50 protein-coding genes and 2 tRNA genes (2 of these 52 cut by a window edge) are annotated in these 57,671 nt (G+C 33.9%); 35 read left to right on the forward strand and 17 right to left on the reverse strand.

Translation table 11 applies throughout. The features are described 5' to 3' along the window. The 3 genes in view from FJV36_RS14340 to FJV36_RS14350 are tightly spaced (at most 5 nt apart) and all read left to right on the forward strand, a layout consistent with a single transcriptional unit that may run on beyond the window. On the forward strand, positions 1 to 2,432 hold the 3' portion of the coding sequence (locus FJV36_RS14340; RefSeq protein ID WP_158728580.1) for a lantibiotic dehydratase. Its footprint begins 472 nt before the window's first position; the window shows 2,432 of its 2,904 coding nt (coding positions 473–2,904); its start codon lies off the left edge, out of view; its stop codon occupies positions 2,430 to 2,432. Continuing rightward, positions 2,395 to 4,587 (forward strand): peptidase domain-containing ABC transporter, encoded by a 2,193-nt coding sequence (locus FJV36_RS14345; protein WP_158728579.1) that lies wholly within the window; start codon positions 2,395 to 2,397, stop codon positions 4,585 to 4,587. The genes FJV36_RS14340 and FJV36_RS14345 overlap by 38 nt, the downstream gene beginning before the upstream one ends. A gap of 5 nt (positions 4,588 to 4,592) precedes the next feature. After that, the gene (locus FJV36_RS14350; RefSeq protein WP_158728578.1) at positions 4,593 to 5,918 is read left to right on the forward strand and encodes an HlyD family secretion protein; all 1,326 of its coding nucleotides are present in this window, start codon (positions 4,593 to 4,595) and stop codon (positions 5,916 to 5,918) included. Here FJV36_RS14350 and FJV36_RS14355 read toward each other — a convergent pair. From FJV36_RS14355 to FJV36_RS14365, 3 genes are all read right to left on the reverse strand, one after another. Beyond that, positions 5,893 to 6,606 (reverse strand): tRNA1(Val) (adenine(37)-N6)-methyltransferase, encoded by a 714-nt coding sequence (locus tag FJV36_RS14355; protein WP_158728577.1) that lies wholly within the window; start codon positions 6,604 to 6,606, stop codon positions 5,893 to 5,895. The genes FJV36_RS14350 and FJV36_RS14355 overlap by 26 nt on opposite strands. Positions 6,607 to 6,722: 116 nt before the next feature. Next, positions 6,723 to 7,247 carry a ribosome maturation factor RimM gene (rimM, locus tag FJV36_RS14360; RefSeq protein WP_086454733.1) on the reverse strand — a complete coding sequence of 175 codons (525 nt, stop codon included), beginning with the start codon at positions 7,245 to 7,247 and terminating at the stop codon, positions 6,723 to 6,725. A gap of 14 nt (positions 7,248 to 7,261) precedes the next feature. After that, a complete protein-coding gene (locus FJV36_RS14365; protein WP_158728576.1) occupies positions 7,262 to 7,807 on the reverse strand; it encodes a 30S ribosomal protein S16 in 546 nt (181 codons plus the stop codon). A 362-nt stretch (positions 7,808 to 8,169) separates the two neighbouring features. On the opposite strand from FJV36_RS14365, the gene FJV36_RS14370 reads away from it, so the two are divergent. Beyond that, on the forward strand, positions 8,170 to 8,526 hold the full coding sequence (locus FJV36_RS14370) for an RNA-binding protein (RefSeq protein WP_086454735.1): 357 nt from the start codon (positions 8,170 to 8,172) through the stop codon (positions 8,524 to 8,526). A gap of 56 nt (positions 8,527 to 8,582) precedes the next feature. Here FJV36_RS14370 and leuB read toward each other — a convergent pair whose 3' ends face one another. From leuB to leuC, 4 genes are all read right to left on the reverse strand, one after another. Continuing rightward, entirely contained in the window at positions 8,583 to 9,644 is a 1,062-nt protein-coding gene (gene leuB / locus FJV36_RS14375) for a 3-isopropylmalate dehydrogenase (RefSeq protein WP_158728575.1), read from the reverse strand. 111 nt (positions 9,645 to 9,755) lie between these two features. Beyond that, positions 9,756 to 11,276: an alpha-isopropylmalate synthase regulatory domain-containing protein gene (locus tag FJV36_RS14380; protein ID WP_158728574.1), complete on the reverse strand. Its 1,521-nt coding sequence runs from the start codon at positions 11,274 to 11,276 to the stop codon at positions 9,756 to 9,758. An 86-nt stretch (positions 11,277 to 11,362) separates the two neighbouring features. Continuing rightward, positions 11,363 to 11,959 carry a 3-isopropylmalate dehydratase small subunit gene (gene leuD, locus FJV36_RS14385; RefSeq protein ID WP_158728573.1) on the reverse strand — a complete coding sequence of 199 codons (597 nt, stop codon included), beginning with the start codon at positions 11,957 to 11,959 and terminating at the stop codon, positions 11,363 to 11,365. 111 nt (positions 11,960 to 12,070) lie between these two features. After that, entirely contained in the window at positions 12,071 to 13,465 is a 1,395-nt protein-coding gene (leuC, locus tag FJV36_RS14390; RefSeq protein ID WP_158728572.1) for a 3-isopropylmalate dehydratase large subunit, read from the reverse strand. 695 nt (positions 13,466 to 14,160) lie between these two features. On the opposite strand from leuC, the gene dnaE reads away from it, so the two are divergent. From dnaE to FJV36_RS14435, 10 genes are all read left to right on the forward strand, one after another. Further along, positions 14,161 to 18,705: a DNA polymerase III subunit alpha gene (gene dnaE / locus FJV36_RS14395; protein ID WP_158728571.1), complete on the forward strand. Its 4,545-nt coding sequence runs from the start codon at positions 14,161 to 14,163 to the stop codon at positions 18,703 to 18,705. A gap of 195 nt (positions 18,706 to 18,900) precedes the next feature. Then, positions 18,901 to 19,812: an outer membrane beta-barrel protein gene (locus tag FJV36_RS14400; protein ID WP_158728570.1), complete on the forward strand. Its 912-nt coding sequence runs from the start codon at positions 18,901 to 18,903 to the stop codon at positions 19,810 to 19,812. A gap of 94 nt (positions 19,813 to 19,906) precedes the next feature. After that, positions 19,907 to 20,032, forward strand: coding sequence for a hypothetical protein (locus FJV36_RS16595; RefSeq protein ID WP_255470415.1), 126 nt, complete (start codon positions 19,907 to 19,909; stop codon positions 20,030 to 20,032). A 128-nt stretch (positions 20,033 to 20,160) separates the two neighbouring features. Continuing rightward, positions 20,161 to 20,478 carry a thioredoxin gene (gene trxA, locus FJV36_RS14405; protein WP_024980008.1) on the forward strand — a complete coding sequence of 106 codons (318 nt, stop codon included), beginning with the start codon at positions 20,161 to 20,163 and terminating at the stop codon, positions 20,476 to 20,478. A gap of 160 nt (positions 20,479 to 20,638) precedes the next feature. Continuing rightward, positions 20,639 to 21,586 (forward strand): DUF58 domain-containing protein, encoded by a 948-nt coding sequence (locus FJV36_RS14410; RefSeq protein ID WP_158728569.1) that lies wholly within the window; start codon positions 20,639 to 20,641, stop codon positions 21,584 to 21,586. Between the two features lie 86 nt (positions 21,587 to 21,672). Next, positions 21,673 to 21,746, forward strand: a tRNA-Asp gene (locus tag FJV36_RS14415). A 278-nt stretch (positions 21,747 to 22,024) separates the two neighbouring features. After that, positions 22,025 to 22,098, forward strand: a tRNA-Asp gene (locus tag FJV36_RS14420). Positions 22,099 to 22,168: 70 nt separating this feature from the next. Further along, positions 22,169 to 22,387, forward strand: coding sequence for a GIY-YIG nuclease family protein (locus FJV36_RS16660; protein ID WP_158728568.1), 219 nt, complete (start codon positions 22,169 to 22,171; stop codon positions 22,385 to 22,387). Positions 22,388 to 23,118: 731 nt separating this feature from the next. Further along, the gene (locus FJV36_RS14430) at positions 23,119 to 24,510 is read left to right on the forward strand and encodes a hypothetical protein (RefSeq protein WP_158981229.1); all 1,392 of its coding nucleotides are present in this window, start codon (positions 23,119 to 23,121) and stop codon (positions 24,508 to 24,510) included. 4 nt (positions 24,511 to 24,514) lie between these two features. Continuing rightward, on the forward strand, positions 24,515 to 24,865 hold the full coding sequence (locus FJV36_RS14435) for a hypothetical protein (RefSeq protein ID WP_158728392.1): 351 nt from the start codon (positions 24,515 to 24,517) through the stop codon (positions 24,863 to 24,865). 315 nt (positions 24,866 to 25,180) lie between these two features. Here FJV36_RS14435 and FJV36_RS14440 read toward each other — a convergent pair whose 3' ends face one another. Then, positions 25,181 to 25,681 carry a DUF456 domain-containing protein gene (locus tag FJV36_RS14440; RefSeq protein ID WP_158728393.1) on the reverse strand — a complete coding sequence of 167 codons (501 nt, stop codon included), beginning with the start codon at positions 25,679 to 25,681 and terminating at the stop codon, positions 25,181 to 25,183. A 51-nt stretch (positions 25,682 to 25,732) separates the two neighbouring features. On the opposite strand from FJV36_RS14440, the gene FJV36_RS14445 reads away from it, so the two are divergent. From FJV36_RS14445 to FJV36_RS14455, 3 genes are read left to right on the forward strand one after another with little or no spacing between them, the layout of a single operon-like run. Continuing rightward, positions 25,733 to 26,119 carry a hypothetical protein gene (locus FJV36_RS14445; protein WP_158728394.1) on the forward strand — a complete coding sequence of 129 codons (387 nt, stop codon included), beginning with the start codon at positions 25,733 to 25,735 and terminating at the stop codon, positions 26,117 to 26,119. Positions 26,120 to 26,162: 43 nt separating this feature from the next. Next, on the forward strand, positions 26,163 to 26,639 hold the full coding sequence (locus FJV36_RS14450) for a hypothetical protein (protein ID WP_158728395.1): 477 nt from the start codon (positions 26,163 to 26,165) through the stop codon (positions 26,637 to 26,639). A gap of 2 nt (positions 26,640 to 26,641) precedes the next feature. Further along, the gene (locus FJV36_RS14455; RefSeq protein WP_158728396.1) at positions 26,642 to 27,346 is read left to right on the forward strand and encodes a DUF4184 family protein; all 705 of its coding nucleotides are present in this window, start codon (positions 26,642 to 26,644) and stop codon (positions 27,344 to 27,346) included. A gap of 3 nt (positions 27,347 to 27,349) precedes the next feature. Here FJV36_RS14455 and FJV36_RS14460 read toward each other — a convergent pair whose 3' ends face one another. Next, on the reverse strand, positions 27,350 to 28,459 hold the full coding sequence (locus FJV36_RS14460) for a glycosyltransferase (RefSeq protein WP_158728397.1): 1,110 nt from the start codon (positions 28,457 to 28,459) through the stop codon (positions 27,350 to 27,352). 4 nt (positions 28,460 to 28,463) lie between these two features. Further along, the gene (locus FJV36_RS14465) at positions 28,464 to 29,426 is read right to left on the reverse strand and encodes a lysylphosphatidylglycerol synthase domain-containing protein (RefSeq protein ID WP_158728398.1); all 963 of its coding nucleotides are present in this window, start codon (positions 29,424 to 29,426) and stop codon (positions 28,464 to 28,466) included. Positions 29,427 to 29,480: 54 nt separating this feature from the next. On the opposite strand from FJV36_RS14465, the gene ruvC reads away from it, so the two are divergent. From ruvC to FJV36_RS14525, 12 genes are all read left to right on the forward strand, one after another. Then, entirely contained in the window at positions 29,481 to 30,035 is a 555-nt protein-coding gene (gene ruvC, locus FJV36_RS14470; RefSeq protein WP_158728399.1) for a crossover junction endodeoxyribonuclease RuvC, read from the forward strand. A gap of 49 nt (positions 30,036 to 30,084) precedes the next feature. Further along, positions 30,085 to 31,221, forward strand: coding sequence for a radical SAM family heme chaperone HemW (hemW, locus tag FJV36_RS14475; protein WP_158728400.1), 1,137 nt, complete (start codon positions 30,085 to 30,087; stop codon positions 31,219 to 31,221). A gap of 93 nt (positions 31,222 to 31,314) precedes the next feature. Continuing rightward, positions 31,315 to 32,070: a cyclase family protein gene (locus FJV36_RS14480; protein ID WP_158728401.1), complete on the forward strand. Its 756-nt coding sequence runs from the start codon at positions 31,315 to 31,317 to the stop codon at positions 32,068 to 32,070. A 2-nt stretch (positions 32,071 to 32,072) separates the two neighbouring features. Then, on the forward strand, positions 32,073 to 32,438 hold the full coding sequence (locus tag FJV36_RS14485; RefSeq protein WP_158728402.1) for an MmcQ/YjbR family DNA-binding protein: 366 nt from the start codon (positions 32,073 to 32,075) through the stop codon (positions 32,436 to 32,438). A gap of 117 nt (positions 32,439 to 32,555) precedes the next feature. Next, positions 32,556 to 32,969, forward strand: a complete 414-nt coding sequence (locus FJV36_RS14490; RefSeq protein ID WP_158728403.1) for a response regulator — start codon at positions 32,556 to 32,558, stop codon at positions 32,967 to 32,969. Between the two features lie 4 nt (positions 32,970 to 32,973). Further along, the gene (locus tag FJV36_RS14495; protein ID WP_158728404.1) at positions 32,974 to 33,516 is read left to right on the forward strand and encodes a heme NO-binding domain-containing protein; all 543 of its coding nucleotides are present in this window, start codon (positions 32,974 to 32,976) and stop codon (positions 33,514 to 33,516) included. Positions 33,517 to 33,520: 4 nt separating this feature from the next. Next, positions 33,521 to 36,505: a PAS domain S-box protein gene (locus FJV36_RS14500; RefSeq protein ID WP_158728405.1), complete on the forward strand. Its 2,985-nt coding sequence runs from the start codon at positions 33,521 to 33,523 to the stop codon at positions 36,503 to 36,505. Continuing rightward, positions 36,502 to 37,638 carry an FIST signal transduction protein gene (locus FJV36_RS14505; protein WP_158728406.1) on the forward strand — a complete coding sequence of 379 codons (1,137 nt, stop codon included), beginning with the start codon at positions 36,502 to 36,504 and terminating at the stop codon, positions 37,636 to 37,638. Before FJV36_RS14500 ends, FJV36_RS14505 begins: the two co-directional genes overlap by 4 nt. Beyond that, positions 37,638 to 38,675 carry an ATP-binding protein gene (locus FJV36_RS14510; protein WP_158728407.1) on the forward strand — a complete coding sequence of 346 codons (1,038 nt, stop codon included), beginning with the start codon at positions 37,638 to 37,640 and terminating at the stop codon, positions 38,673 to 38,675. Before FJV36_RS14505 ends, FJV36_RS14510 begins: the two co-directional genes overlap by 1 nt. Further along, complete coding sequence (locus FJV36_RS14515; RefSeq protein ID WP_158728408.1) at positions 38,662 to 38,979, forward strand: Hpt domain-containing protein; 318 nt, start codon at positions 38,662 to 38,664, stop codon at positions 38,977 to 38,979. Before FJV36_RS14510 ends, FJV36_RS14515 begins: the two co-directional genes overlap by 14 nt. An 11-nt stretch (positions 38,980 to 38,990) precedes the next feature. Beyond that, a complete protein-coding gene (locus FJV36_RS14520) occupies positions 38,991 to 39,698 on the forward strand; it encodes a LytTR family DNA-binding domain-containing protein (RefSeq protein WP_158728409.1) in 708 nt (235 codons plus the stop codon). Between the two features lie 105 nt (positions 39,699 to 39,803). Then, complete coding sequence (locus tag FJV36_RS14525; RefSeq protein WP_158728410.1) at positions 39,804 to 40,151, forward strand: hypothetical protein; 348 nt, start codon at positions 39,804 to 39,806, stop codon at positions 40,149 to 40,151. 468 nt (positions 40,152 to 40,619) lie between these two features. Here FJV36_RS14525 and FJV36_RS14530 read toward each other — a convergent pair whose 3' ends face one another. Further along, positions 40,620 to 42,680, reverse strand: a complete 2,061-nt coding sequence (locus tag FJV36_RS14530; RefSeq protein ID WP_158728411.1) for a tetratricopeptide repeat protein — start codon at positions 42,678 to 42,680, stop codon at positions 40,620 to 40,622. Positions 42,681 to 42,833: 153 nt separating this feature from the next. Here FJV36_RS14530 and FJV36_RS14535 point away from each other — a divergent pair, with 153 nt between their 5' ends. The 3 genes from FJV36_RS14535 to FJV36_RS14545 are packed head-to-tail and all read left to right on the forward strand — an operon-like array spanning position 42,834 to position 45,625. Then, complete coding sequence (locus FJV36_RS14535; protein WP_158728412.1) at positions 42,834 to 43,124, forward strand: STAS domain-containing protein; 291 nt, start codon at positions 42,834 to 42,836, stop codon at positions 43,122 to 43,124. A 24-nt stretch (positions 43,125 to 43,148) separates the two neighbouring features. Next, positions 43,149 to 44,408: an oligosaccharide flippase family protein gene (locus FJV36_RS14540; RefSeq protein WP_158728413.1), complete on the forward strand. Its 1,260-nt coding sequence runs from the start codon at positions 43,149 to 43,151 to the stop codon at positions 44,406 to 44,408. 38 nt (positions 44,409 to 44,446) lie between these two features. After that, positions 44,447 to 45,625: a glycosyltransferase gene (locus FJV36_RS14545; protein ID WP_158728414.1), complete on the forward strand. Its 1,179-nt coding sequence runs from the start codon at positions 44,447 to 44,449 to the stop codon at positions 45,623 to 45,625. On the opposite strand, the gene FJV36_RS14550 is transcribed toward FJV36_RS14545, so the two are convergent. The 3 genes from FJV36_RS14550 to FJV36_RS14560 are packed head-to-tail and all read right to left on the reverse strand — an operon-like array spanning position 45,622 to position 51,480. Then, on the reverse strand, positions 45,622 to 47,175 hold the full coding sequence (locus tag FJV36_RS14550; RefSeq protein WP_158728415.1) for a cellulase family glycosylhydrolase: 1,554 nt from the start codon (positions 47,173 to 47,175) through the stop codon (positions 45,622 to 45,624). The genes FJV36_RS14545 and FJV36_RS14550 overlap by 4 nt on opposite strands. Next, positions 47,159 to 48,388: a hypothetical protein gene (locus FJV36_RS14555; RefSeq protein WP_158728416.1), complete on the reverse strand. Its 1,230-nt coding sequence runs from the start codon at positions 48,386 to 48,388 to the stop codon at positions 47,159 to 47,161. The genes FJV36_RS14550 and FJV36_RS14555 overlap by 17 nt, the downstream gene beginning before the upstream one ends. Beyond that, on the reverse strand, positions 48,388 to 51,480 hold the full coding sequence (locus tag FJV36_RS14560; protein ID WP_158728417.1) for a hypothetical protein: 3,093 nt from the start codon (positions 51,478 to 51,480) through the stop codon (positions 48,388 to 48,390). The genes FJV36_RS14555 and FJV36_RS14560 overlap by 1 nt, the downstream gene beginning before the upstream one ends. A gap of 144 nt (positions 51,481 to 51,624) precedes the next feature. Here FJV36_RS14560 and FJV36_RS14565 point away from each other — a divergent pair, with 144 nt between their 5' ends. Together FJV36_RS14565 and FJV36_RS14570 are read left to right on the forward strand one after the other, a co-directional pair. Then, positions 51,625 to 52,797: a glycosyltransferase gene (locus FJV36_RS14565; protein WP_158728418.1), complete on the forward strand. Its 1,173-nt coding sequence runs from the start codon at positions 51,625 to 51,627 to the stop codon at positions 52,795 to 52,797. A 121-nt stretch (positions 52,798 to 52,918) separates the two neighbouring features. Then, the gene (locus FJV36_RS14570; RefSeq protein WP_158728419.1) at positions 52,919 to 53,632 is read left to right on the forward strand and encodes a PH domain-containing protein; all 714 of its coding nucleotides are present in this window, start codon (positions 52,919 to 52,921) and stop codon (positions 53,630 to 53,632) included. An 89-nt stretch (positions 53,633 to 53,721) separates the two neighbouring features. Here the strand turns inward: FJV36_RS14570 and FJV36_RS14575 are convergent, their stop codons facing one another. The 3 genes from FJV36_RS14575 to FJV36_RS14585 form a co-directional block, all read right to left on the reverse strand. Next, positions 53,722 to 54,822 (reverse strand): DUF4407 domain-containing protein, encoded by a 1,101-nt coding sequence (locus FJV36_RS14575; protein WP_158728420.1) that lies wholly within the window; start codon positions 54,820 to 54,822, stop codon positions 53,722 to 53,724. Between the two features lie 177 nt (positions 54,823 to 54,999). After that, positions 55,000 to 56,601, reverse strand: a complete 1,602-nt coding sequence (gene pckA, locus FJV36_RS14580) for a phosphoenolpyruvate carboxykinase (ATP) (RefSeq protein WP_158728421.1) — start codon at positions 56,599 to 56,601, stop codon at positions 55,000 to 55,002. Between the two features lie 64 nt (positions 56,602 to 56,665). Next, complete coding sequence (locus FJV36_RS14585) at positions 56,666 to 57,067, reverse strand: DUF423 domain-containing protein (protein WP_158728422.1); 402 nt, start codon at positions 57,065 to 57,067, stop codon at positions 56,666 to 56,668. A gap of 180 nt (positions 57,068 to 57,247) precedes the next feature. Between FJV36_RS14585 and FJV36_RS14590 the strand changes: the two genes are divergently transcribed. Beyond that, on the forward strand, positions 57,248 to 57,671 hold the start of the coding sequence (locus FJV36_RS14590; protein ID WP_158728423.1) for a saccharopine dehydrogenase family protein. The gene runs 947 nt beyond the window's last position; 424 of the gene's 1,371 nt are visible here — the first part of the coding sequence; its start codon is at positions 57,248 to 57,250; the stop codon falls past the right edge of the window.

Genomic DNA, 57,671 nt, shown 5'->3' on the forward strand with positions numbered 1-57,671 from the left:
GTTATACTGAAATTGATTTTGATGAGGATTTGCTATGGTTAATAAGACAATTTAAGAATGGAAAGAAAATAGACTTAGTGGTAGAAGAACTTATTTCGCAAGGTTTTGATAATGCTGTAATTGAGGACTTTCTGTTAGAAACTATTGAAACGGGCCTTATTATCGAAACTTTTTTGTTCAATTCTTATACTAATAAACTGAATAATCCATTCAGCTCTTATTTATCAGGATTAATTACACAAAAAGAGCACCTATTAGAAACAAAAAAAGATATTGTAAATTTCAGTCAAGCCTACATCAGGGAACAAAATAATTTTTTTGAAAACAATGACAGACCCAAAGATTTTTATGCAATTAATTCGTTCGACATAGAGACTGGTTGCTTGGATATAAATATTCAAGATAAAGTAAAAAAGTATATTGATTTTGCGGTGCATTATAATGCTCAAACCACTGCTATTAATGACAATTTAAGCAAGTTTGTCAATAAAGTAAATGATAGATTCAATGATGGTTTTATACCGTTTAACACTATATTCAATCCCTATTCTGGTATAAGTTACGGTGACATTAAAACAGCAAACGAATTAAAACTGCATCGAGATATTGAGACTAAAATTTTGACATCAACTGGAAACAGTCTTTTTCTAAACTTACCCACTGAAGAGAATATAGAAATTAAATCGACTAAATTACCTGCTACTTTTAACGTGGTTTTAGAAACATTAATTTGCAAAGTTTCAGGTGAATCTATTATATTTATTAAGGGTTTAGGCGAGCCATCATCTCTTAATATTATATCTCGTTTTAGCGATATAGCACAGAGTGCTTGTCAAGACATTGTAGACTACGAAAAGGAATTAAATAAGAACAAGATTCTTGCAGATATTAATTGTGTTGGTAGTTTTAGAAGTATTAATGTTGCACCTACAGAACGACGTCATGATTATTGCTTGCCTATAAATACTGCGTATAACGAACGTAATAACCCTGTTTTTTTATCGGATATTTATATTCATTTGCACAATAACAACCTTTCGCTGGTTTCAAAAGAACATCAGAAAGAAGTCTTGCCTAAAAAAGTATCGGCCATAAATTCAAAACTTTTAGAATCGGATATTTACAATTTTTTGTGTGATTATGAATTTTATAATAACGAAATTTATGCTGTAAACTTTAATTTTAATGCATACCGTTTACGTTTGCCTTATGTTCCACGAATTTATCTAGATTTAGGAATTTTACTCTATCCTGCGCAAATATTATTAGTGTTTAATGATTTTAGTATCCAGGAATTTATTAGTTATCTACAAGAAAAAATTAAAGAGCATTCGTTTTCAAAAAAAATATTAATTTCGGAAGGACATAGGGAAGTCATTTTGGATACCGAAAATAAAAAAAATTTAGTTTTGCTTTATGAGAAAGTAAAAAGCACCAAACACATTTACATCTCAGAATGTCTCTATGATTTTTTCGACCCCGCAATTACAAGAGATAATGAGAATTTTGCACATGAATTAATTGTGAGTGTGAAAAACCCATATTATACTAGGCAGAATATTGATTATGCAAAAATGAATATATCGGTAATCGAATCTGAGAATACAGCCGTTGTCTCTGATTGGTTGTACTTAGAATTATTTTGTAACATTTACGCAGACTCCGAAATATTTAATGCAGTTTACACCAAAATTATTCAAGAAAACAAAACAGATAAGTTTTTCTTTGTTAATTACTCTAATCCTGAAAGGCATTTGCGATTACGATTTAAAACTAAATCTATAGAGAATAAACAATATATTATTACTGTTGTTCAGGAGCTGAAATTGAGGAATATTATTAGTAAATACCATATTTTGCCTTATGAACAAGAAATACATCGCTACGGAGGAATTGAAATGATGGAATTTTCAGAAACTATTTTTGATTTAGATAGCCGTGATTTCTTGGTGAATGTTGCAAATAATGATTTAGAGGAGAGTGGTTTTAAAATTATTGCAATATTGAAAATAAAAAATTATTTAGCTTTTTTAGGTTTTTCTTTAGATGAAATGATACTGAATTGCGAAAGTGTTTTAAAGAATTATTCGAAAGAGTTTGAGCTTACCGCCCAATTAAGAAAAGAATTTAATAAAGAATACGCAGCTATGAAATTTAAAATAGACGGGTATGAATACCCTGATTTTTTAGAAAAAAAATCTTTAAAAGATCAATTCGTCAAAAAATCAAATGCTTCGCCTAATTTACAACTAGTATCATACGCTTGGCTCTTAATACATATGAGTATGAATAGGCATTTTAAGGAAAATCAAAGATTTAATGAATTTAAATCTTATTATTTAGTAAAATGTTATTTAAATCAACTTAAGTTTACTGCTAATAAGACTATCAAAATTGAAAAATTTCCCCAATTTCAAACAGGCCGATTCTAAAGACTGCGGGCCAACATGCCTCAAAATAATTGCCAAACATTATGGTAAAACTATTAAAATACAAGAATTAAGGGATTTTAGTGAGACTACTCGCGAGGGTAGTAATCTGCTATTTCTTAGCGATGCAGCTGAGAAAATTGGTTTTAGAACTTTAGGAGTAAAGCTCAACTTAAAAAGTCTGGAAGAAGTGCCTTTACCTTGTGTTTTGCATTGGAACAAAGAACACTATGTTGTTCTCTATAATGTTAAAAAAGGAAGGTATTTTATTTCTGATCCAGCTTTTGGATTAATTGAGTATAGCGAATCTGATTTTATAAAATTTTGGATAGGGAACAATGCCGATGAAACTACTCAAGAGGGTATTGCGTTATTGCTTGAAGCCACACCAGAATTCTTTCAATCAGAATTTGACAAGGAAGAAAATAAAGGATTTGGATTTAGTCTTTTATCACAATATGTATGGAGATACAAGTCTTTTTTAGTGCAGTTAAGTGTAGGTTTATTAGCCAGTAGTTTGTTGCAACTTATTTTTCCTTTTTTGACACAAAGCATTGTTGATGTTGGGATTCAAAATCAGAATATTCATTTTATTTATTTAATCCTCTTTGCGCAATTGTTTCTTTTTGCTGGACGGACAGGATTAGAACTCATTCGGAGTTGGATACTGTTGCATCTTTCTACTAGAATAAATATTTCCTTAATCTCAGATTTCTTTATAAAATTAATGAACTTGCCTATTTCATTTTTTGATGTTCGGATGACTGGAGATATCATGCAACGCATTAACGATCATCATCGTATAGAGAAAATTTTAACTACCTCATCTCTAAATGTATTGTTTTCTGTTATCAATATGTTTATTATGGGAGGAGTTTTAGCGTATTATAATCTTCAAATTTTCTTTGTGTTCTTCGCAGGAAGTATTCTGTATTTTGGTTGGATTACACTTTTTCTCAAAAGGCGAAAAGAATTGGATTACAAACGATTTTCGGAAGTTTCTCAAGAACAAAGCAAAGTGATGGAGCTCATTAATGGGATGCAAGAAATTAAACTCCACAATGCCGAAAAGCAGAAGCGTTGGGGATGGGAATATGTGCAAGCCCGATTGTTTCGAGTATCTATAAAAGGATTAGTGCTGGAACAAACACAAACTATTGGTTCTTCAGTTATAAATGAATTAAAGAATATTTTCATCATTTTTCTTTCGGCAAAACTGGTCATTGATGGATCAATTACCTTGGGAATGATGATGGCAATAAGTTCTATTGTAGGGAGTTTGAATGGTCCTATTACCCAACTTATTGAGTTTGTGCGAGAACTGCAAGACGCCAAAATTTCATTGTCGCGCTTGTCTGAAATTCATGAAAAAGAAGACGAGTCACAACAAGAAATGAATCAAACTCATGATATTCCGCAAAACAGTGATATTGTTATAAAGGATTTATGTTACCGCTATCTAGGCTCGGACATTCCAGTATTAGATAATCTGAATTTAAAGATTCCAGCTCACAAAGTAACGGCTATCGTGGGTGTTAGCGGAAGCGGGAAAACTACTTTAATGAAATTATTACTTAAGTTCTATGATCCAGATAAAGGCGAAATCAATTTAGAAAATACTCAACTCAAAAACATTGCACAGAAATCTTGGAGAGCTAATATAGGTGCTGTTATGCAAGAAGGATTTATTTTTAATGATACGATTGCTAATAATATTGCCGTAGGGGTTGATTTAATTGATAAAGAGCGGCTGGTATATGCCGCAGATGTTGCTAATATTACTGAATATATTTTAGGATTACCTTTGGGATACAATACTAAAATAGGTTCAGAAGGTATGGGAATGAGTACAGGGCAAAAGCAGCGATTGCTTATTGCTAGAGCAGTATACAAAAACCCAGATATGTTGTTTTTTGATGAGGCTACTTCGGCTTTGGATGCTAATAATGAAAAAGTAATTATGACTAAATTAGATCTTTTTTTCAAAAACAAAACAGTAGTGGTTATAGCGCACCGCTTGAGTACCGTAATGAATGCAGATCAAATTGTAGTCCTTGACAAAGGGAAAATCATTGAAATTGGAACTCATTCGGAATTGGTAGAACAAAAAGGGAATTATTTTGAATTGGTTAGAAATCAATTACAATTAGGAAATTAACAGCTATGGAAGAAAATAGTACTACTTTCGAACTAAGAAGTGAAGAAGTTCAAGATATTCTTACTCGTGTTCCGCACTGGATGATTCGCTGGGGGACCGTTTTAATTTTTGCTATCATTGTGATGCTGTTTTTTGTGTCTTGGTTTTTGAAATATCCAGATATCGTTAGTACAGAGGTGGTAATTACCACTAATATTCCCCCTGAGAAGATAGTGGCTAAAACTGCAGGAAGAATCGAGGCTATTTTAGTAAGAGATAAAGAAGTAACTACAGGAAACACAACACTTGCTATAATTGAGAATAATGCCAATTATAAAGATGTATTTGTTTTGAAGAACTGTATTGAACATTTTGATTTAAACGGAACTACAGAATTTCCTTTTCATTTACTTGGTAATGCACAATTAGGAGATGTAGAAAACGCGTATGCTGTTTTTCAAAAAGAGTATATTACCCAGGAGTTAAATTCGCAATTGCAACCTTTCCAATTGGAAAATAATTCGCAACGTTCCGAGAATGCTCAGTTAAAAGAACGTTTGCGCTTATTAGAACAACAAAAAACAATTAATGAAAGTGAATTGCAACTTCAAAAAAATGATGTCAATCGTTTTGAAATTTTATACAATAAGGGAGTTGTTTCTGCGCAGGATTTTGAAAATAAAAAATTAGGATATCTTCAGGCTGACAAGAATTATAGAAGTTTATTGTCTTCAATTTCTCAATTAAAATCATCCTTGATTGACAATACAAGGTCAAGTCAAAGCTCACAAATAAATGGAACAAGAGAAACTGTAAACCTAGATCGTAATGTTACTCAGGCTTTTTACCAATTAAAAAAAGCAATAAAAGATTGGGAATTGTCATATACATTAAAATCCTCTGTTGAAGGAACTGTTTCTTTTTTGCAAGTTTGGAGCAAAAATCAAACTATTGTTTCAGGAGATAATGTTTTTTCTATTATACCAACCGTAAAAGAAGGTTACGTTGGTAAAGTGAAAGCAGCTTCGTTAAATTCTGGTAAAATAAAAGTGGGACAAAAAGTAAATATTCGCTTAATTAATTTTCCAGATAGGGAATTTGGTGTTCTGAGCGGCAAAGTAAGTAATATTTCTTTGGTGCCAGACAAAGATGGTAATTTACTAATTGATGTCTCTCTGCCAAAAGGATTGGTGTCTTCTTATAAAAAGCAAATCCCTTTTCAGCAAGAAATGAAGGGGTCTGCAGATATTGTGACCGAAGATTTAAGATTAATAGAACGATTGTTGTATCAATTTAGAGATGTGTTTAATGTACAAAGTCAAACCACTACATCTTCAAATAAAATTCCCTAGTTAGATCAATGTATTCTGAAGTGTATACGTGTCTTGCGGTTTCGATAATTAATTCTTCAATTGGAAAATGTATAGTTTTTTTTCGGCTAAAAGCCAATAAGGTACGTTTGATTTCCGTGGTTGGTGTTCCTTTTAGTCGAGTGATTTTTAAGGGGTATAATTCGTATTCATTGGCTATAGCCAAAAAGCTTTCTTCTTCTTTGTAAGGAATGATTACGGAGAATATTCCGTTTTCAGAAAGTAATAAGTCTGCAGCCTCAATCAATTCTTCAAAAGGCATGGCATCAGCAAAACGGGCGATATCGCGCTGCTCATTTTCCGTTTTGTAATCTTCTGTATAAAATGGTGGGTTGGAAACAATTACATCATACTCGTCTTCGGGTTCTTCAACAAATTCATCTAAGCCGGCATGATAACAAAATAAGCGATCGCTCCATGGTGAGTTTTCAAAATTATCGGTCGCTTGTTCATAGGCGTCTTCGTCAATTTCTAAAGCATCAATTTGTTCAGCGTTGCTTCGTTGTGCAAGCATCAGGGCAATGATTCCAGTTCCGGCACCAATGTCCAAAATGCTAAAAGGATTATTACTTATAGGAGCCCAAGCGCCAAGAAGAACCCCATCGGTTCCAATTTTCATAGCACAACGGTCTTGCTCAACAGCAAATTGTTTGAATTGGAATTTAGACATAAGTAGTATTAGATTGTAGTGTGATGAATTCTGGTCTTTGTGATAATCAACTAGAGATAATTGCAGATTTCGAGAGATTGACCACTGCGACTGACCACTGATTACTGCCTACTAAATTATAGGTACATTTCGATCAGACCCTCTGGTAAATCCATGATTACTTTTTTGTTTTCACGATCTATTTTAACTAAGAAATGGTCAATCATAGGGATTAAGATTTCTACACTACCATTTAAAACCTCAAATAAAGGTTGTGCTGTGGTATCATTGATAGATTCTATTTTACCAACGATTCCTAGGCGTTTGTCTTCAACTTCAAAACCAATTACTTCGTGGAAATAAAACTTGTTACCGGTAAGTTTTGGCAACATTTTTAGTGGTAAATACAAATCATTGCCTATCAATGCATCGGCTTCTTCTTCGGTATTTGTATCTTCAAAACGGATTCGTAAAAAATCGTTTTTGTGCAGCGAACTGCTTTCAATAAAAAAAGGAACCAAGTGTTTGTTGCATTCAACAAACACTGATTCCAAGTTTTCGTATAACTCAGGTTCGTCCGTGTCTAAATAGGCAAGAACTTCCCCTTTGAAACTAAATTTTTTAGCGATTTTACCTAAGTAGAAACAGTCTTCTTTACGCATCGTCGCCTTCTAAATTATGCTTCAGTAGTTTCGTTGTTTTCTTCAGCAGCAGGAGCCTCTTCAGCAACTTCTTCAGCAGCTGGAGTTGCAGCAGCAATAGCATCTGCTTCTGCTTGTGCAGCAGCAGCTAAACGTTTTGCATTTACTTCTTGTTCTGCCTTGAAAGCTTTAGCTTTATCAGCAGCTTGAGCTTTAGTCAAACCTTCTTTTTTAGCGTCAACTTTACCAGCTTTAGCCTCTAACCAAGCCGCTAATTTTGCATCAGCTTGCTCTTGTGTTAAAGCTCCTTTACGAATACCTCCATCAAGGTGGTGTTTCAATAAAGCACCTTTGTAAGAAAGAATTGCTTTTGCAGTATCTGTAGGTTGTGCACCATTGTGTAACCATTTTACTGCGCTTTCAAGGTTTAACTCGATAGTCGCTGGGTTAGTGTTAGGATTGTAAGTACCAATTTTTTCTAGGTATTTACCATCTCTTTTTGAGCGTGCATCTGCAGCTACAACCCAGTAAAAAGGTTTTTGTTTTTTACCGTGTCTTTGTAATCTAATTTTTACTGACATAATCTTGTGATTAAATTTTGAGGTACTCGACCTCGATTAATTAAGGGTGCAAAGATACATTTTTTATTCCAAATTACTAATGTGATTTTTAAAATAATGTGAAGGAATAGGTTACGTGGTTTTATAATGATTTTTGGTAAATACATTTCTAGTTTTTTAGGAATTAGGATTTGGTAAATAATTTTTTCAATCTGTTTTTTTTGAAATGAAACAAGGTAGTTTTGGAAAAACAAAGACCAGTTTGTTTTATTTATTTCTTAGTTTTAAAAACACAAATTCAAAATAAAAACATAAATAAGCTAATATATAGTAGATTAGAGAAAAATAGCAGTACATTTGTTGTATTATTTAAATAAGTACATATGAATATTTTTGTTGGAAGCCTTCCATTCAGTATTGAGGAAGCAGATTTAAGAGAGTCTTTCGAGGCTTACGGAGCAGTTGATTCAGTTAAAATTATCTCAGATAAATTTACAGGAAGAAGTAAAGGATTCGGTTTTGTTGAGATGCCAAATGATGATGAAGCTCAAAAAGCAATTGACGAGTTGAACGGTGCTACTGTTCAAGGACGTGCAATTGTAGTAAACAAATCTGAGCCTAAACCAGAAGGTGAAAGAAGAAGTTTTAATAACAACCGTGGAGGTGACTCACGTGGTGGTTATGGTGGAAACAGCCGTGGTGGAGACAACCGTGGTGGTGGAAACAGAGGAGGATATTAATATTTTTTTCTAGCTATAAAAAAAGGTGTCAATGAAAATTGACACCTTTTTTGTTTTTATAGGTTTGCAACAATCCAGTCACCCACTTCGCTTGTTTTATATGCTTTGTTTCCTTTGCTGACTAAATCCTCGGTTACTATTCCTTGTTCTAGTGAACTATTTACAACTGCTCTTATAGCTTCTGCTTCTTCTTTTAATCCAAAAGCGTCCTCAAACATCATGGCTGCGGATAAAATTGTAGCCAGTGGATTTGCAATATTGAGTCCCGTTGCTTGAGGGTATGATCCGTGGATGGGTTCGTACAACGAAGTATGTTCGCCCACAGATGCTGAAGGCATTAATCCCATAGATCCTGATATTACCGAGGCTTCATCTGTTAATATATCACCAAATAGATTTTCAGTAATCAACACATCATAAGAATTGGGCCATTGCACTAATCGCATGGCTACGGCATCAACAAATTCATAGGACACTGTAACTTCTGGATAGTCTTTTTCCATGGCTTGAACGGTTTCTCTCCATAGCCTGGAAGTTTCCATAACATTAGCTTTGTCTACACAACATAGTTTTTTAGAACGGCTCATGGCCAATTCAAAGCCTTTTTTTGCCAGTCGTTTCACTTCTGCTCTGGTATAGGTGCATGTATCGTACGCGGTTTCACCTTCGTCTAATCTTCCTTTTTTTCCAAAATAAATTCCACCGGTTAATTCTCTTAGGAAAATCAAGTCGGTTCCCTCTATGCGTTCTCGTTTCAAAGGGGAATTATCAATCAAAGACGGGAAAGTAAAAGTAGGTCTCACATTAGCAAATAATCCTAATTTTTTTCGCATGAGCAACAATCCTTGTTCTGGTCGTACCGTTGCGGTTGGATCGTTATCGTATTTTGGATGACCAATGGCTCCAAACAGTACTGCATCTGCAGCAAGACAAATTTCATGGGTTTCATCTGGATAAGGAACGCCCACAGCATCAATAGCACAGGCACCTGTTAATGCTGGTGTCCAAGTGATTTCATGATTGAATTTTTTTGCAATGGCGTCAGAAACTTTTACGGCTTCGTTGATTACTTCGGGTCCAATTCCGTCTCCGGCTAAAAGGGCTATGTTTAATTTCATTTTTTAAGTATTTTTTTATTTTAAGGATCAAAGGATCAAGAATTTAAAGGTTTAGAGTCAAAGCAATAAAGAAAAAACTTTAAACCTTTTTTACACTGAGCCTTTGTGTCTTTAATCAGATATTACATTCAACATTTTTTGTGTTGCAATGATAGCTGCAACGGTCTGGTCAGAATCTAATCCTCTGGTTTTGAATTCTTTTTCATTATTTGTCCAGGTGATTATGGTTTCGCATAACGCATCAGAACTACTTCCTGGTGGGATTCGTACTGCATAATCTATCAATTGAGGTAAATCTAAGTTCTTGCTTTTGTATATTTTGGCTAAGGCATTCATAAAAGCATCAAATTGTCCGTCACCTTGTGCATGTTCTTCTATGATTTCACCATATATTTTTAATGATAAAGTGGTTGATGGACGCATGCCTTTTGCATGAGATAAGATATAGGATTCTACAATGATTTTATCTTGGTAGGTTTGGCTGTCTAAAACATCAGAGATGATGTAAGGCAAGTCCTCCTTAGTTACGGTCTCTTTTTTATCACCTAATTCAATGATGCGTTGCGTAACTAATTTTAAATCCTCGGGGTTTAATTGAAGGCCTAATTCCTGAAGATTCTTTTCTATATTGGCTTTGCCAGAAGTTTTTCCAAGAGCATATTTTCTTTTTCGGCCGAAACGTTCTGGTAATAGATCGTTAAAATAAAGGTTGTTTTTATTATCGCCATCGGCATGAATGCCGGCCGTTTGTGTAAATACATTATCACCTACTATAGGTTTGTTTGCAGGAATTCTATAGCCTGTAAAAGTTTCGACCAATTTACTCACAGAATACAAGGATGATTCTTTTACGCCAATTGCTATTTCCGGAAAAAAGTCATTGATAACGGCAACGGTGCTTTCTAGAGGTGCGTTTCCTGCTCGTTCACCCATGCCATTTACTGTAACGTGTAGACCATGAATGCCTCCTTTAATCGCTTCCATTGCATTAGCAATGCTTAAATCATAATCATTGTGGGCATGAAAATCAAAATGAATCGAAGGATATCGAGTTGTGATTTTCGAAATGAATTCAAATGTTTCTGATGGAATTAATACCCCTAATGTATCTGGAAGTAGGATTCTTTTCACGGGTTGTTGTGTCAGGAAATCTAAATATTGAAATACATATTCAGGGGAATTACGCATTCCGTTACTCCAATCTTCTAAATATACATTGGTCTCAATATTATTTTCTTGAGCCAAAGTTATGATTTGAGCAATTTCATTAAAATGCTGTTCGGGCGTTTTTTTTAATTGATGTGTTAAATGATTCAAAGATCCTTTGGTTAATAAATTTTGAACTTTAGCACCTGTTTTTCTCATCCATTCAATAGATAATCCGCCATCTACAAAAGTGAGTACTTCTATTCTATCCGTGTAATTTTGTTTATTAGCCCAAGCCATAATGCCTTTTACGCCTTGAAATTCTCCGTCGCTAACTCGTGCAGAGGCTATTTCTATGCGGTCAATATTTAATTCTTCGATCAATAATTGTGCAATGGTCAATTTTTCTGCAGCAGAAAAGGATACTCCTGAGGTTTGCTCACCATCACGGAGCGTTGTGTCCATTATTTCAATTTTTCTTTTCATCGTTGTAAATTTGGAACCCAAAAAAATTCAGCTCTTTTCAAGCTAGGTTTTAGGATTTAAAATAGTGCTTAGTACTGTGTTTGTAATCAAAAGGGGCGTGTGCTTGCAAACACTTCAATATCTTCTTTAATGTTTTGTAAGTAATCAATATCATCAAAACCGTTTAGCATGTTGTTCTTTTTGTAGCCATTAATGGCAAAAGATTCTTGCTGACCTGTGGCTACTAATGTTATGGTTTGGTTTGGTAAGTTGAGTTCTAATTCAGTATTAGGATTTTCTTCGATTGCTTTGAAAATCGTTTCAGCAAATTCTGGACTCACTTGCACAGGCAAAACACCAATATTTAGACAGTTTCCTTTAAAAATATCTGCAAAAAAACTAGATACAACTGCTCTAAAGCCGTAATCATATACAGCCCATGCGGCGTGTTCACGAGAAGAACCAGAGCCAAAATTTTTCCCGCCCACTAAAATTTTCCCGCTGTAGGTACTGTCATTTAAAACGAAATCTTTTTTGGGAGATTCGTCCGAGTTGTATCGCCAATCTCTAAATAAGTTGTCGCCAAAACCTACACGCTCAGTTGCTTTTAAGAAACGAGCTGGAATGATTTGGTCCGTATCTACATTTTCTATCGGCAGTGGTACTGCGCTACTAGTTAGTATATTGAATTTATCGTATGCCATTTTTATTTTTTATTAGCTCCCAACCCTCGAAGGGGAGTTGTTGGAGGCGAAAGTTTTTTTTTAATTGTACTATTTATTTTGTTGAAAATTCTCCCTTTGGGAGTTAGGAGGCTACATTAATTTTCTTGGATCTGTTAAAACTCCGGTAACTGCAGCTGCAGCAGCCATAATTGGGCTAGCCAATAGCGTTCTTGAACCAGGACCTTGACGACCTTCGAAGTTTCTGTTTGATGTACTTACTGCATATTTTCCGGCAGGAACTTTATCATCGTTCATGGCCAAACATGCTGAACAACCCGGCTGACGCAATACAAAACCAGCTTCGGTAAGAATGTCTAGAAGACCTTCCTCTTTAATCTGTGCTTCCACAACGTGAGAACCTGGAACCAACCATGCGGTTACGTTTTCTGCTTTTTTACGTCCTTTTACAATTTCTGTAAAAGCTCTAAAATCTTCAATACGACCGTTAGTGCAGCTCCCTAAGAAAACATAATCAATTGGTTTGCCTATCATCACATCATCTTCATTAAAACCCATGTAGGCCAGTGATTTTTTGTAGGTGTCGGCGCCACCTTCCACTTGAGTTGCATTTGGAATAGTTGCCGAAATACCAATTCCCATCCCTGGATTTGTACCGTAAGTAATCATGGGTTCAATAGCTGCTGCATCTATATTTAGTTCGGCATCAAAAACAGCATCAGCATCGGTTTTTAAAGTTTGCCAATATGCAACGGCTTTTGTCCAAGCTTCGCCTTTTGGGGCATATAATCTTCCTTCAAGGAAATCAAATGTTTTTTGATCTGGAGCTATCATGCCACCACGAGCTCCCATTTCTATGCTTAGGTTACAAACAGTCATACGGCCTTCCATAGACATTTCTTCAAAAACATTTCCTGCGTACTCAACAAAATAGCCTGTTCCGCCAGAAGTGGTCAGTTGCGATATGATATACAATGCCACGTCTTTTGGTCCCACGCCCTTACTTAAAGTTCCGTTTACATTGATGCGCATTTTTTTTGGTTTGGGTTGCATGATGCATTGGGTAGCCAAAACCATTTCAACCTCAGAAGTTCCTATTCCAAAAGCGATGGCGCCAAAAGCACCGTGCGTAGAGGTGTGCGAATCTCCACAAACAATAGTAGCTCCCGGAAGTGTAATGCCGTTTTCAGGACCTACAACATGCACAATTCCGTTTTTGGGATGTCCTAATCCCCAGTGTGAAATACCATACGTGGCTGCATTGTCCTCCAAGGCTAGCAACTGATTGGCTGATAAGGCATCAACAACAGGTAGGTGTTGGTTTATGGTTGGGGTATTGTGATCTGCAGTTGCAAAGGTACGTTCAGGATATAAAACTGATACATTTCTAGATTTTAAACCCAAAAAAGCCACTGGACTGGTAACCTCATGAATGAAATGTCGGTCAATAAAAAAAACATCTGGTCCATCTTCTATTTTGCGCACCACGTGCGAATCCCATACTTTATCAAATAATGTAGTGCTCATTGTATAAATTTTAGTTTTGCGGCCAAATAAGCCTTAGGATAATCAAGAACGCAAAACTATAAAAAGGAGCTAATGGATCTTTTTGATTTTTTCAATTTATACGATGCCCAAAATCTTAACCGAATATTTCATAACTGAATTTTGTCTTTTTGACTTCTTTTTTAAAAGTGTGGTTTTTTAATTTGATAAAATGTATCGTCGTTTATTTAAATTTTTAATATTTATCGAATAGTTAGTATTTGTATCTTTCAAGTGGTTTGGGTTGAGAATATTTAATTAAATCAGGTTGAAATCTATGTTTTTCTAATTTTAAATTCGCTGTTTGACCTTTTAAGAAGTTGTTTTTAAACCTAATTTTAGGAATAAGTTGGTTGTTTTTCAATTGTATTAAGTTATTTTTTTTAATGAAATACTACGACATCCAAAAATCAATATTTGGTCTTTTATGTTTATAATAAATTACGTTTTAGACAATTTGTTCCAAGTGATTTTGGTTTTAGTAGGAGAATAGTCTTGGAAAATATATTTGTTTTTTGTTAGTAACTTAGCTTTAGTTCTACTCAAAAAAAACTAAATTTGAATTTCATTTTTTGCTACTTTCATTAATTTTAAAGTGTTTAAAACCAGTTAAATACACTGTTTAAATCTATGGGTTTAGGCACCCTTCCCTCTGGGGAGGGCTGGGGAAGGGATTTATGTACTTAATATTCGATACCGAAACCACAGGATTACCAAAACGCTGGGGCGCTCCTATTTCTGACACAGACAATTGGCCAAGATGTATTCAAATTGCTTGGCAGTTGCATGATGATATGGGAAAACTCATAGAGCATCAAGATTATTTGGTCAAGCCCGAAGGTTTTAATATACCCTACGATGCGGAACGAATTCACGGTATTTCTACGGAATTGGCAGATGCCAATGGCGTTTCATTGTCTGAAGTTTTAGAAAAATTCAACGTAGCCTTAGGTAAAGCGAAGTTTATTGTGGGTCAAAATTTAGGTTTTGATATCAATATTATGGGTTGCGAATTCTATCGAATGGGAGTGGAAAGCCAAATGAGCTCGATGCCTATTCTAGATACGTGTACTGAAATTACTGCTTCCTTATTGAAATTACCAGGAGGTCGAGGCGGAAAATTCAAATTACCTACCTTGACAGAGTTGCACTCGTACCTTTTTAATAAGCCTTTTGGCGAAGCACACAACGCAACTGCCGATGTTGAGGCAACAACACGCTGTTTTTTAGAGTTAATACGTCGTGAAATTTTTACGAAAGAAGAACTGGATGTTCCGGTTTCTTATTTCAAAGATTTTCAAAGTAAAAACCCAACCGAAATCAAACTCATTGGGTTAAAGCATATCAATTTAAAAGAGGCTTCAGATAAAATCCGACAACAATTTGGTGATAAGCAAGCGCCAACGGTTTCAAAAGAAGACCTTTCGGAGAATAAGAAAGTTTTAGTTGATGCGCCCTTTGTTCATTTGCACAATCATACTCAGTTTTCGGTATTGCAATCTACCATTAGCATTGCGGCATTAGTAAAAGCGGCTGCCCAACAAAAAATGCCAGCGGTTGCTGTGACCGATCATGCGAATTTGATGGGAGCTTTTCACTTTGTGCGTGATATTTTAAATCACAACAAAGCAGCTGTGGCTAAAAATAAAGTAGCTGTTGAAAACGGGGAGGAACCTTCCGAAGTTCCTATGAAACCTATCGTTGGTTGCGAATTTTTTGTATGCGAAGATCATAAAAACAAATCGGTTAAGGATAATGGGTACCAAATAGTCCTTTTGGCGAAGACCAAAAAAGGATACCATAATTTGGCTAAAATGTCCTCTATTGCATACACAGAAGGATTCTATTATGTACCTAGAATTGATCGAAAAGTCATTCAGGAATTCAAAGAAGATATTATTGTTTTGTCTGGAAACTTGTACGGAGAAATACCAAATAAGATTTTAAACATTGGTGAAAACCAAGCCGAAGAAGCTTTGATCTGGTGGAAAAATGAATTCAAGGATGATTTTTATATTGAGGTCATGCGCCACAATCAAGAAGATGAAAATAGGGTGAATACTTCTTTGGTTGCTTTAGCCAGAAAGCATGAGGTCAAAATTGCGGCTACAAACAATATCTTTTATATAGACAAAGAAAATTCGAATGCACATGATATTTTGCTTTGTGTGCGTGATGGTGAAAAACAAACTACACCTATTGGTCGTGGTCGCGGTTATCGCTATGGATTGCCTAATCAGGAATATTATTTCAAGTCTGGGGACGAAATGAAGCAACTCTTTGCAAATTTACCTGAGGCGATTTCAAATATTTCGGAGATTGTAGATAAAATTGAAATTTTCGATTTGGCACGCGAAGTATTGCTTCCAAAGTTTGAAATTCCAGTTGAATTTAATAATCCCGAAGACGCCGTTGATGGCGGAGTGCGCGGCGAAAATGCCTATTTAAGACATCTTACTTTTGAAGGAGCTAAAAAAAGATATCCAGTAATTAACGATGAAATTCAAGAACGATTGGATTTCGAATTATTAACGATTTCTAATTCTGGTTATCCGGGGTATTTCTTGATTGTACAGGATTTAATTGCGGAGGCCAGAAGCATGGGTGTTTCAGTAGGTCCAGGAAGAGGTTCTGCAGCGGGATCGGTAGTGGCGTATTGTTTGAAAATTACGAATATCGATCCGCTAATGTACAACCTGCTTTTTGAGCGTTTCCTGAATCCGGATCGTGTGTCATTACCCGATATTGATATCGATTTTGATGATGAAGGCCGAAGCAGTGTGATGGATTATGTGATCCGAAAATACGGTTCCAAACAAGTGGCGCAAATTATTACATACGGAAAAATGGCTACCAAGTCAGCGATTCGTGATACTGCCCGTGTTTTGGATTTACCACTTTTTGAAGCAGATAAAATTGCGAAATTGATTCCGGGAATGATGCCGTCTAAGTGGAATTTAGCTCGGTTTTTAAATGAAAAAGAAGATATCATAAAAAAGGCGGTTCGTCCGGAAGAGTATGATAAAATAAAAGAATTAATAGGACTTGCAAATGAAGATGACCTTGGTGGTGAAACCATTCAGCAAGCCAAAGTTTTAGAGGGAAATCTAAGAAATACGGGGATCCACGCTTGTGGAGTGATTATTACACCAAGTGATATTACCAATTTTGTTCCTGTGGCTACGGCCAAAGATTCGGATTTGTATGTGACTCAATTTGATAACTCGGTGGTAGAGAGTGCTGGTTTATTAAAGATGGATTTCTTGGGTTTGAAGACCCTAACGTTGATAAAAGACACCGTTAAACTAGTAAAATACCGCAGCGGAATTGAGCTCAATCCAGATGAGTTCCCTATTGATGATCTAAAAACATACGAGCTTTTTCAGCGCGGTGAAACGGTTGGTATTTTTCAGTATGAAAGTCCTGGAATGCAAAAATACATGAAGGAGTTAAAGCCTACGGTTTTTCCGGATTTAATTGCCATGAATGCCTTATACCGTCCGGGTCCGATAGCTTATATTCCTAGTTTTGTGAAGCGAAAAAATGGTGAGGAAGAGATTATTTACGATCTTGAAGCTTGCGAAGAATTACTTAAGGATACCTACGGAATTACCGTTTATCAAGAGCAAGTAATGCTTTTATCCCAAAAACTGGCTGATTTCTCTAAAGGTGATGCCGACGTTTTGCGTAAAGCAATGGGAAAAAAACAAAAGGACGTTTTGGACAAAATGAAACCTAAATTTATCAGTCAGGCTGCTGCCAAAGGGCATGCCGAAGATAAGTTAGAGAAGATCTGGAAAGACTGGGAAGCCTTTGCAGAATATGCCTTTAATAAATCCCACTCTACTTGTTATGCTTGGATTGCTTATCAAACGGCTTATTTAAAAGCAAATTATCCTGCGGAGTATATGGCTGCGGTACTTTCTAATAATATGAGTGATATCAAACAAGTTTCGTTCTTTATGGAAGAGTGTAAGCGAATGGGCTTGCAAGTTTTGGGTCCTGATGTAAATGAATCATTCTATAAATTCACTGTAAATGATGATTATGCGGTACGTTTTGGGATGGGTGCCATAAAAGGGGTTGGTTCTGGAGCGGTCGCAACCATCGTGGAGAGAAGAAAAGACGGGAAATACAAATCCATTTTTGATTTGACCAAACGAATTGATTTACGTGCTGCCAATAAAAAAGCGTTAGAAAACTTAGCCCTGGCTGGGGGTTTTGACTCTTTTGGCGATACAACAAGAGCACAATACTTTCATGATGATGGAGACGGAATAACTTTTTACGAAAAAGCGATTCGGTATGGAGCTAAGTTTCAAGAAAACGAAAATTCCTCTCAGGTAAGTTTGTTTGGCGATGCTAGCGAGGTGCAAATTGCTGAGCCAGTGGTGCCTCCATGTGAAGATTGGAGTACGATGGAAAAGTTATCAAGAGAAAAGGAGGTTGTAGGTATTTATATTTCTGGGCATCCGCTGGATGATTTTAGATTTGAAATAAAATATTTTTGCAATGCTCGTTTAGATGCGCTCAGAAATATGGAACTATATGTAGGTAAGAATTTAACTTTTGCAGGTATTGTAAGTAATTTTCAACGCCGAACAGCTAAGAATGGTAAGGATTGGGCAATATTTACACTGGAAGGATTTGAAGAAAGTTTTGAGTTCAAAATTTTTGGAGAAGAGTACCTCAAGTTTTATCATTTTTTATACAATAATCAATTTGTATTTATAAAAGTACTCATTAAAGAAGGTTGGGTCAATCAAGATACAGGCAAAAAAAGTGAGCCAAGAATGCAATTTGTAGAGGTTAAGCAATTGCAGGATGTATTGGCTACGTTTGCCAAAAAACTCATTTTATATCTTAACATAAATGATTTACATGCTGATTTTATTCACAATTTAAGTCGACTTTTTCAGGAGTATAAAGGAGATAACACCGTTTCATTTGAAGTAATGGAACTCGAAAAAATAAAAAAACTTATTCCAGTTGCAACACCAGATGTAGATCCAGAAGAAATAAGTTTTGCAGATGATTTAGAAGAGGTTGATGCTGTAAATGGAGAACTAGCTGAAGCATCTACAGTTGTAAAAGTTGAAGAGGTTGAGGAGATAAAAGTAGTTACAAAGCTAGCAATGGCTAGTAGAAAATTGAAAGTTAGAATTTCAAACGAGTTACTGATAGCATTGGAGAAAATGCAAGTAAACTTTAAATTGAATTAATATCAGGAAATGAAGTAATCAATATGATTTTTGAGTTTAAAAGAATGTAAGGAATGGCTTTTTAATTTTCTAACTGACTTTTGCAAAGTATTGTTTTTTAAGGATTAATTAAATTTAATATCATTGTTTATTCATTAATTGAATCATAATTAGTGTAAATAAAGTACTTTTGCAAAAATGATAAAAAACAATAGCATGAAAAAACAGTTATTCTTATTGGGATTTGCACTATTTACAATGACGATGGTAGCCCAAACAGAAAAAAATGAAAGTTGGTATTTTAAATTAGGTGGTTCTTATTTTATGCAAACTGCAGCTACAGAGTTTCCTACTGTAGGTGGTAATGCAGCCTTAGATAAGGTTTATGTAGGCGGAAGATTAGTTTCTGAAGAAAGTGTAACAGGTTCTTTTGGTGAAGGTTTTAGAACCGGAGCAACAGTAGGTTATAGATTTAATACAAGAGTAGGTTTTGAGATGGGGATTAATTATTACAACAGTAATGATAAAACTATGGCTAGAACTACAACTGATCAAATTTTTATGTCTGGAACTCGTCCTATTTTTAATTTTAGATCGGTTGGTCAAATTACAGCATTTGATTTGGCGCCAGCTTTAGTTTTGTTTTTAGGAGAGAAAAATGGTTTTGAGCCTTATACAAAAGTAGGTTTGTTATTACCTGTTCATGGTGACTTACAAATTACAACTGATGCAATTGCTCCTACTGGTGTTGCTAGCCCTGCAACAGTAGCAGTTCATAGTGTGGACAAAATTAAACCTAACCCAACAGTGGGTTTTATGGCAACTTTAGGTACAAGTTACAAATTAGGAAAAAAAATAGCTGCATTTGCTGAGCTAGAATACCGTAATTTTACTGTACATGGAAAGTCAAAAGAGACTATTGAGTATACTAGAAACGGACAAGATGCTTTGTCAACTAGAACTCAGGCTCAAATACACACTAATTATGTAAATCGTTTAGATGTGAATTCTAATAACGCAGCTACAAATCCAAACGGATTAGATGCAACAAAACCAATGGATGAGTTGAGTTCTTATGTAGGTATTAGTGGTTTAGGATTAACTCTTGGATTAAAGTACAGTTTGTAATTTAATAAAAAGTTTTAAGAAGAAGGGATGTTTGAGAAAGCATCCCTTTTTTTGTATCGTAAAATAGGTTTCGGAGTTTGTTTTCATAGCCCTGATGGAAGCGGCATCTCCCGATTTAGAAAAACAAGGCTTTTTTGCCGTAGTTTTTATTTATCGGGAATACAGCGCACAGCAGGAAAAAGCTCCAAAAGAAAATAAACTTCTGGAGTATAGTAAGTAAATAGGAATTGATAATGGATTAATAGTCAAAACTAATTTGGGAATAGTGATTGATTTGTTTTTAATTTCTAAATTTGTAGTCTAGTTTGAATATTCAAAAATTCAAATGATAAACTTAAATTATATATTATGGCATTAGCAATAACAGATGCTACTTTTGAAGAAGTAGTTTTGAAATCAGACAAACCGGTAATGGTAGATTTTTGGGCAGCATGGTGTGGACCATGTAGAATGGTAGGTCCAATCATTGATGAATTAAGCAACGAATACGAAGGGAAAGTGGTTGTTGGTAAGGTTGATGTTGATGCAAATCAAGAATTTGCTGCAAAATACGGCGTTAGAAACATCCCAACAGTATTGGTTTTTCATAACGGAGAAGTAGTAGGAAAGCAAGTAGGAGTTGCTCCTAAGCAAACGTATGCAGATAGTCTTGACGCTTTGTTGTAATTAACATTGAAGTTTTAGAATCAATTTTAGATATATAAAAGGTTTGGCGCAAGTCAAACCTTTTTTTTGTTTAAGAACAGTTTTGTGTTTTATTTTGGGCTAATCTTGTTATGTATCGCTTTAATTTTTAAATCATTTAATCTTTTAATATATTTGGATTATGAAGATTGAATCGCAAATAGAAAAGATTACTAGTTTCCAGCACCTTGAATTGCTCGCTAATCAGGTTGTAGAAGGATTTATTTCAGGAATGCATAAGAGTCCGTTTCATGGCTTTTCGGCAGAGTTTGCTGAGCATAAAGTGTATAATGCTGGCGAGAGTACAAAGCATATTGACTGGAAGTTGTATGCTAAAACCGATAGGTTGTATACCAAACGTTATGAAGAAGAGACTAATTTAAGATGTCATATTGTAATTGATAATTCGTCTTCTATGCATTATCCTCAATTGTTAGCGAACCAAAACTTTTTTGAGAACAAGATAGGGTTTTCAGTATTGGCCTCAGCGGTATTGATGAATTTATTAAAGAAACAGAGAGACGCTGTTGGTTTAAGTGTTTTTTCGGATACGTATGAGTATTATGCGCCAGAGAAAGGAAGTGACCGACACCACAGAATGATTTTGAATGCCCTTGAAGGCTTACTACAAAAGCCTACAGTTGCAAAAAGTACAGATACCGTAACATATTTGCATCAAATAGCCGAGAAGATGCATCGTAGGTCTATGATCATCTTGTTTACGGATATGTTTCAGAGTTTTGATGAGTCTGTTGATTCTAAAAAAGAACAAGCCTTATTTAGTGCCCTGCAGCATTTAAAGCACAATAAGCATAAAGTAGTCTTGTTTCATGTAATTGACGGCAAAACGGAGCTTGATTTTGAATTTGACAACACACCTAGGAAGTTTGTTGATGTGGAAACAGGAGAAGAAGTTGCTGTTTTCTCCGATACTGTGCAAGAAGAATACCAAAATCAGATGCAATTATACTTAAAAAAGCTGTCTTTGACTTGCTCACAAAACAGAATTAAGTACGTTCCAGTTCATGTAGATGAAAATTTTGAAAAAATAATGATGACATATTTAGCTGAAAAACAAAACTTTGGGTAAAAAGCGATATTTTTTTTGAAATTATTTTCAAAAAACGCTTGCGCAAACGGAAATCTATTGTATCTTTGCCACCGCAATAACGCAGAGGTTTGGTAGTTCAGTTGGTTAGAATACATGCCTGTCACGCATGGGGTCGCGGGTTCGAGTCCCGTCCAGACCGCAATATTGGGGAAAGCCTTTCGTAACAGAAAGGCTTTTTTGCCCCTTTACGGTTTTTAACGTTAGTTGTGTTGTTTGCTACGAATTTGTAACTCGTAGCGGGTTTAGTAGTTAGACCAATGAAAAGCTTTTCGCCTCGGCGAATAGCTTTTTTGATTTAATTTGAAGGAACGGTTTTAATTTATAGATTGGAATGAATTTAGTTCTTAATTGTTTGAGCTTCAATTGATTTCGTTAGTCGATTAAATTTTAGAATCAAAAGTGATATAAAATAATACTGGTTTGGTAGTTCAGTTGGTTAGAATACATGCCTGTCACGCATGGGGTCGCGGGTTCGAGTCCCGTCCAGACCGCTAGTATTTAAAAAAAGTCTTTCGAAAGAAAGACTTTTTTGTTTTTTGGAAAAAAGAAATAGTTGCTATTGTGTATTTTGTTTATATCATAAAAAATCATCAAGGATTATTTTACAAGGGATACACTCAAAATCTCGAAAGGCGATTGTTAGAACACAACACCAACGTAAGTAGATATGCATCAGGAAAGGGTTCATGGCTTTTACTTTATTTTGGAGGGTTTGAGACAAAAACGGCAGCATTAAAAGGAGACCTTCGATTAAAAAAAAACTCAATATTGCTTCAATAGAGCGATTAATCAGTTATTTTAGACCGGAATGATGCGATTGCCGTTCATGTTGTATTAGTAGACAGGATAATTTCGATGCCTCTCGTTCTTAAAACGAGACTAGTATTTAAAAAAAGTCTTTCGAAACAAAGACTTTTTTGTTTTTTGGAAAAAAGAAATAGTTGCTATTGTGTATCTCGTTTGTATCATAAAACATTAGCAAGGATTATTTTACAAGGGATAGACTCAAAATCTCGAAAGGCGATTGCTAGAACATAACGCCAACCTAAATCGGTAAACTTCTCGGATAAGGGGTGCTTTCAAAAGTTGAGGATTATTGATATAGATTGAATAATCTAAATTTGAAGAAATAAATATTTCTAATTCTTTTGAATGTTGATGCTATTCTTTTCGATATTCGTATTGATTCTCAAACTGTTGCTTAGTGATATGTTGTGCTATAATTATTTGTAAAAAAAAACTGCAAATATATAATGAATTCTCAAATAGTAAGTAAATTTGTCTACTAATTATATTTAAAAATTTAATCATGGAAAAAAAAATTATTTTAATTTTATTCATTTTGTTTTTGTTTAATTCTTGTACTAAAGATGATAGCTTTTCAAGTGTAAATGACGTATCTACTTTAAGCAATAATCTTAAAGAAAAAAGTATACTAAGGTTTTCTGAAATTCTATCTAAAGTTACGTATAACAGAAAAGATGTAAGGGTGTTCCTAAAAAAAAGAAGCTTTGAAACAATTTGATAAAGATTTTAATGTTCTTTATTATTTAGTAAGGAATAGTGAGATAAATGGTGATAAGTTTAGAGATATTTTAGTGAGTTTTTCTTCTGAAAAAGATATAGTTGAGATTGAAAAAAATGTTCCTTTAATTAATATTTTAGTTCCTAGTATTTCTTTTTTTAATATTTCTGCACATAATTTAGATACCAATGATGCCGAAATACCTGTAGTTGTTGCAAATGAAACTACAACTGATTTATATCTAAATGGAAAATTAGAGGCAAAATTAGAAAAGGGCGAAGTTCCAGATTTTCATGTTTTTGTTGTAAAAGAAAATGATAGGGTTAATGTTAATTCAATTCATTTCAATTTATCAACATCTAAAAATAACACAGAAAAATTAAAAAACACGATCGAATTTCTATCACCTTATTTTGATGGAATGAATAGCGGATTAAGAAAAAGTAATCTAAATCATAAAAGCACTATAAATAAAAACGAGTTGAGCCAAATTGTATTTGATTCTTTTTCTTACTTTAATCAAAATGTATCTTTTAATGATATTGCATCTAGCAAAGCTTATCAAAGAGATTATATTTATTATGGGATTACTAACAAAGAATCTAAAGGGGCTTTAAATCAAAATGTTACTGATTATATCGATTATCTGGAGATTAATCCTAATATCTATTTTAAACTAGCCTTAAATGCAGGAGTTAAAGGCAATCCTTCCATTAGTAATGAGACTGTAACTCAAACAAAAAGACAATTGAGCACACAAGAATTAATTGATAGAATGTGGACTAAGGGTGCTTATGAATTTAGATTTGAGATTTTTTCAGAGAATAGCAGCAGTAGTTCGTCGATAATCATTCCAGTAAAACCATCAGATATTTGGAATTTTAATATCAATCATACTAGAGAAAATGGAACGGTATTTAGAAGTAGTAAAAACACATATAAAATAAATCCTGCCAATTTTACTAGTAAGGTTTATCGTTTAAACGATATGGTTGCTTTTAACAAGTGGGACATATCAAACGAATCTCTACACCGTTTTATAAATGTATCTGAAGTTAATTTAACTGAATCTATTACAGAAGAAGTTAGTTATACCGTCAGTAAAATTGCAGAAGGAAAGTTTGAAGGGTCAGTAAAATTTGGTGTAGGTCCTAAAACGAGTGCAGAATTGGGAGGGAGTGGTTCGTATAAACAAGAAACTACACAAGAAAAAAAATTCAGTAGAAGATTTAATGTTGGAGATGATGTACTAGCTACTTCTATAAAAGTATATTTTTACAATCCAATTATAAATAATATTGGTAACAATGGTGAGTGCGACCTGTTTTACTATAGTACTGGTGCGGTTAAATTTTCAATTATTCCAAAAATTCAATAAAATTATGAGAGGGAAAATATTAATTTTGTCAATATTGATTATGTCATTATATTCTTGTTCTTCGGATGACAATAACAGTGAATACTATAATATAAAGGTTGTTTTTGTTAGCAATAATCCAGATTCTAATGTATATATCAGTGGTACTGGAATCGTGGGTGGTAAATACATTAAAAAAGAGTATATAGAGGTTGTTACTGTGCCGAGGTATAACGAAAAGAGATTTTATGCACGCTGTGAGGATAAAGAAACTTTGTTAACTATAAAAATTTTTAATTCCAAAGGAAAATTAATTAAAGAAGATTCACAGAACTCAGCGGTAGCTGTTATACTGCCATACTTATTAAAAATGTAATGTAATCATAAATGGTTGATAAATTTCCATTTTATATTGCTTATATTTCAGTACCAAATAACCAACAATAAGTTTGATGACTGTACGATAATTGAAAAGGATAGTTTTTTTAGCTATCCTTTTTTGTGGTACTCTATCTAAGGTATTTATCATTCTTTTAATAATTAAAATACCTTGGGTGTTGAAGATGATATTGCACCTACTGAGCCAGTAATCAAGGAGAAATTATTTGATGTACGTACGAAAAATGAGTCCAATAATAGGACGCTTTTGGTAATTGAAAAAGTTTTGATGGTGTATGTTACATCTACGATATCAAAACAAAACTGCTTTGTATTGCCAAACAATCCAAATATAGAGTCCTAAAAAAACCATGCAAAGTACAAACTTCATGAAGCTAGAGGCCAGGAAGCCAATGAAAGAGCCAGTAGCGGCTTTTAGAGCTCTATTTTGATCTTTAAAATCATAAATAAGTTCACCTATTAAAGCACCCAAGAAAGGGCCAATAAGAAATCCACAAGGGATTGGTGCAAATATCCCAATTACAAGTCCAATATTGGTACCCCAAACACCGTAACTACTGCCGCCAAATTTTTTTGTTCCTTTGGCTGGAATAATATAATCTAAAAAAGAAATTACAATAGTTATGAGTAAGGTACTCCAAAGAATCCAGTGGTTCACGGGTACTGCATGTGTTAAATAAAGTAATGCGACCCCAAGCCAACTAATTGTAGGGCCGGGCAATACGGGTAAAAAACTCCCAAATATACCGGCAATGACACAACAAAAACCAAGGAGTAAAAGAAATAAATCCATAATTTATTTTTAGTATTTTTGTAGAACATAAATATAACTCGAATTTTTCAAATGAAAGCAATAAATAGTTCATCACTTTTAGTGTTCGTAATGCTTGTTATAGGCAGTAGCAGTTCTATTTATGCTCAGAGTGGTTTTGAGAATCAAAAAGATGCTCTAGTGAAAGATAGCATATATAAAAAGAATAAAATGAAAGTGTTAAATTATTCATTGAAAGATTTTGATGCGCTTTTTTTTGAATTTTTTGATAAAAAAGCAAGCTCAACTGTTTTAAGTAAAGAGGAGTTTTATTCTTACACGATTCGAATAGGTATTTTTTCTGAACGTCTAGCGGCACTATATCCAGATCAGAAAGCTATCGCTACCGAGAATAAAATCAAATGGTTTGCTGAAAGTTATGAGGATTATGTAAATACCAAAAAATCTCAAATAAAATAGTTGTAGTTTTATCCTTTAAAAAAAACAGCAAAATACACATATCTTGAAGCCATATTATCTTTTAATAGTTTTTCTTATTTTTCACTCCTGTCAGTATTTTGAGACTCCTGTTCCTTCAGAGCAAGAGCTTTTACAAAAGGAACTGAAATCCATCAATTGGAAAGAGGTTGATGAGTATCCATCTGTGGTAGATTGTGAAAAAATAGAAGATAAAAAGCAACGCCAGCATTGTTTTTTTGAGGTTTTAACTCAATTGATTCAGGATAAATTGAGTGAAGATACTTTTTCAGTTCTTTATCCTGAACTAGATACAATTGAAGTTAAAGTTACTGTTTTTCCAAATGCAACGATGCAGTTTGAGCCTCAGTTTCCAAAAGATTCTGTGGCTTATGACAAAATCAAAATTGACAGTATTCTTAAAGTTCGTCTAGTTGATTTTCCAAAAATTAATCCAGCCATTAAACGTGGTTTACCTGTAAAAACACAGTTTATTCTTCCGGTGATTCTAAAAGTAGAGTAGTTATGCCGTTTACTTTTTCGCATGCCGTGGTGGTTTTACCGTTTTTAAAAAATAGAAATTTATCAGCTACAGGATTAATAGTTGGTGCTATGGCACCAGATCTTGAGTTTTTTTTTAGAATGAGAACTCAAAGCGTAATAAGTCACACGTTGCCAGGATTGTTCTGGATAGATTTGCCTTTAGCAATATTAGTTGTTTTATTATTTCATGGGATTTTAAAAAAAACAGTTCTCTTAAATTTACCTTTTTTTTTACAAAGTAGGTTAACCGAATTGAAAACGAACAATTGGTTTGATTATTTTATAAATAATATAATCAAGGTGTTTGTATCTTTTTTGATAGGAGCTTCGACACATTTTTTTTTAGATGCATTTACGCATTCGGATGGTTTTTTTGTGCAAAAAAATATTTATTTACAAATGAGTCTCCTGTCTTTTCCAGTTTATGAATGGTTGCAATACGGCACCTCAATAATTGGTCTTTTGATTTTAGGATTTTATTTTTTTCAAATCCCAAAAGATAAAACATGCATTGTAGTGATTCACCCTATATTTTGGTGTAGTGTATTGTTTTTTAGTATTTTATTTTTGAGTTTAAGATTTTCTATAGTTGTGGGATGGGATAAAATAGGAGATACTATTTTGGGAGTACTTTCTTCAATAGTATTAGCATTTGTTTTTTCAAGTATACTTTTTAAACGCCATTAATTACTATTTTGTAAAGGATCTTCCTTTCCATTCGTATTTTCCAAATAACGAATATATGGCAACACTGCTGCTAAAAAAAGGATACCACATACTACTCAAAAGCAAATAACTAATCTTGGATTTGCATAAAAAATGGTTCGTTTTGTAAATTAATATGCTGTCAATTATTGCTTTTGTTATGAAAATTAGTAACGGGTAAACAACGGTTATGCATCCAAAAATGGAAAGCACTAGCAATAGGATTAAACTTAAATTTCCTGTAAATATTAAAAGTCCCAATCTTTTTCCGACAGCACTTTGGTAAGAACCTGTTTTTGAGGCCCAACGAACACGTTGGTAAAACAAAGATTTCCAGTCGTTCATTGGTTTTGTAATAACAATATTATTTTCAGACTTTAGATAATGCACTTTTTCGGGTGATTTTGCAATTGCTTTTTGGAGCAAAAATACATCGTCACCACTCGCAATTTTGTCATTTCCTTCAAAGCCATTGAGCTCCTGGAAAAAGGATTTCGTATAGGCAAAGTTAGCACCATTACACATAAAGCCTTTGTTAATGCCAAAACTTCCAATAGTTGCGCCTTGTAAACTCGCCAAATCCAATTGCTGAAACTGATGTAGAAATGAATTAGTACACACATACGTGACCGCTCCAGCAATCATGGCTACATCATGAAGCTGAATGTAATTATCCAACGTTAATAACCAATTTTCTGGTACTATACAATCGGCATCGGTGGTGATAACCCAATTGGAGTTCACAATTTGCATTGCAGTGACAATAGCATCTTTTTTAGGCGAATTAGTAACACGAATATTCTTTATAACCGAAACTTGAAACTTGAAACTTGAAACTTGAAATTCTTCTGTAGATTCATCGTCTACTAAAATCACCTCAAACAATTCCATTGGATAATTCAACTTCGACAAACTTTCTAATAAAGCGGGTAAATTTTTGGCTTCATTCCGGAAAGGAACAATAATTGAGAATTTTGTTTTTGGCTTTAAGCCCAAGTAATTTATTGTAGTTACCTTTTTAAAACCATAAATTAACGCCAGTATTGCTAAGCAGTACAAAAGTATGATGAGGGAAACTATAATTGAGAATAGCATCTTTTTATTGTGTTTTAGTTTCTTTTATTATGGAGTTACTATTAAAATTCAAAACATAATACGTGCCAATTATAACGGGTAAGACAACATTTAAAAACCACATCAAAGTCGAAATAAAAATTACAATCCATTCGTTTACGCCAAGAATTCCAAAGAAATAAACCGCTACACTTCCTTTAACTGCAAAGTCCAAAAATTGAAAAGTGGGTAAGGATGACGCTAAAAAATAAACAGATGAAATAGTCGCAATCAAGCTGAAATAAGGCAAATCAACATCAAAAGCGAGAAACAAAAAGTAGTATTGATGCGAGAAAACCAGATAGCGACAAATACCTAAAAAGATATTTTTTTGATGAATGGGTTTTGGAATTTCATTAATTTTATGAATCAGTTTTTCGATTGAATATCCTTTGATAGTAATTTTTTTGACCGAAAATAAAATAATGAAAAGGAGTAAAACCATTCCAAAAATCAACGCAACTGTTTTTATTGTAATCACATGGTATTGTGCATTAAAATACAGCAACCCAAAAAGCCCAAAAATAACAGTCAGAATCATTTGAATTCCGTTGCAAATTAGGTTTAGGAATATAATTTTTTTAGTTTCTTTTTTTTCAAAAAACAGTGCTTTTCCGGCATATTCTCCCACTCCGTTTGGCGTAAAAAGACCAGCAGTTAGTGCGCCCAGAACTTGTTTTGTGGCTTCGCCTAAAGTTATTTTATGGATAAATGCTACTAGGTTTTGCCATTTCAATATTTCAAAAAACCGATTCAAAACACTTAGCAATAAAAGAAACGCAATTCCAGTAATAGATTGGTTTTTTTGGAATAGAACAATGAATTTTTGCCAATCTAATTTATCATTATGGGCTAGTTGATTGTAAATAAAATAAAACGCACCAGCCACAATCAAAAGTTTGATTAGAAGTACGAGGAATTGCTTAGTTTTGTGTGGAATTGAAATCATCTTTACAAAGTAACAAAACTTTGAACTTCGAACTTTAAACTTTAAACAAATCTTTTGTCAAACGAGCGCATCATATTAGGAATTGACCCTGGAACCACGATTATGGGTTTTGGGTTGATCAAAATTGTCAATAAAAAAATGCATTTTTTGCAGTTGAATGAATTGCAATTGTCTAAATACGACAATCATTATCAAAAATTGAAAATCATTTTTGAACGAACGATTGAATTAATCGATACGCACCATCCAGACGAGATTGCCATTGAAGCGCCTTTTTTTGGTAAAAACGTACAATCAATGCTGAAGTTGGGTCGTGCGCAAGGTGTGGCGATGGCGGCGGGACTTTCTAGAGATATCCCTATTACGGAGTACGAACCCAAGAAAATTAAAATGGCTATCACCGGCAACGGAAATGCCACAAAAGAGCAGGTTGCTAAAATGCTACAACAACTTTTAGGGTTGAAAGAATTGCCTAAAAATCTCGATAGTACGGATGGTTTGGCAGCAGCAGTTTGTCATTTTTTCAATTCAGGAAAAGTGGTTGGAGCTAAAAGTTATACCGGTTGGGATGCTTTTGTGAAACAAAATGAGGAACGAGTTAAGAAATAGTTTTCAGTCGCAGCAACTTTAAACTGCGACTGTGACTGAATACTAATTTATGAGCGGAATCTACATACACATACCCTTTTGCAAGCAGGCATGTCATTACTGTGATTTTCATTTTTCGACTTCTATGAAGAAGAAAGAGGAGATGGTTTTGGCTATTGCCAAAGAATTGCAAATGCGCAAAAGCGAGTTTGAAAAGGAGCAAGTTGAAACCATTTATTTTGGCGGAGGAACGCCAAGTGTATTGAATTCTGAAGAAATTAATTTTTTGATTGAGACGGTTTATTGTCATTATATAGTAATTGAAAATCCAGAAATTACACTCGAAGCCAATCCAGATGATTTGTCTAGCGAGCGAATACTTGAATTGTCAAAAAGCAAAATAAATCGTTTAAGCATTGGGATCCAGTCGTTTTTTGAAGAGGATTTAATTCTTATGAATCGTGCTCATAATTCGGCGGAAGCCAAAAAATGTTTAGCAGAAGCTACTCGCTATTTTGATAATATTTCTCTTGATTTGATCTATGGAATTCCTGATATGAGCAATGAGAAATGGAAACAAAATATCGAAACAGCGTTGTCTTTTGGTATACCGCATATTTCTAGCTATGCCTTAACCGTTGAACCCAAAACGGCATTAAGCAAACTTATTCAAACGGGAAAAATAGCAAAACCCAACGATGAATCTGCGCAAGAACATTTTGCTATTTTGGTTGAAATGCTAGAGTCGAATGATTTTATACATTATGAATTGTCGAATTTTGGCAAGGCCAATTATTTTTCAAAGAACAATTCGGCCTATTGGTTGGGGAAAAAATACATTGGAGTTGGTCCATCAGCGCACAGCTATGATGGTGTTTCAAGGAGTTGGAATGTGTCTAATAATTCCCTTTATTTAAAATCCATTCACGAAAATAAAATCCCAAACGAAATAGAAATTCTATCGGTTACGGACCGTTATAACGAATATGTTATGACGGGTTTGCGAACTATTTGGGGCGTTTCATTAAATAGAATTGAAACTGAATTTGGAAGCGAATATCTAGAATATTTGAATAAACAATCTATGAAATTCCTTGATGATGATTTGGTTTTTATTGAAAACAACATTTTGAAGCCAACACCTAAAGGAAAGTTTTTGACGGATGGAATTGCAAGTGATTTGTTTTACTTAAATTTGGAAGAGTAATTTAAACACAAGGTTCGCAAAGTTTTTCGCAAAGTTCACTAAGCTTTGTGATTTTGGTCATTCTCTTAGCGCCCTTTGCGGTAAAAAAAAACTATGAAAGCAAAAATCAAGAACTTAGAAATTGACCTATCAAAACCCATTGATATTTCGATTCCGTTAACCAATACTGATGAAAACCCAATTGCTTGGTATATTGAAAAACCAACAATTGAACCCGTTATTTTTGGGGATTGGATTGGGAAAGTATCGGAAGGGAAGTCCTCAACTAATTTCAATAATATTTTTTTTAATCCGCACGGACACGGAACGCATACAGAATGCTTGGGTCATATCACGCGTGATTTTTATAGCATCAATCAATGTTTGAAACAGTTTTTCTTTTTGGCCGAGTTAATTTCAGTTCAACCGGAATTACATGATGAAGATTTTGTAATTACCAAGAATCAAATTCAAAAAGCTTTGAATGGGAAATTCACTGAAGCAATTGTTATTAGAACATTACCCAATTTAGCGAGCAAAATGAATTTGAAATATTCAAATACCAATCCGCCTTATTTAGCTGAAGAAGCTGCGCGTTTCATTCGCGAAAGCGGAATCCAGCACTTATTGATTGATTTACCGAGTGTAGACAAAGAACATGATGATGGGAAATTAGTGGCACACAAAGCCTTTTGGAATGTAACCAATGTTCATAACCTGAATGCTGATGCACGACTAGAGTGCACGATTACAGAGATGATTTATGCGCCTGATGAAGTTCTTGACGGTAGCTATGTACTGAATTTACAGATAGCTTCTTTTGAGAATGACGCTAGTCCGAGTAAACCTGTTTTATACCTTATTCAATAGCTATGAATTTAGAAACCTACTACGAATATTGCCTTTCAAAAAAAGGTGTGACAGAACATTTCCCTTTTGATCAAGATACTTTGGTTTTTAAAGTAGGTGGTAAAATGTTTGCGTTATCATCTTTAAGCCAATGGGAAAAAGGCAATCCAGCTGTTAACTTAAAGTGTAACCCAGAGCGTGCTCTTGAATTACGCGCGGAGTATGATGACATTCAACCTGGTTTTCACATGAGTAAAATTCATTGGAACACAGTAGCTGTAAATGGATCAGTTTCAGATCATGTGTTAAAGGAGTTGATTGAACATTCTTACGAATTAATTTGTAATAGTTTGCCAAAAAAAATTCAAGTCGAATTAAAATTATTATAACCAGTTATCGATACTTAATGGATTTTGGTCTATATCAAATCCAGTTATATCGATAGCGTTTAATTGCTTGATATATGTTTAGTACTTTTAGTTTTTTTAAAATAACACCGAAAAACCATGACAAAGGCACTAAATATTTTGCTTATAGAAGACGATGAAATTGAAGTAATGAAGTTTAATAGGGTTTTGAGCAACTTAAAAACGACCCACAAAATTGTTGAGGCAAATAATGGTGAGGAAGCCATTTCAATACTAAAGGAAAGAGAAATTATTCCTGATATAATTGTTTTAGATTTAAATATGCCTAAAATTAATGGAATAGAGTTTTTAGGAATATTAAAATCTGATGAGTATTTAAAATACATTCCTGCAATTGTATTAACAACATCTAGTAATAGGTCAGATTTGTTAGAATGTTACAGAATAGGAATAGCGGGTTACTTGTTAAAGCCCTTAAAATACGATGAGTATGTGGATAGGGTTACAAAACTTGTTGAATATTGGAGTACAAATGAATTAATCACAAATTAAGATTATGTACGGAATTGTAAATAAATCAATAGAAGACTTAGTAGTTGCTAATTTTGGTAGAGAAAAATGGGAAATTGTTCATGAAAAAAGCGGCATTGATGTTGATTTTTTTCTAAGCAGTGAAGTCTATGATGATGCTATCACCTATCAAATTGCTACCACGCTATCAGAAGAAATGAACATGACTTTAAGTCAAGTATTAATTGCTTTTGGAGAATGGTGGGTTGTGCGCACTACATCTGAGAAGTATCCAGGATTAATGGAGTCTGGCGGAAAAAGTTTGAGTGATTTTTTAATCAATTTACCTAATTTTCACAATAGGGTTATGCTTGTATATCCTAAACTCACACCTCCTGAGTTTAAAGTAAGCGATGTTACAAACGATGGGCTTTATTTGCATTATCACTCTAAGAGGGTTGGTCTTCAAGATTTTGTTAAAGGAATCATTCAAGGATTAAGTATTGTATACAAGACACCAGTCACCATAACTCTTTTACAGTCAAGAAACGAAGGCAGTACGCACGAGATATTCAAAATTAATTGGTAAGATAATGAAGGATCTAGCACTTTGTTTTGATCAAAACAGTTTGAATAGATTGTTGCCATTTTACATTTTGGTGTCTCCAGATCTTGAAATTATAAGTTTTGGTACAAGCCTAGGCAAAGTATGTCAAGACTTAACCAATAATGCTTTATTTACAAGCGTATTTAAAATTGTAAGACCACAACTAGATTTAATTTCCTTCCCGAAAATTGTTGCACATTGTAATAATCATATTGTAATTCAAAATAATTTATCAGGTCTCACACTTCGTGGGCAGTTTGAATTAGTGGGTGAAAATGTATTGTTTGTGGGCTCGCCTTGGTTTACATCTATGGTAGAACTGATGAACAAAGGTTTGACGTTTGAAGATTTTGCTCCAAATGATCCTTCAATTGATTTGTTGCACGTTCTTAATAATGCTGACAACACTTCTAAGGAATTAAAGGAATTGTTGATAACAATCAATATTCAGAAGAACAAGCTAAAACTAGCTAACAAGGAGATTCAAGATATTGCACTCTTTCCCACTCAAAATCCAGATCCTTTAATTCGTATTGATACTCAAGGCAATCTTTTGAAACGTAATCCAGCAGCAGAACAATTAACAACTTTTCTTTACAACGGTAGTAATTATCCAACAGAAGATTTTTTTAAACATATTGTAACGAAAATTGATTTTGACAAAGAAAGATGGATATTTGAAGCCCAAACGAATAATAATGATTATTCCTTTGTTTGCAAGACTCTAAAAGAACAAGGTTATGTAAATATTTATGGTCGTGATGTAACAGAACAGAAGAAACGTGAAGCAGAGATAAATAGATTGTCTCTTGTAGCAAGTACCAATGTTAATGCGGTAATTTTTACAGCACTTGATGGAACTATCAATTGGGCCAATGAAGGTTTTGTCAAACTTACGGGATACACCTTGAAAGAGGCAATAGGGCGCACCACTGAGGATTTATTTAAGGGGGCCTTAGTAGATCAATCCATGTTTTACGCAATAAAAACTGCAAAGGCAAGAGGAGAACATTTTAATCAGGAATTAATACATTATAAAAAGGATAGTACATGGTTTTGGGCAAAGGCTGAGGGACAACCTTTATTTGATACTGAAGGAAATGTAAAAGAATATTTTGCGTTAATAGAGGATATAACAGCTAAAAAGAGCGACGAAGAAGAGCTAAAAAGGTTGTCACTAGTGGCAAGTTTAAACGATAATGGTATTGTATTTACAAGGCCTAATGGTAAAATATTTTGGTGTAATGATGCTTATACTACCTATACAGGTTATTCTAAAGATGAAATTATAGGTAAAACTCCTGTACAAATAGGTAAAACCTCGGATATTGATGATGAGCAGTTGAATATTATGGTAAGTTCTTTTTATAATGGATTCCCATTTGATGTGGAACTGAAGCATGGTAGAAAAGACGGTAGTTCTTTTTGGGTTAAGGCCAAAGGGCAACCTATAGTTGATGAAAAAGGTGTGGTTACTCAATTTTTTGCCATGATTGAGGATATTTCTCTTAAAAAAAGGTACGATGAAAGTTTACAAATTGAAAAAGAGAAGTATCGAAGAGTAATTGCAAATATGAATCTTGGATTGCTTGAAGTTGATCTTGATAATAAGATAACCATGGCCAATCACAGTTTTACAACTATGAGTGGCTATACTCAGCAAGAGCTCTTAGGGAATCATCCTATAGAAATTTTTGTTGGCGAAAGTGGTAAGGATATATTGAAGACCAAAGATAGATTAAGAGCTGATGGATTAACAGATTCTTATGAGTTGCAGGTATTTGATAAAAATAAAAACGAAAAAATATGGCTTATTAGTGGTGCTCCAAATTATGATGTGCAAGGTAATTTAATAGGTTCAATAGGGATTCACCTAGACATTACGGTGCAAAAAAATCAAGAGCAGCAATTATATTTATTGTCTTTGATTGCAGAGAAAAATTTAAATTCAGTTGTTATTGCAGATCAAATGGGTCGGATAGAATGGGCTAATACAAGCTTTTTAAGAATGTCTGGGTATTCTAAGGAAGAAATTATAGGTCAAAGGCCAGGAACTTTGCTACAAGGTCCAGAATCGAACCCTGAGGTGGTTCTTTATTTGAAAAATCAAATAAAAAAAGGACTTCCTTTTAATTGCGAAATTATTAATTATTCTAAAAACAAGGAAAAATATTGGGTGCGCATTCAAGGGCAGGCACTTTATGACAAAGCCGGGAAAATAATAAAATATTTCGCCATTGAAGAGGATATTACAGCGCAAAAACAATTAGAATCCCAAAAAGAGAATTTGTTATCTGATTTAGCAAAAACTAACAAAGAACTGGAGGATTATGCGCAAATAGTATCACATGATTTAAAATCGCCTCTACGAAGTATTAATTCGTTGATTACATGGATTAAAGAAGAAAATGTAGGTAAATTTGACGCAACAACTCAAAAATATTTTTCATTGATTGAGCATAAAGTGGAGAAAATGGATCATCTTATTGAAGGTATTTTAACATATTCTAAAATTGATAAGGAGACAGGAAAATCAGAAATTATTGATACTCATGAAATTGTACAGAGTATTATAGATATTATTCATCTTCCAGATCATATTAGCGTTTCCATCATTGGTTCATTACCTAGTATTAAAGCAGATAGGTTTAGGATACAACAATTGTTTCAAAACTTGATAGGAAATGCAGTAAATTATATTGATAAGGAACAAGGTTTGGTTGAGGTAGCTGTAATTGAAGATGCTGGTGCGTATGTTTTTTCCATAAAAGATAATGGGGTGGGAATGCCAAAAGAAATTCATTCAAAAATATTTGAAACCTTTAAGTCATTTACAACAAGTAAACACTCAACAGGTATAGGCTTGTCAATTGTAAAGAAAATTATAACTTTTTATCAAGGGGATATTTGGTTAGAAAGTCAAGAGGGTGTAGGAACCACATTTTTTGTTAAATTAAAAAAAGAATCATGAAAATTATTCAAGCAAATAAATTAACCCGAGGTGGATGGAGCTATATACAAGAAAAATCAAAATTACTAAACCCACTTGTACTTGTTTTTGGAAATCGTTTTTTATTAGCAAATAGTGAGGTTTTACAGGATATTCGCAATGAGTTTCCTTATGATGATCTAGTTTTTGGATCTACTTCAGGTGAAATTTCAGGCTCGAGTGTAAATGATGATTCGATTTCGGTGGTTGCTATAGAGTTTGAAAAGTCTAGTTTTGTTGTTAAACGAGAAAATATTTTAAACTATAATAAAGACGCTAAAAAGCTAGGTGAGTACTTGTATGGGCAAATGCCAAAAGAAAATCTTAAACATTTATTTGTACTCTCAGAAGGGAGTTTTGTAAATGGCAGTTCTTTAATTTCTGGTCTTGAGACTAATATGGATAACGCTGGATTATCCATAACAGGTGGTATGTGTGGCGATGATGCACGTTTTGAAAAAACACTTGCCTCATATAAAGAAGATCCAAAAGAAGGGGAAGTAGTCTTGATAGGATTTTATGGATCAACATTAGAAGTTTCCTATGCCAGTTACGGCGGATGGATTCCTTTTGGACCAGAGCGTGTAATTACAAAGTCAGTAGCAAATGTCTTGTATGAAATTGATGACCAACCCGCAGTAGACCTTTATAAAAAATATCTTGGTGATAAATCTAGTGAACTGCCGCAAGCTTCTTTATTATATCCGTTAAATGTAACACCTGACGGTAAGAAAGAGCCAGTGGTACGAACAATTTTAAATATTGATAATGATACGCAGTCTATGATTCTTGCAGGTGATGTGCCCGTAAATTCAAGAGTTCAACTTATGATGGCATCAGTTGACGGTATAGCACAAGGTGCTAATACTGCCGCAAAGTACGGTATGAAAAATAGAACGACTGCTCCTGAATTAGCTATATTGGTCAGCTGTATCGGCAGGAAATTGGTAATGAGTCAGCGTGTTGAAGAAGAAATAGAGCATGTTAGAGAGGTTATTGGTCTACAAGTTCCTATTGCAGGATTCTATTCGTATGGTGAAATGGCTCCATTTAATGGGGAGACCGCCTGCGAATTACACAATCAAACGATGACATTAACCTTAATAAGCGAATAATGCATTCATTATTGAAAAGACAAATAGATAAAAAACTTAATGGAGGTCTTAATGACTTGGATATTTTTTTGGATGCAGTGAATGAATCGTATCAAAATTATGAGAGTCAAATAGAGATGCTGCAGCGTGCTATGAAAATTAGCTCTGACGAATTATTTGAGGCAAATCAAAAATTAAGGGATGAAGCTAAAAGCTTAAAAGAATTAAATAAAAATTTGCAGTCTATCCTTAATTCTATGAGTGTAGGGCAGGAATTTATGACTAATACAGCGGTTTTTGATTCTTCTGAATATATTAAGCAACAATCTATTGAAATTGTAAAAATCAATAAACAAAGAGAAGAATTATTGGTTGATCTTGAAAAACAAAACAAAGCGTTGAATGAATATGCCCATATGGTCTCACACGATTTGAAGGCTCCTTTACGTAGTATTGACGCATTGATTAATTGGTTTATTCAAGATAATGAGCCGCTCATGAGTGCACCTAATTTAAAGTCATTAAACAGAATTTTGTTAAATGTAGAGAAAATGGATTCGTTAATTACGGGAATATTGAATTATTCCTCCATTGAAAATCACACGCACGAAGAACGAGTTATTGATTTAAATTTAGTTGTACGAGATTTTCTAAACACTATTGAAGTGCCAGATAATGCCAATGTTATCATAACGAACGTACTCCCTGTTTTAAGGGGAAATGATTTTAGATTGAAGCAACTTTTTCAAAATCTAATTCAAAATGCGCTTAAATACAATGATAAAGAACACATTGAAATTGAGATCTCAAGTACCGAAAAGGAACAAGAATATTTATTTGAGATAAAAGATAATGGAATGGGTATTCCTCAAGCATACCAGCATAAAATATTTGATATTTTTTCTAAATTACAAAATGACGATAACTCCTCAGGAATTGGACTATCTATCGTAAAAAGAATAATTGAGTTTTATAAAGGAAGAATTTGGCTTCAAAGCCAAGAGAAAGTAGGGACTACTTTTTTCTTCACAATACCAAAGAATCATGGAAACACCTAATTTAAACTATGTAAATGAATTGTCTGGTGACAATGAGCAATTTAAAGCAAAAATTATATCCATCATAAAAAAAGAATTGCCTGTAGAGGTTGGAACTTATGAAAATTACATGCAGGAATCAGATTATTTTAATGCTGCACAATCTGTTCATAAACTGAAACATAAAATTTCTATACTAGGTCTCGAAAAAAGTTATTATATTGCTGTTGATTATGAGCATAATTTAAATAATGACTCCGTAGCCCTAAAAAATGATTTTGAAATAATTTTAAAGGCTATGCAGGAGTTTGTTATAAAACTCTAAAAAACAGCCGTATGAATTGCATTATTGTTGATGATGAAGAAATGGCAAGAGCCATAATAGCGCAGTTTGTATTAACTTCAACAGATATTGAATGTTTAGGGGAATTCCCAAGTGCTATTGACGCCATGAAATTTTTGAATCAAAAACAAGTTGATCTTATATTCTTGGACATCCATATGCCTAATTTCTCAGGTTTTGATTTTATTCAAACGATAAAGAACCCGCCGCAGATTATATTAGTAACTTCTGATAGAGATTTTGCTATTGAAGCTTTTGAGTACGAATGTATAGTAGATTATCTTGTGAAACCCATTACAGAATCTCGATTTTTAAAAGCGATTCAAAAAGTTACAGCTATAAAAACCGATGATGCACAAGTAGCAGCACCTCTACAAGCAGAAGAAAAATCCAACCATTTCTATGTAAATATTGATCGTAGATTGATAAAAATTGACAATTTTTCAGTGAATGTTATTGAAGCCAAAGGGGATTATATCCATATAAAGACGGATACTAAAAACTACATTGTGCACTCTACAATGAAAAAGATAGAAGACAAACTTCCCAAAGACTTATTTTTAAAAATCCATCGTTCGTTCATTATTAATGTTACAAAAATTATTGATATTGAAGATAATAGCGTTTTGATTGCAAAAGATGTGATCCCAATAAGTAGGTCAAATAAAACGGAACTTTTAAGACGAATCAACGTTATATAGAGTAGTTTTTTTACCACAATAACGGAGAAAAAGTGCATTTCGTCGATTATTTTTGCATTTCGTCTATAATACTATTATTTTTGACTTGTTTTAAAAATAGTAAGTATGAAAGTAAATTTACCCAATGCAGCAACTTTAACTCTTGATTCTTCAAGTAATGAGTTATACGGTTATTTTTTAGTATCCAACAGATGGACGGTAATGAACGATGCGAATATTACTTTCGTAAGGAAAAATGCGTTAGGATACTGTTACAATTTAGACTGGGGAGGACCATTAACTAGGCATGAAGCCTTAAAATTGAGAAATAATAGTGCGGCAATAACTATTGTAAGTATAGCTACAATAAAGCCTTTTCTTAAGACAACGAATGATAAGATTTACCTCCCAAATACTGCTGATGTGCGAAAAGCAATTGGTATAGATAATGAGGATCTACAATTAGCAAACTAAATATAAATTTGTCCTCGAAGTTATTCTTACAAAATTTCATTTGGCTACACTCTTTAACCGTTTACCTAAGGTTATTAATCACTTATCGAAAACATTACTTTCTATCTTTAGTTTGAATGTATCTTTGTTAAGCAATCAAGAAGTTAACCCTTTTTGACCCCAAATCAAATTTTTTAAATGCTGTTTTAATGGATTGTGAAAATAGTCCTTGTTAGTATAAATAGTTTTTAAAAGCAAGTTTAATTTTTTAGTTTCATTGTTGAGTTAGTAAAAAAAGACTGCTGCCACGAGCAGTCTTTTTTGTTTATACTAAAAACGAAACTTTGATACTCAAGAAAGATTTTATGATTCAAGTTGTATTTTACATCAAATTCAAATCAATTTTAACATTTATAATGAGGTTAAGTAAAACAAAGAAAGACTGCTTGTAGGCAGTCTTTCTTTGTAAATAAAATTTATAAGTGGGTATTACTTGAGGGTAAACAAAGGATCACGGGTTAAATTCCATTTTACTCGTAAACCAAATTCATTAAAAGTAAACCCTGAGGCCGTGGTAGATGCAATATTACTTCGGGTTACATAGATATTACTCAACAGCCTATCCGAAAATTTGTAACCTAGTTTGGCTTGAACACGATAGGTCCACTGTTTTGTATTGTCTTCTATAAACTGGTATCCTGTAGCCAAGTTAGCGTTGTAAAACCAGGATTTAGACTCGATAATTTTTTCGTCTTTTAATACTTCTAAGAATAGTTCTACCGCATTAAATTTCTTTGGACTAAAATAATCAGTAGGAACACGATCTTTAAAAGCTATGTATTGATAGTTTAATCCCCCTTTCAGTACAGGTTTAGAGAGGAAATTATAGTAAAAAGAGGTAAATAATAAATTTCGATTATTGTTATCTGTTTGCGAAGTGAAAAAATATTGAGTAAACCAACCAAAATTAAAGTTGGTACTCAAATTATAATTTAAATAGTAATTATTAGTAGCAATTTGCTTGTCAATAAGATCAGTATTAAAGTTTTGCATTTCGCGCTTGTAACCCACTTCAAGATCTTGAAGTTTCATAGGTTTCAACTTAAAATAAGTATGCAATAAAAGTTGGTTGTAATTAGAAGTTAATGAACTTGCAGTATTCACCCCAGCCTCAAAGGAGTAACTTATTTTAGGATGAAATTGATAAGTTGCTCCAATCAAATAATCATTACTTTTTGCATTTTTCAATGTAACTGTATTTTCAGTTTTGCGGTATTGATAGGTTGCATTTACGGTCCATTTTGTAGACAAAGGTATAGTAACAGCTGTTCTTGTGGCTATAGCTGTATTATTACCGTTATCAAAAGAGTAGCTTAATTTTTCTTCGATAAAAGGAGTGAAATCCTCTTTTATTTTTTTTATAAATTGAAGTGCATCTCCTTGATTGTTAAAAATAGATAAGGTTGTTAAGGCTGCCTGATATGCCATACTTGTCTCACCAGATGCTTTGTAAGCATTGGCAATCCCTAAGTTACCATCAAATGATTTTGTGTCGTTTTCTAAAATGTTTTTATAATAAGTGATGCTATCTGGGAAATTACTTTTGTAAATATCCAGCGTTGCGGCAAGTGACAAAACCCAGTTTTCATTGGGGTATTTTTGTTGTAATGCTTCAATATAAACTTTAACTTCTTTGTATTTTTTATTCCAAATCAACGCTTGGGCATATCGCTCTTGAGTTTGTTTTTTTAAACTTTCATCAATTATGTTTTGCGATAAGGATAAGGATTCAGTAGCTAGTTTTAAAGCCTCTTTTTCTTTATTGTCAATGTGTGCTAGAAGTGAAAGCCCATTTAATGCCAGTACGGGATGTTCTTTTGATAGTAATTGGTACACTGCATTACCTTTGGCAATATCTTTTGTGATGAGGTACATATTAGCCTTATTCATCAGAGTTTCTTTATCTAATGGAAAATCAACTAGGATTTCATCATAAAACGCCTCGGCTTCTGCGTATTTTTTTTCATTCACATATTGGTAACCATACCCTAATTTAATATATTTTCTGGAAACCAAAGCACCTGGGTTTGCAGCTGACAATTCTAAGGCTTTGTTTACGTTTGCTAGTGCGTTTTGATATTCTTTTAAATTGGATAAGGTATTGGCAAAGCCAAGATGCGCCACAAAATTGGTTGGGTTTTTTTGAACAAGTTCGCTATAAAATACTTTAGCTTCATCAAATTTTTTGTTCCAAAGTAAAGATTCGGCGTAATTTAATTCTATTTCTAAATCTCCAGGATATTCACTCTTTAATTGAATGAAGTTTTCAAGTGCTTCTGGAGCTTGATTGTTTAAACCAATGGCTCTTGCATAGCATAGTCGGGCTGTTTTATTTTTTGGATAGTATTTAAGGATATCTTTAAAAAAAAGTTCTGCTTTTGCAAACTCTCCTTTTTCTAGATGGCTAAATCCCACATTCATGTCTTGTGCTTGTAGTGTAAAACTAAGTAGACTAATAAATACAAGCGCAATTTTTTGTAGTAAATTCATAGTTGTAAGGTGTAAGATTCGTTATTGCAAGTTAAGTATTAAATCGTAATATTTCGTCTACACTTTTAGGTTATTCATCTAAGTATTAATGCTTGTTTTTGATAATGTGCGATATTTGGTAAAGAAATTAATTACACTTTAAATTTAAATACGATGGCAATACATATTACGTATAATTCTGGGGTTTATGAAATTAAGGGATTGTTGAGTTCAGAAAACAGTGTATATTTAGAAAATCATTTAAATAGTTTGCTCTCTACTTCAAATGGTATTGTAGTTTCATTTGAAAAAGTAGAAGCTATGGATGCGTATACTACCAAAAATGTTTTAGCTATATATGACAAAGCTCAAAAAAACGATAAATCTTTTTTCATCATCGGTAGAAAAAATAAATGTATTTCAGCATGTTTTGATGCACTAGGCTCTACAGATGTATTACTATAATATTGAATTAAAAATGTGTACTAAATGAAATTACTTGTAAGTATTGCCTCAAAGATACCAAGAAGATTAGGTCCTGAGCAGCTTTTTATGTTGACCATATTATTGGTAAACGGAGGTAATTATTTGTACAATTTAATTTTGGGTAGGCTTTTAGGTCCCGAAGCATTTTCTGATGCGGCCATATTAATCACCTTATTACTCATACTGTCTTTTATAGGGATGACGTTTCAAATAGTAGCTGCAAAATATGCTGTTCTTTTTCAGGAGAATCAGTTGTTGTTATTTCTTAAATTTATTTTGAAATATGCTGTTATACTTGGAATTATTCTTGGTTTAGGCATTGTGGTTTTTCACAAGGAACTTCAAACACTTTTTCATACCCAAACCGCCTCTATGTTTTATATTTTTGGGATAGGTGTTCCCTTGTATTTTGTCATGAGTGTGAATAGAGGTTTGTATCAAGGTCAAAACTATCTTTCAAAACTGGCAACAACTTACCAAGCCGAAATGGGAAGTAGGTTACTATTTACAATTCCGGTCTTATTTATCCTTCCTTCAATTCCTAGTTCTGTTGTAGTTGCTATAGGTATTTTACTGTCTTTTATTGCTGGATTAGTTCCATTTCAAAAAACAATTTTTAGTAAAATTGAGGCTAATAGCAACGCTACTATTAATCACAAATCTATTGTGATATTTTTTGCGTTGACCGCTTTTTATGAGTTTACACAAATTATTATAAATAATAGTGATATTATATTAGTCAAACATTATTTTAGTAATACTGATGCGGGTTTGTATGCTTCGCTAGCACTGATTGGGCGTGTAGTGTATTTTGTGGCTTGGATGTTTGTTATGCTTTTGTTGCCCAAAGTGATCCAAATGAAAAAAGACCATCAGGATACACTTCCTATTTTACTTAAATATGTGAGCTACATTGTGTTTTTATCTTCCTGTATTGTTTTGTTTACTGCTTTATTTCCAGATTTTGTAGTTCGTATTATGTTTGGTAAAGCGTATGTTTCTATTTCTTATTTATTATGGAAATATGCTCTTGCGACCTCTCTTTTTGCTGTTGCAAATATTTTTGCCTATTACTATTTGTCTTTAAATCAATACATTCCTGTAGTAGTCTCGGCTGTTTTGGGTTCTGCACAAATTGTTTTAATTATTTTTTACCATAACTCTCTGGAACAAGTGGTTCACATGCAAATTATTGCCATGGTAACCTTGCTTTTTTTCCAATTGTTATATTTCTTTTATAAAAATCGTATTTCATTACAGTAAATAACCAATGCCTAATTATTAAACCAAATTTAAAGCACATGAAACTAGCCATAATTACAGCTTTTCCACCCAGCAAAGTAACCTTGAATGAATATGGATATCATTTAGTTAAAAATTTTGCACAAAAAAATGAAATCTCAGAGGTGATTTTACTGTGTGATAAAACTCAAGATGCTAAGCAACTGGACTTTGAAAACAGTGATAAAGTTAAGGTGAGGGAATGCTGGTCATTTAATAGTTACACCAATATTATTTCTATCATGGATGCCATACGTGCTGAAAAACCAGATGCTGTTTTGATTAATTTGCAATTTATGAAATTTGGCGATAAAAAGGTTCCTGCAGCTTTAGGACTCATGATTCCTTCGGTTTTACGATTGAATTCTATCCCAACAGTTTCCTTGCTACACAACATCCTAGAGCAAGTTGATCTGGAGAGTGCTGGTTTTACAGATAATAAACTAGCGCAACGTTTCTATAATTTTGTAGGCACTTCATTGACCAAATTTATATTAAAGTCTGATGTCGTGGCAGTAACTATCAACAAATATGTAGAGGTACTGGTAAAGAAATACAAAGTAAATAATGTTATTGTAGTACCACATGGAACTTTTGATACCATTGACGAACCCTCGTTTGACTTAGTTTCAGGACCCAAACAAATTATGGCTTTTGGGAAATTTGGAACCTATAAAAAAGTCGAAATTTTGATAGAAGCAGCTATAATCATCAGAAAACGTAGTTCAGAAGCCATAGAAGTAGTTGTTGCAGGTACTGATAGTCCTAATACGCCTGGCTATTTAGCGAGTGTTCAAAAAAAATACAAAGATACGCCAGGCATCCGATTTACAGGATATGTTGAGGAGAAAGATGTGCCCGTAATTTTTGGAGACAGTACGGTTGTTGCTTTTCCGTACACTTCTACCACAGGGAGTTCTGGGGTGTTGCATCAAGCAGGGAGTTATGGCAAAGCCGTAGTCATGCCAGATCTGGGAGATTTAGCATTACTAGTAGAAGAAGAAGGGTATAAAGGAGAGTTTTTTAATCCTGAGAGTGCAGAATCACTTGCAACTGCAATAGAGAAAATAATTAATGATGATGCAAATCGAAAATCAATTGCTATGCAGAACTTTAAAGCAGCAAGCGCTTTATCTATGGTAACAATTACAGACATGTATTTGAAAACATTCCAAAAAATTATAAAATCTAAATTTTAATTCGAAATGTATTTATAAGCGGGTTTGTTTTTGCCTTTAACATCAATAAACCCAAATTGTTTTTGCCTGTTTTTTTGCCAAGGCCATTTTCCAGCTACTTGATCCGGTACTTTTGGAAAATCATACAATGTCCAGGACATAAAGGAATAATTGTTTTTCTTGAAATACGCTTGCATTTTTTGGTGGTATTGGGCTTGATTTTCTAAACTACTTTCCCATAAATTCCAGATCCCGCCGTAAGAAGGAACTCCAAATTCTTGAATTACAACCGGTTTTTTTAAAGTTTTTATTAAAGTATTGGTTTCATACTCTAAGTGTTGCATGTCATTGTAAAAGTGATACGAAACAAAATCTATTTTATCAGCCAGTTGTGAAGCCGCCACAGAGTTTGACCAGCCAATTGTAATTAAGTGGTTTGGGTCATTTTCTCTAATTACCGTTACCATGTGGTCAAGCCATTGCAAAACATTTTCTTTACCTCTGTTTTCAAAATCTAAATTAGGCTCGTTTTTTAAATCCCAAGCTATGATTGCTTTATGGTCTTTAAATGTTGATACTATTTGCTCTGCATGCCTGTGTGTTAAGGTCCAGCTGTCTAGTGAGTAATCGCTGTAAAAATCAAATAAGGTTACCATAACCCCAAGATTTTTGGCTGCAGCCAAATCTAAAAGGGTTTTAAGTTTAACCATCTTTTCAGGATTTATATTGGCTTTCCCAAAATCATCGTATTGAATAAAAACCCGTATAGAGTTTAAATTTGATTTTTTGATGATGTCAAAATCCTTTGCAATAGTATCCTTGTGAAATTGTTCCCCAAAGGTATCCCAAGCTGAATTTTTTGGGTAGTAATTAATGCCTTTGATAACAAATTGTTTTTTGTTTTTAAGGATTTTATCCTCTTGAATACTGTACTCGGGTTCTGGTTGTATGGAGTCTTTAGCAAATGGAGAGGGTTCCATTTTTTGAAAATGACGCACGCGCCAGTAGCCATCCTCAAGCAGCATCATTACTTTGTATGTTGCGGTGTCTTGTACCGTGGTGAGTAACTTTTTATTGAGATAGATTTTTTGAAACTCAATTACGTTTTTATCTGTAAAAACAACTAGCTGCCCGTCTTCGCTGTAAAATTCTAATTCAGGAAAATGTTTTAGTGTGGTGTTTTCTATTGTAATTTCTTGTGCTTTATTGTGTTGAATGACTTTGTATAGATTATCACGCGTGTTCATGGTATAATAATCGTCAATGCCTTTTGGAGTATTATTTTGCAAAGCTTTGTTTTTTATGTGCCAAGAAAAGAGGTAATCCCGTTCAATTTTTCCTAATGTGTTTTTCTCCATTTCACGCGCTGGATTTTCAAGTTTGGTCCAAGTTACTTTGGGTAAGTAGACATCCTCGCTTTTTGTTTCAAGGTGTAACATGGCGCTTCTATCAGCACCCGTATTCAAGTAATCCAGAATTTTTGCCATACCAAATAGCGTAAAAATACTAATCACGATAAACGATAATATAAAGGCCGTTTTGTAAATATTTCGGTTATTGATAATTTTCATACGGTATGGATTCAGTTTTCTTGGTTACGCCAAGAGTGGTAATTTCAAATTGATAAGCGGATTGTTTGTAAAAAGGAGGTAATAGTATAAATGTAGCTAATCCTTTGGCACTTTCAACAATTTTTGTTTCTATTAATTTATTTTTATGAAATATTTTTAGCTCCACTTTTATTCCATCAGGAACTATTTGGTTCATGAAACTGGTTAATGGTCCTACCACAATTTTTCGATTTTTTTCAAGAAACTGATAAGGAAAATCTTTTATCAATGCTTGATACGCAATTTGAATGGGTTTGCTCTCGGCCATGCCCGTAACATAGGCTTTTACCGTATAAATTTCTTGATGATCTGGATGCAATAACTGTGCAATAGCCACACCATTTATTGTGGCTGCAAATGTTTTCAAGAAATTATTATTTTTTGTTGTGACTTGAAATGTAACTAAGGTTCCGTCTCCTACTAAATTGCCAAATTGATCTTTAATCACCGAAGTTTTTAGTTTGGTAATTTGGTTTCCATCTGCAAATTGATGGTTCCTAGCATAATCAATAGTAAAGTTTGTGGCTATTGATGGCGTAATTTCGGTTTCGAATTCCTTTGATAATGCCGTATTGCATTGTGTTGAAATGAGCATTTTCCCCGAGATTGTTCTGGAGTAAATGTTTTTCCATGCTATAAAATCAGCCGTTTTCTTAGTGGTAACATTAATGTCATCTAGGAATTGATCTTTTATAAACACAGTGGTGTTGTCTTTTTTTGGGTTGTCATAACTGTCCGTGGGGATTGCAACCATCATTGTGTAATGGTCTTGCCCTGTGAGAATGGTAGTTGGACCCAAATAATTTTCAATCAAAGTGGGCGTGGCATCATTAGGTATAATTTCAAATTGTCCAGCCGCAATATTCTTTCTATCTTGGATAAGATACCAAGAAACGGTTCCTGTTTTTTTGGCATACAATTCGGGAATACTAAACCGCAATTTATTCTTGTCAACTTTCCCTTTAACGATTGTTTTTCCGTAGGAATGAATCAAAAATAAATCAGCGTTTTTAACCGCTCTAAGTGAAGAAAACTGGAGCTGTATTGGGGTTCCCGCAGTAAACTTTTTTTGGGATGTATCCAATGTAATTGTGGCTGCAGTGCTAGTTGTTTTTACAACTGCAAAAACGACTAGGCAACAGATACAAAGGAGAATGACTGCTATTTTTTTCATTATTTAGGATTACCAATATAGTTGTTCAATTCAATTTTAACATAACTAAAACCTTTTCCGTTTACTTTTTGTAAAAGTTCCTTTTCCATTACCTTGTTTCTATTGGGAACAATAGTTTGTGCCAGATCTTTATTGGGTAAACCATTTACAAAGCAATTTTCTAATGATGATAAAATAATTTTACAGTTAGTCAAGTCAAGGAGTTTATAATCAAAATATTGCTTGCGTTGCACCCGAATACCTTCTCTAACAAAATAATGATCAACGTATAAAAGTTCTTTTTCTTTTGTGTAATAAGACACAATCAATTCTGGAACGGTTACTTCTTGAATCCCATAATTAAAAAGTGTACCCTTAAGATGGTTGTTTTCTACCACTAGGTCAGAAAGAGCTACTTGTATATAAAAATCTGTTATGGCAACATTTCCTGCTGATTGAATGTCAAAGTTAGAAGGTGTTTCGGCAATATTTTTAGGGGTATATTCATTAGGGTTGAACGTTGTAGGCTTGTTAGCCTCTTTTTTCAGCCAAGAAATCTCTTCAAAGTTTACCTTAAAACTAGTTGTCTCTTTGGGTAAAATTTTATGTTTAATAGCGTCTTTGGCATTGAATGTTGCCAATTCTTTATCGTATTTATTATACAAAGTAGACTTTACAATAACATCTGCAGGACTGTTGTCAAGGTTTTGTAATTCCCCTACAATCATGTATTCATTGTTATAATGAATTAATTTGGCCGATAGGATTTCAAGCTCTGGTTGCTTTAATACATCCTCATGATAGGTTTGTTGGGTCGTAATTTTTCGTCGTCCTTGCTTGTAATACTCTGTTAAATTGCTAGATAAAAATTGATCAGGTGGAATGTCTAATGGCATTTTTTGAGGAAGTATAAACCATTTTCCGTTGCGTTTGATAGTTTCGTGGTAGTAATCCTTATTGATAATTTCTAAGGGTGTAATCCATTTTGTTTTTGCCACTAGCGTTGTTCTCTGATTTGCTTTTTTAATAATTTTAATTTCTATGGCATCTAGTTTTGCATATGAATTTAATATTCCATCAGCAACAGATGTTTCCAGCATGAATTGTGATATCGAGAGTTTACTTTTTGGGTCAATAAAAGAATGTGCTTTTTCATAAAACTTAAAATCGAGAGCATCATAGTAGCTCTTAACTACATTTTCAGGGCTTATTTGGGTAGCATTGGCAATGTAAGTTTTATATCCGCCAAAAGCCATAATGATGAACAACACGAGAACCCAAAGGTGTAAAACACCAATGAGTTTTAGGGGAAACTGGGTATAGGAAACGTTAAACTTAAAAAAGTCTGGTTTTGGTTCGTCTTTAACTTTTAAGGCTTTAAAAAATATACTTTGCACATTCACAACAAAGGCTATGAGAATGGTAAGTATTGGGATAATACCCCACATTAGTTTAAGATAAACTGGAACCTCATCTTTAGGAAGTACTTTTGGCAAAGGAGCAATATTAAGTCTTTCCCAAACCATAATGCCGTTTTCTAACTGGGATAGGCGGTGCCATCCACAAAAGTAAAGTATGGGATCATAAAATTTATCATTAGAAAACACATATTTTAAATTGTATTTTTCGGGTACGGTTAAAAATTGTTGCAAAGAACCAATTCCTTCCATACCTCTAAACTTTGAATTCTCAAGTCGCTCAATAGCTCGTGAGGTAAGCTCGGGTAATCTTCGGGCGGAATGGTAATTTCCATCAACCGTTTTGGCATTGGTTTGTGAGGATAAAGTTGCCATTTGGTCCCCAAAACCCAGAGGTAAATACCGCCATTGATCGTGCTGATCTTGATTTAAAAAGTTGACTAGCGGGAGTGTATTTATTTTTTGGGGTTGAAAAGGTCTAAAATAACCTAGAGTAATTGTAAAACTGGCAAAAAACAAAAAAGAACCCGCAAAGGCTGCACCAAGAATTCGATGGTAAATATTCCCAAATTTATTTTGAATAGCTGTTTTTAAATCGCCTTCAATTAAGCGGTATACAAACTCTCCAGACATGGGTAAACTCATAATAGAAGCCCAAAGGGTAAAACGGTCAAGCGTAAGAATGTTAAACGCATTTTCTCCTAAAACCTTAAGCGGTATGGGCGTTGTACCTCCAGTTCCTAGAATGGTGAGCAAAGTGATTGACAATCCAAAACAAATGTATCTTTTGCTGAAATAACGATAAAATACATAGGGTAAAATAAAAAATAAGATTCCCCAGGGTATGACAAAAAACATTAACCCAGATGAGGTTACTTCTAGAAAATTATCACGGCTGCCATGAGGTATGGGTACTTGCGTGATAGGGTTTGCCTTAGAATTTACCCAATACGGAAAAATACAAAAGACAATAAGCACTAGTGAACCAGCTCCAAAAAAGATAATCCTTTTTAAAAGTTTGAACAAGGTTTGTACAAATAATTTGAATCGTATTTCCTTGTAGGAGTTTACCTTTTCCCGAGATACATCCATAACAACAGTACCTATCAAAGGGAAAATAAAGAAAACCATTCCAAAAATAGGGGTTACATGATGGGAACAAATGGTTACTGCAAGCAATGAAAAGGCACTAAGAAGGTTCTTGATTTTTCCAGTTTTTATCCAAAGATAGATTTCGGGCATACAGTGCATTAATATTGACACACCCACGATGCTAGGTAATTGCCCAAAAATATGCAAGGTTTCTACAAACGATGACGAGAAAACGGCTACTAAAGCAGCATAACCAGCTACCGTTCTATCGGCAGTAATCAATAGGGTATAGCGGTAAACTCCTGTTATAAACAAAAGAATACCAATAATGGCCACGGTAAATAAACCAAATTTTAAACCACCTAGTAGCGATAATAATCCTATTGCCTGATGCACAAGTGGCGGATACCCCATTACTGTAAAACCGGTGTACCAACTGTAGTTCCAGGGTTCAAACCAACTTGTAGCATAATGATTAGCAAAAAACATATGAATTAAAGCATCATACGTACTTTCTAGCGTGAAAAATATGGCACTACCATGAAAAACCACTCCTATAAGAAGGGCAACAATTAAATATTTATTTGATTTTTCGGTAGACATCCAGTTTGTATTGATGTTTTTGTAAATGTATTAATAAAACTGTTAATTTAACGTTAGATGGCAGTCATTAACAAAGATTTTATGGTGTTTTTTAAATCAAATTTGATATATTTACTTCAACCAAACTATCTTAAACTCATAAGTATGAAAATATTAATTGTTGACGATCAAGAGTTAGTGATACTCTCTTTAGAAAAAAGCCTTGTTGATTTAGGTTACGAAGTATTTTCAGCCAATACCATTTCTGATGGAATTAAAAGCTATGATTTGCATTTGCCCAATCTTGTTATTGCTGATATTAACATGCCTTATTCTAATGAAAAGGAAATCACTAAGGAAGAACTTAATGTGTATAATGGTCTTGAAATTGCAAAACACATAAAAGTAGTTAGAGGGCATAACACTCCTGTTATGATTTTATCGGGAAATACAGAGGAAGATATTATTGTAAAAGGATTTGATTTAGGAGTTGATGATTACATGAAAAAACCACTCAGTTTAAGTGAGATAGGAGCGCGTGTAAAACGGTTGATAGGTGTGGGCGGTAAGCCGGCTAAAATAACTCAAAAAAACCAAATCATTCAAAACAACTGTATTGGGGTTGTAATTCCATGTTATAATGAGGAACTTCGTTTATTAGGAGATGATTTTAAAGCTTTTATTAATTCAAATTTAGGATACCATTTGTGTTTTGTAAATGACGGTAGTAAAGATAAAACGCTGGAAGTTCTTGAAAAATTAAGAGAAGGGCATGAAGATCACATTAGTATTTATGATTGTGAAAAAAATGGAGGCAAAGCCGAAGCAGTCCGATTAGGGATGCTTCACCTAGCCAAACAAGATCAATTTGATTACATCGGTTTTTTAGATGCTGATTTATCTACAGATTTTGAAGATTTTCATGATTTGGTGACTACCATTTCAACGTCAAATTTTAAATTTGTCGGGGGCTCTAGGATGGCTCGTATGGGTGCTGATATTACTAAAGAATCTGCTCGTGCTATTATTAGTAAAATTATTAATTTTATCATTCGAAGAACAATTGGAATGGAATTCAATGACACGCAATGTGGTGCTAAAATCATGAGCAAAGACGTGATTGAAAAAACCTTTCAAACCAAGTTTTTGACCAAGTGGTTGTTTGATGTAGAAATTTTAATGCGAATGAAACAAGTGTACGGGGACGAAGAAACTAAAAAACTAGTTTGTGAACAGCCCTTAAAAAGATGGATTCATGCTGATGGATCTAAACTTTCTTTTAAAGATTCCTTGAAAATTGTGTTTCAGATAGGCCAAATTGCTATTCACTACAGATAATTGTGTATAATTAAATTTTAAAATAAGGAGACAAAATTACACACCTTGAGTGCAAAAAAAATAAAATTGGTATTACTTTTGACAGCGTATTAATACAAAGTCTAAAACTACTGTAAACAAAATGATAGATCAAATTAAAAAATTTTTAAACGAAGACCAAGACCCAAAAGCAATCGAAAAAATTGCTGCTAAGCTGAGTGATTTATTAATGAAAAACGAGGAAGTAGGGTATATAGCAGTACAAAAAAAACCGGCTATTACGGTCTTACCAGACAGTATTGTCCTTACTAACAAGCGAATCATTATTTGTCAGCCTAAAAACCTTGGGCTATCAATGAACTTCATTGATTATACTTGGGATGAAATAGAGGGAACTTTTGTTAAGGAAAACATTTTAGGATCTGAGTTTTCATTTACTACACGCACAAATATGGAAGTGTCTATTGATTATATTCCAAAAATACAAGCCCGTAAAATTTTTACGTATGCCAAGGAGCAACTTGATATTTTAAAAACAGGCGCGGTAAGTGCAATAACTATTGAGGAAGTGCAACCAGCTACCGTTGTTCCTGATGCTGAAATCATAGAGGAAATGGAAACCGAGGAAGTAACCAGTTTTGCCGAAATCATGCCTGTAGCACAGCCACCAGTCTATAATTATGAAAAGGAACAAGCGCAAGCAGCGCCAGAAACAAGTAAGGAAGCAGGACTTGCCAGTTTATCTCAAGACGAATTGTTTGAAAAACTACAGAATTATAAAAAACTACTCGATAACGGCTTGATTTTACAAGGCGAATATGATGCTTTTAAGAAAGAAATTTTGAGTCACATGTAATAGTGCTAGAGTCTTAAACTCAAAAGTCCTAAACTCAAAAGATAATTTACCTTTTGATTTTAGGACTTTTTTAAATTCAATGATTTGTTTTACAGTGTTTTTTTCTGTTTTTCTACAAAATTATTAGACTGTAATTCTAATAGATCAGTGGCGTTTTTACGCTGTAGGTCATACAGTTTTTTATCATCGGCGATGTCAGCATATACTTTGTTATGCATGCTTTCACTTGTTTTTACCAGAAGAGACCTTTGGTATTTGTCTTGTTCAATGGTTGCTTTTAATGCGGTTTCAAGATCTTCTAATTTAAAATCATATTCGCCTTTTGGAGCCAAAAGTTTTGCAATAATTGGCGAGGTTTCAATGGCTAAAAATAGCAACATTATAAAAAACGATGGCAACCAAGGCAATTTGTTCAAGGCATTAATTCGGGCCATTAAACCATCAAATCCATCAATAATAGGTTGAGTTTCGGTCACTTTTTTGTCTAAATCAGCTTGTAAAGTTTTTGTGTTTTTTTCCATCTCAGCAATTTTGGCCAAGTTGGTTTTTTGTAAAGTGTCTAATTCTTGTTTGGCCAAATCATGCTTGGCAATTTTTTCTTTAAAAACAGGACCTTTGCCTAGTTTTTTGGTTCCTGCTGTTCCTTCTGCCTCTTTGATATAGGTTTCGTATAAGGTGTTAACCTCTTTCTCTTTAGTTGTTATTTCTAATTTCAGCTTGTCAATTTCAGCTTTGTTTTTGTCTAAATCACTTTTGAAGTACGTAGCTACCTCTTTTTTATTGGCTAAAGCCATCGCATTTTTCTCTTTCAACAAAACAGTATTGATTTCTTTTTCGAAAATTTTAATTTCTAAGGGTTTCGAGATTACAATGGCAATGATTACCGCTAAAATAATTCGGGGTGTAGCTTGTAAAAATTCGGCACCAAACTGATCTCGTTTTCGAATAGTAGAAACAATAAAACGATCCAAATTAAAAATAAGAAAAGCCCATACAACACCAAAAGCGACGGCGGGATAAACACTATCAAATACGGTAAATAGGGCATAAGCACTGGCAAGAAAAGCCATTACTGCGGTAAAGAATACGGTGGCGCCTATCCCTACATATTTAGTTTGCTCACCTTCTGAACAAGTTTCTAGAAGGTCTTTGTCTGCGCCTGAGCATAGAATAAAAAATTGTTTTAACATGATTGTAGATTGTTTTGATTGATTTGTGTTTTTGTCACAAGGACGTTTTGATTACTTACAAATTTAACGCCAAAAAACGAATCACATGCTAAAATGTTGATTTCTTTTGTCTTACCACATAAAAAAAGTAAAGCCGCTCTTTACGAACGGCTTTACAAGTGTTGAATTATAATTAACTTATGCTAGTGGAGCACCTGCCATAATCTCTGGATTGGCAAATTCTTCAAATTTTGCAAAATTTTCTTTGAATTTTTGAGCAAGTTCTAATGCTTTTTCATCGTAAAGCTCTGGGTTTTCCCAAGTATTTCTAGGATTCAAAATTTCACTAGGAACATTAGGGCACGATTGTGGTTTTGCAATTCCAAAAACTTTGTGGTTCTCATAAGCAACATTATCAAGCTCACCGTTAAGTGCTGCTGTGATCATGGCTCTTGTGTATTTTAATTTCATACGGCTTCCTACTCCGTATGCACCACCAGTCCAACCTGTGTTGATTAACCAAACCGTTACATTCGCATCTTTCATTTTTTTGCTTAACATTTCAGCATATTTCGTTGGGTGCAAAGGCATAAATGGCGCTCCAAAACAAGCCGAAAAATTAGGCTGTGGTTCTGTTACTCCTGCTTCTGTTCCGGCAACTTTAGCGGTATAACCAGATATAAAGTGGTATGCTGCTTGACCTGGTGTCAATTTTGCAATAGGAGGTAAAATACCAAATGAATCAGCGGTTAAGAAAAATATGTTTTTAGGATTGTTACCTATAGATCCTGGCTGGATATTATCTATATGTGTAATTGGGTAGCTTACGCGTGTGTTTTGAGTGATGCTTACATCTTCAAAATCTACTTCATTAGTACCTTCTTTAAAAACTACATTTTCAAGGATAGCTCCTTTTTTAATTGCTCTAAAAATGTCTGGTTCGTTTTCCTCGCTAAGATTAATTACTTTGGCGTAGCAACCTCCTTCAAAGTTGAAAACGGTATTTTCATTGGTCCATCCGTGTTCGTCGTCACCAATCAATTTACGATCTGGATCAGCAGATAAAGTTGTTTTTCCTGTTCCAGACAAACCAAAGAAGATAGCTGTATCTCCTTTTTCACCTACATTGGCACTGCAATGCATAGGCAATGTGTTTTTGAAAACAGGTAAAATGAAATTCAATGCAGAGAAAATTCCTTTTTTCATTTCTCCTGTATATCCTGTACCGCCTATTAAAACTACTTTTTTAGTAAAGTCTAATATGGCAAAATTACTTTGACGTGTACCATCTACAGCTGGATCAGCCATAAAACTTGGTACACAAAGTACCGTCCATTCTGGTGTAAAACTAGCTATTTCAGATGCTTCTGGTCTTAAAAACATATTGTAACAAAACAAGTTTGCCCAAGGAGTTTCGGTTACCACACGTACATTTAATCTGTAATTTGGATCAGAACATACGTAAGAATCACGTACATAAACTTCTTTATTTGATAAGTAAGCAGTTACTTTATTGTATAGTTTTTCAAAAGCAGCAGGCTCAAACGGAATGTTTACTTTACCCCACCAAACTTTATCTTCGCTTATGCTATCACGCACAATAAAACGATCTTGTGGAGAACGGCCTGTATATTCTCCTGTGTTTACGGCTAAAGCTCCTGTAGAACTCTCAACTCCTTGACCTGATTGTATTGTAATATTGTGTAATTCTTCTGGAGATAACTGGTAATGAATGTTTACGTTTTCAATTCCTAAATCTGTTAACGAAATCGATTGCGAGAAATGCATAGTATTGTCCATAAATTTAGTGTGTATAGTTACATTTAATAGACTACAAAAGTAGAAATTAAATTTCAGTTAGCCTTTAATTCTGATGATTTTGTGATTTTTTATCAAATATTGATGTCAATAACACAAACCAAGCAATAATTAGTAGGAGACCGCCTATTGGCGTTACGAATCCGATAATTCTAAAATCGAAAGTAGTGAGGTTGTTGGTAGCCAAAAGATAGATAGATCCTGAGAATAATGCTACGCCCGAAAGCACTAAATAATAAATGGCTTTTTGCTTTTTTTGTGAAAGCGCATCATAGTTCCCTATGAAAAGTAAAAACAAAGCATGATACATTTGGTACCGAACTCCCGTTTCAAATGTTACCAATTGGTCAACAGATAAAACTTTTTTCAAGGCATGCGCGCCAAAAGCGCCTAAAATAATGGCAATCATTCCTAAAACAGCACCGCTGGCTATGATTCTTTTTTTCATGGATCTTGTATTTAGTACAAAAGTATTTGATCTCAAATGAAATTAAAAGTTTTTGAGGCCTTTGTTTTGGCGAAAGCATGTTAAAAAAAGTGCTTTATTTGTAGGTTATAAATAAAATAATCACACTTCATTTGTTATAAATACAACAATTATGTATGTTTGTGTTATAAATATATATAAATGAGAACAATTTTAATCATTGGCGCAGGAAGATCGGCCTCTTCTTTAATTCGGTATTTACTTGAAAAATCCGAGAAAGAGCAGTTGCATCTTGTTATTGGTGATTTGTCATTGGCTTTGGCTCAAAAAAAAACCAACAATCATCCTAATGCTACCGCAATCGCCCTTGATATTTTTGATGAAAAGCAACGTCAACAAGCCATTCAAAATGCCAGCATTGTCATTTCTATGCTGCCCGCACATTTGCACATTCAAGTGGCCAAAGATTGTATCACGTACAAAAAGCACTTAGTTACGGCCTCATACGTGAGTGATGCCATGCAAGAATTAGATGCTCAGGCTAAAGCAAACAATCTTATTTTTATGAACGAAATCGGACTTGATCCAGGAATTGATCACATGAGTGCCATGAAAGTGATTGATG

The sequence above is a fragment of the Flavobacterium sp. I-STPP5a genome (assembly GCF_009764685.1).
In the GTDB taxonomy this organism is placed as follows: Bacteria; Bacteroidota; Bacteroidia; order Flavobacteriales; family Flavobacteriaceae; genus Flavobacterium.

Bases quoted from the DNA above. Each gene is read 5' to 3' on its own strand.
- FJV36_RS14350 (WP_158728578.1), top strand. From the start codon at position 4,593: ATGGAAGAAAATAGTACTACTTTCGAACTAAGAAGTGAAGAAGTTCAA.
- FJV36_RS14355 (WP_158728577.1), bottom strand. From the start codon at position 6,606: ATGTCTAAATTCCAATTCAAACAATTTGCTGTTGAGCAAGACCGTTGT.
- rimM (WP_086454733.1), bottom strand. From the start codon at position 7,247: ATGCGTAAAGAAGACTGTTTCTACTTAGGTAAAATCGCTAAAAAATTT.
- FJV36_RS14365 (WP_158728576.1), bottom strand. From the start codon at position 7,807: ATGTCAGTAAAAATTAGATTACAAAGACACGGTAAAAAACAAAAACCT.
- FJV36_RS14370 (WP_086454735.1), top strand. From the start codon at position 8,170: ATGAATATTTTTGTTGGAAGCCTTCCATTCAGTATTGAGGAAGCAGAT.
- leuB (WP_158728575.1), bottom strand. From the start codon at position 9,644: ATGAAATTAAACATAGCCCTTTTAGCCGGAGACGGAATTGGACCCGAA.
- FJV36_RS14380 (WP_158728574.1), bottom strand. From the start codon at position 11,276: ATGAAAAGAAAAATTGAAATAATGGACACAACGCTCCGTGATGGTGAG.
- leuD (WP_158728573.1), bottom strand. From the start codon at position 11,959: ATGGCATACGATAAATTCAATATACTAACTAGTAGCGCAGTACCACTG.
- leuC (WP_158728572.1), bottom strand. From the start codon at position 13,465: ATGAGCACTACATTATTTGATAAAGTATGGGATTCGCACGTGGTGCGC.
- dnaE (WP_158728571.1), top strand. From the start codon at position 14,161: ATGTACTTAATATTCGATACCGAAACCACAGGATTACCAAAACGCTGG.
- FJV36_RS14400 (WP_158728570.1), top strand. From the start codon at position 18,901: ATGAAAAAACAGTTATTCTTATTGGGATTTGCACTATTTACAATGACG.
- FJV36_RS16595 (WP_255470415.1), top strand. From the start codon at position 19,907: ATGGAAGCGGCATCTCCCGATTTAGAAAAACAAGGCTTTTTTGCCGTA.
- trxA (WP_024980008.1), top strand. From the start codon at position 20,161: ATGGCATTAGCAATAACAGATGCTACTTTTGAAGAAGTAGTTTTGAAA.
- FJV36_RS14410 (WP_158728569.1), top strand. From the start codon at position 20,639: ATGAAGATTGAATCGCAAATAGAAAAGATTACTAGTTTCCAGCACCTT.
- FJV36_RS14435 (WP_158728392.1), top strand. From the start codon at position 24,515: ATGAGAGGGAAAATATTAATTTTGTCAATATTGATTATGTCATTATAT.
- FJV36_RS14440 (WP_158728393.1), bottom strand. From the start codon at position 25,681: ATGGATTTATTTCTTTTACTCCTTGGTTTTTGTTGTGTCATTGCCGGT.
- FJV36_RS14445 (WP_158728394.1), top strand. From the start codon at position 25,733: ATGAAAGCAATAAATAGTTCATCACTTTTAGTGTTCGTAATGCTTGTT.
- FJV36_RS14455 (WP_158728396.1), top strand. From the start codon at position 26,642: ATGCCGTTTACTTTTTCGCATGCCGTGGTGGTTTTACCGTTTTTAAAA.
- FJV36_RS14460 (WP_158728397.1), bottom strand. From the start codon at position 28,459: ATGCTATTCTCAATTATAGTTTCCCTCATCATACTTTTGTACTGCTTA.
- FJV36_RS14465 (WP_158728398.1), bottom strand. From the start codon at position 29,426: ATGATTTCAATTCCACACAAAACTAAGCAATTCCTCGTACTTCTAATC.
- hemW (WP_158728400.1), top strand. From the start codon at position 30,085: ATGAGCGGAATCTACATACACATACCCTTTTGCAAGCAGGCATGTCAT.
- FJV36_RS14480 (WP_158728401.1), top strand. From the start codon at position 31,315: ATGAAAGCAAAAATCAAGAACTTAGAAATTGACCTATCAAAACCCATT.
- FJV36_RS14485 (WP_158728402.1), top strand. From the start codon at position 32,073: ATGAATTTAGAAACCTACTACGAATATTGCCTTTCAAAAAAAGGTGTG.
- FJV36_RS14490 (WP_158728403.1), top strand. From the start codon at position 32,556: ATGACAAAGGCACTAAATATTTTGCTTATAGAAGACGATGAAATTGAA.
- FJV36_RS14495 (WP_158728404.1), top strand. From the start codon at position 32,974: ATGTACGGAATTGTAAATAAATCAATAGAAGACTTAGTAGTTGCTAAT.
- FJV36_RS14500 (WP_158728405.1), top strand. From the start codon at position 33,521: ATGAAGGATCTAGCACTTTGTTTTGATCAAAACAGTTTGAATAGATTG.
- FJV36_RS14505 (WP_158728406.1), top strand. From the start codon at position 36,502: ATGAAAATTATTCAAGCAAATAAATTAACCCGAGGTGGATGGAGCTAT.
- FJV36_RS14510 (WP_158728407.1), top strand. From the start codon at position 37,638: ATGCATTCATTATTGAAAAGACAAATAGATAAAAAACTTAATGGAGGT.
- FJV36_RS14515 (WP_158728408.1), top strand. From the start codon at position 38,662: ATGGAAACACCTAATTTAAACTATGTAAATGAATTGTCTGGTGACAAT.
- FJV36_RS14520 (WP_158728409.1), top strand. From the start codon at position 38,991: ATGAATTGCATTATTGTTGATGATGAAGAAATGGCAAGAGCCATAATA.
- FJV36_RS14525 (WP_158728410.1), top strand. From the start codon at position 39,804: ATGAAAGTAAATTTACCCAATGCAGCAACTTTAACTCTTGATTCTTCA.
- FJV36_RS14530 (WP_158728411.1), bottom strand. From the start codon at position 42,680: ATGAATTTACTACAAAAAATTGCGCTTGTATTTATTAGTCTACTTAGT.
- FJV36_RS14535 (WP_158728412.1), top strand. From the start codon at position 42,834: ATGGCAATACATATTACGTATAATTCTGGGGTTTATGAAATTAAGGGA.
- FJV36_RS14540 (WP_158728413.1), top strand. From the start codon at position 43,149: ATGAAATTACTTGTAAGTATTGCCTCAAAGATACCAAGAAGATTAGGT.
- FJV36_RS14545 (WP_158728414.1), top strand. From the start codon at position 44,447: ATGAAACTAGCCATAATTACAGCTTTTCCACCCAGCAAAGTAACCTTG.
- FJV36_RS14550 (WP_158728415.1), bottom strand. From the start codon at position 47,175: ATGAAAATTATCAATAACCGAAATATTTACAAAACGGCCTTTATATTA.
- FJV36_RS14555 (WP_158728416.1), bottom strand. From the start codon at position 48,388: ATGAAAAAAATAGCAGTCATTCTCCTTTGTATCTGTTGCCTAGTCGTT.
- FJV36_RS14560 (WP_158728417.1), bottom strand. From the start codon at position 51,480: ATGTCTACCGAAAAATCAAATAAATATTTAATTGTTGCCCTTCTTATA.
- FJV36_RS14565 (WP_158728418.1), top strand. From the start codon at position 51,625: ATGAAAATATTAATTGTTGACGATCAAGAGTTAGTGATACTCTCTTTA.
- FJV36_RS14570 (WP_158728419.1), top strand. From the start codon at position 52,919: ATGATAGATCAAATTAAAAAATTTTTAAACGAAGACCAAGACCCAAAA.
- FJV36_RS14575 (WP_158728420.1), bottom strand. From the start codon at position 54,822: ATGTTAAAACAATTTTTTATTCTATGCTCAGGCGCAGACAAAGACCTT.
- pckA (WP_158728421.1), bottom strand. From the start codon at position 56,601: ATGGACAATACTATGCATTTCTCGCAATCGATTTCGTTAACAGATTTA.
- FJV36_RS14585 (WP_158728422.1), bottom strand. From the start codon at position 57,067: ATGAAAAAAAGAATCATAGCCAGCGGTGCTGTTTTAGGAATGATTGCC.